The sequence below is a fragment of the Micromonospora sp. NPDC049102 genome, from assembly GCF_043197485.1.
Taxonomy (GTDB): Bacteria; Actinomycetota; Actinomycetes; order Mycobacteriales; family Micromonosporaceae; genus Micromonospora.
Genome location: NZ_JBICTE010000002.1, coordinates 1 through 57,351, shown reverse-complemented (window position 1 = coordinate 57,351; position 57,351 = coordinate 1). Strand labels below are relative to the sequence as shown.

The following is a 57,351-nucleotide window of genomic DNA, read 5'->3' as shown; positions in this document are numbered from 1 at the left end:
TGATTGGCGTCCTGCCGGAAGCGGACCGACCCCGATCCGACGCCCTCGGCCGGGCGTGGGTTCCCCGGCGTGACGCCTGGCACGTCCGGCTCGGCGCCGACCCCTCCGGGACCCGCCGACGCCGCCGGACGCAGATGCCCGAGCAGCACCGCCAGCCTGGCCCGGCCCCGGGCACACCGACTCTTCACGGTTCCTTCGGCGACACCGAGGATGCGGGCCACCTCGGCCACCGGATAGCCCTGCACGTCCACGAGTACCAGGGCGGCCCGCTGCTCGACCGGCAGCGCGGCGAGTGCCGCGCGGACGACGAGCGCCGTGTCGTGGTCCTGCGCGGGCGCGGCCGGCTCGACACCGCCGGTGCCCGACCCGTCGCCGGACCGGTTGCCGTCCGGCAGTGGCACGGTGGGGTGCGCCTGCCGCCGTCGGATGCGGTCCAGGCAGGCGTTCACCACGATGCGGTGCATCCACGTGGTGACGGCGGAGTCACCACGGAAGCGGGCCGCCGCCCGGTGTGCCGACAGCAGGGCGTCCTGGAGCGCGTCGGCGGCCTCCTCGCGGTCGCCGAGCGTCCGCAGGGCCACCGCCCAGAGTCGGTCGCGGTGCCGGTGGAACAGCGCGGCGAAGGCGTCCCGATCGCCGGCGACGTGGGCGCGCAGCAGCTCAAGGTCCGTTGCCGCGTCGCGCCCGTCCATCACCACGTCCGGCTGATGCGGTTTCCGGGGCGTGCTGCCCGACTCACGAACCCTGGACCGTGATCTCCTGCACTCCGAGCTTGAAGCCGTCGTCGTCGCCGTTGGGCGGCAACTCGGTGAACCAGAGCAGCAGGTACCGGTACTTCTGGTCGGCGTCGAACCCGTTGAAGGTCATCGTGGTGCCGTCGTGCTCCTTGAGGACACCGATCTCCGTCTTGTAGTTCGACACCATCGACTTGTCGCCGTTGGAGGTCGACGGGTAGGTGTTCGTGCCCGCGAGCAGCTTCGCCGTGGCGCCTCGACCGGAGAGCACAGCCTGCACCGACTTCACCGTGTGCGGGGCACCCAGGTCGAGCCAGACCCCCATGCCGGACTTGAGGTTCCCGTACGTGGCGTTCGGGTAGCGGTCGGTCTCCCAACCCTTGTCGTTGTCACCGTCGATCATCTTCTTGGCACCGTCGAGCTCGTCCCGCGGGACGCTGTCCGGGTCGACGACCTTGATGTCCTGAACCTTGAGATTGCGAACCGTGGCGGCGGCCGGAGTGGCCTCTCCGGCCGGAGCGCTGGCGCTGGGCGTGGCCCCGGCGGTGTCCTGCGGCTTCTTGTCGTCGTCGCCGAGGGCGCTGATCCCGATGAGCAGGCCGACCAGGGCCACCGCCAGCAGACCCGCGATGCCGATGGCGACCTTGCGACCGCCGGCTGCGGCCAGCGGCGACGGCTCTTCCTCGGTGTCGGCGGTGAACCGCAGCGGCCCACCGTTGTCGAGGTAGTGCTCCTCCTCGGCCGGCACGTCCAACCGGGCCAACTCGGCTGCCAGCACGTCGGACGACGGCGGCGCGATGTCGGCGTCGAGCAGGTCCATGGTCAGGTCGTCCAGGTACGCGGGCACACCGGCCCGGACCTGACGGGGTGCCGCGAGGACGCCGCTGGCGTCCCGGACCGCGTCCGGGATGGCGGCCCGCCCGTGGCCTGCGGTGGCGCCGCGGAGCGGTGCCTCGGTGTGCGGCCAGTGACCGGTCAGCGCGAAGTAGAGGACGCCGCCGACCGCCCGGATGTCGCTCTCCTGGCTGTCGTCGCCGTCGGTGCGGGCGTCGGCCAGGACCACGCGACCGTCATCGCTGATCATGACGGTGCCAGGGTGGACGTTGCCGTGCACCATGCCGGTGGCGTGCACCGCGGCCAGAGCGCTCGCGACGGCGTTGCCGATCGCGGTAGCCCGGGCCGGGTCCAGTGGACCCTCGGCGGCAAGGTCGCGCAGCGACTGCCCGTCCACCCACTCACGGACCACGTACGCCCGCTCGGCCTCGTCGATGGCGTCGTAGACGCCGACCAGGTTGGGGTGGATGACCCGGCTGGCCGCGACGGCTGCCTGAAGCATCTCGGTGGCGGAGTCGCCACCCGGATAGCGCAGCACCACCGCGACAGGACGGCGCAGGATGACGTCGACCCCGCGCCACACCAGCCGACCCGCGCTGTCGTTGTTGATGTGCTCGACCAGCTCGTAACGCTCGGCGAGGATTTCACCGGCCGTGGGAGCACCGAAGGTCATGACCGGCGGAGCGCTCTCGTCCGCCTCCTGACCCTCGCCGACCTGGGTCACCCGTCCTCCCTCGGTGATCGTGTCGATCGATGGACCCGAACTGCTGGGCATGTGGCTTCCCGCTCTGCCGTCGAAGGAACCGGCCAACCGGTGTCGACGCCCAGCGCCGGCGCCTGCCGTACCCGTCGAGAGCGACCTTACCCGGGTTGCCCGTCTCCCCGACATGTCATCTTCTGGCCGTACCCGGCGGGGTGCCGGGGATCGGAGAAGTCGTCCGGTTACGACCGTTGTCACACACGTTGCTGGCACATGTACTAGCTAATCTACGGCTTCACCGCAAGTGACCGACGTCGGGGCCGGGTCGGGCGTGGCACCCTCGCTCCACAGCCAGTTCCCGCCGATCGGGCGGCCACGCTCAGCCGTACGGTTGGTTATCCACAGGCTGATCCGGTGGCTGACCGGTGAATCGCGGAGTTATCCACAGGTGCATCCCCAGCCTGGTGATCCATGGTCACGTTCTGTGTGGTGATCACGGAAGGTCCTCGGAGTCTCGCCGTCAGCGACCGAGGCGACGGCGAACCATGCCGACGACCTCGGTGATTTCGCCGATCCGCAGCACCATGGCCAGCCCGAGATACGTCCCACCGATCACCGCGCCGCCGATCACGAGCTGAAGGACGGCCTGCATCCAGCTCGGCGTGTCGCCCCCCGGAAGCACGCTCACCACGAGCAGGCCGACCAGGGCCGAGCCCAGCGCGGCGACCGCGACCCGACCCAGGGTGCGCAGGATGGCCCCCATCCCGATCCGGCCGACCCGGGGCCGCAGCAGCCAGGCGGAGGCGAACGCCGCTGCCAGGTAGGAGACGGCGTTACCGATCATCATCCCGGCCGCCGCGAAGTGCGCGGCGAAGGCGACGTACAGCACCACCTGCACACCGATCCGCAGTGCCACCACCGGAATGTTGATCAGCGCCGGGGTGCGGGTGTCCGGCAGGGCGTAGAAGGCGAAGGTGAAGAGCTGGCTGATCGCGAACGGCACCAGTGCCAGCGCCGCGAGCAGGAGCACCAGTGAGGTGTCGGCGGCGTTCTCGTCGGTGAACGCGCCGTAGCGGAACAGCGTCACGGCCAGTGGGGTGGCCAGCACCGCGTAACAGACCGCGATCGGGGCGAGCACCGCCGAGACGGTGCGGGTGCCCCGGGACAGGTCGGCGGCGACGTCGGCGTACCGACCGTCGGCGGCCGCCGCGCTCATCCGGGGCATCAGCGCCGTGATGATCGAGACGGCGATGATGCCGTGCGCCATCATCAGCAGCAGGAACACGTTGTTGTAGATCAGCGGGCCGGCGGCGTTCTCCTTGCCGGCCCGGTTCAGCAGGTTGAACAGCACGATCAGGCCGACCTGGCTGACCGCGACGTAGCAGAACATCCAGCCGCCGAGGCGGCCCAGCTCCCGCAGCCCGAGGGTGCGGAAGTCGAATCGGAGCTTCCAGCGGAAACCGACCTTGCGCAGCGCCGGCAGCAACCCGGCGGCCTGGATGGCGACACCGAGCAGGGTGCCGCCGCCGATCAGCAGGATCCGGCCGGTGGTCATCTCGTCCGGCTTGACGATCCTCGCGCCGAAGATCGCGATGTACAGGCCCGCCGTGGCGATAACCACGATGTTGTTCAGGATCGGCGCCCACATCGGGGCCGCGAAGTGCCCCCGGGTGTTGAGCACCGCGCTGATCAGCGCGCTGAGGCCGGTGAAGAAGATCATCGGCAACATCAGGTAGGACAATGCCGTGACCAGGTCCCGGAAGTCAGCTCCGGTCTTCTTGCTGGCGTAGAGCGAGGTCAGTACGGAGGCGAAGGCCACCGCCACCAGCGCCGCCACGGCCAGGGCCAGCACCGCGAGGGTCAACAACCGCTGGGCGTACGCCTGACCGCCGTCGGTGTCGACCTTCCGGCGGCGGACCAGCACCGGGATCAGGACACTGGTCAGGATGCCGCCGAGGAGGAACTCGTACACCATTCCGGGCAGGATCTGCGCGGTCGTGTACGCGTCACCGACCAGTGCGCCACCGAGCGCGGCGGTCAACGCCAAGGTGCGCAGGAAGCCCGTACCCCGGCTGGCCAGGCTGCCGATCGCCATCACCGCGCTGTTGGCGGCGGCGCTGGTCTCGCCCACCTGCTCCTGGGGCGGAGCGGTGGACTCCATGGCCGGCTGGTTCAGCGGCTCGGCGGAGATGAAGGTGGCGCCGTCGGAGGGGCGGAGATTGGCTCCCGCACCGCCGTCCTGCGCGGCGTTCGCGCTGCGGTAGAGCCCGCCGCTCATCTCCAGCCTCCCAGGGGTACGTCGAGCCGGGCACCGACCCGCACGTCACAGACCATAGTCAACCCACACCCGTTACCCGCGCCCGGCGGATCGGATCGCACCCCGGCCCGATAGGCTGGCGATCCCATGTCCGAAGCCTCCGCTCCCCACGCCGCCGACCGCCGCGAACTCACCGCCGCGCAGCGCAACGCCGTCGCCGAACTGCTCCGGGTTTCCCCGGTCGCCGACGAGTTGGGCCGCCGTTTCGTCCGCGCCGGTCACGAGCTGCACCTGGTGGGTGGTTCGGTGCGGGACGCGTTGCTCGGCCGACTCGGCGACGACCTGGACTTCTGCACTGACGCCCACCCCGACGAGACGTTGCGGATCATCAAGGGCTGGGCCGAGTCGATCTGGGAGACCGGCCGTGAGTTCGGCACCATCGGCGCGCAGCGCGACGGGCTCCGGCTGGAGATCACCACCTTCCGGGCCGAGTCGTACGACCAGGTCAGCCGTAACCCGGTGGTGGTGTACGGCACCAGCCTCGACGAGGACCTGAAGCGGCGCGACTTCACCATCAACGCAATGGCCGTCAGCCTGCCGGACCACCGCTTCACCGATCCACACGGTGGGGTGGCCGACCTCTCCGCGCAGGTCATCCGTACGCCCAGCACCCCGCGCGAGTCCTTCGGTGACGACCCGCTGCGCATGCTCCGGGCCGCCCGGTTCGCCGCCCAACTACGCTTCGCCGTCCACCCGGACGTGCACCTCGCGATGACCGAGATGGCCGCCGACCTGGACCGGATCACCGCCGAACGGATCAGGGACGAGTTCACCAAGCTGCTCTGCGGCGCCGACCCGATCACCGGGCTGCGCCTGCTTGTCGACACCGGCCTGGCGGAGCGGTTCCTTCCCGAGCTGACCGGGCTGAAGCTGGAGATCGACGAGCACGCCCAGCACAAGGACGTCTACGAGCACACGCTGACGGTGGTCGAGAACGCGGTCTCGTACGAGGAGGAGGGCTGCGACTTCGTCCTACGGATGGCCGCTCTCATGCACGACGCGGGCAAGCCGGCGACGAAGGCCGTCGGGTCCGACGGCCGGGTCAGCTTCCACCACCACGAGGTGGTCGGCGCCCGGTTGACCAAGGCCCGGATGAAGGCGATGCGGTACCCGAAGGAGGTCACCGCGAAGGTGACCGCGCTGGTCGCGCTGCACCTGCGCTTCTACGGGTACGGCCGGGGCGAGTGGACCGACTCGGCGGTGCGTCGCTACGTCGCCGACGCTGGTGACCTGCTGCCCCGGCTGCACAAGCTGACCCGCTCGGACTGCACCACCCGCAACCGTCGCAAGGCGGCCCAGCTCGCCGCCGACTACGACGCGCTGGAGGGGCGGATCGCCCGGATAGCCGCCGAGGAGGACCTGGCCCGGGTACGCCCCGACCTGGACGGCAACGCGATCATGGAGTTGCTCGGCGTACCCCCCGGTCCGATCGTCGGACGGGCCTGGAAGCACCTCAAGGAACAGCGCCTGGAGCACGGACCCCTGGACCGCGACGCCGCCGAGGCCGAGCTGCTGCGCTGGGCCCGCACCGAAGGCCTGATCCCCTAACCCCACGCGCGTCCCCCACCCCCATACCCCGCCGATCTTGCACTTTGGGTTGTCGATGTGAGGGTTGTGCCCTCTTATGTCGCGACAGTAAGTGCAAGATCGGCGAGGGGGTTGACGGGGGCGGTGGGCGAGGGGGGTTAGCGCGTTTCGACGACCTTGCCGTCGACTGCTGCGTCGTTCGGGGTGGATGCTGAGCCGAGGCGGGCGAGCAGGCCGGCCAGGTCGATGCCGGTGAGGTCGCTGCCGAGCTGCAACCCCTGCGCCACGTTGCCGGCCACCGACTTCGTCAGCGACGACGCCCCGTCGGTGGAGATCACCGTCATCTTGTCGATCGCACCGATCGGAGCACTGGCCGCCTCGACGACCTGCGGCAGGACCTTGACCAGCAGGTCCAGTACCGCAGCTTCGCCGTACGCGGCGAACGACTCGGCCTTGCGTGCCATCGCGTCGGCCTCGGCCTGGCCCTTGGCCAGGATGGCTGCCGCCTCGGCCTGACCCTCGCGCTCGACCGCCTCGGCGATCGCGGAACGCCGCCGCTGCTCGGCCTCACCCTCCTTGGCGCCCTCGATCGCGTTGGCCTCGGCGAGGGCCGCACGCCGTGCGCGCTCGCCCTCACCGGTGAGTCGCGCCTGTTCGGCGGAGGCCTGCGCGGCGGCGATGACCGCCTGGCGCTGCGCGTCCGCACTGAGCACCGCCGCGTTGCGGGACGCCTCGGCCTCCTGCTCCACCTTGTACCGGGCGGCGTCGGCCGGCTTGCGCACCTCGGTGTCCAGTTGGCGCTGCTTCAGCTCGGCGTTGCGCTCGGCCACCTTCTGCTGCTCGGAGAGGATCGCCTGGTCCCGTTCCGCCTGGGCCAGCGGCCCGGCAGCGGCCGACCTGGCCTTCGCCGCGTCGATCTCCGCCTGGATGCCGGCCTGCTTGAGGGCCAGGTTGCGGTTCGCCTCGGCGATGGCCTCCTCGGCGAGCAGCCGCTCCTGCTCGGCCTGCTGCCGGGCCCGCGCCTCGGCGATGGCCGCGTCCTTGAGCACCCGGGCGGCCTCGGGCCGGCCCAGGTCCTGGAGGTAGGAGCCCTCGGCGAGGATGTCCTGGAGTTGGAACGTGTCGAGCACCAGCCCCTGGTTGGTCATCGAGTGCTCGGCCTCCTCGGCCACGGCGCTGGCGAACGCCGCCCGGTCCCGGATGACCTCCTCGACGGTGAGCCGGCCGACGATCGAGCGCAGCGCGCCAGCCAGCACCTCCCGGGTGAAGTTGTCGATCTCGTCCTGCTGGTGCAGGAACCGCTGCGCCGCCGCCCGGATCGCGTCCTCGGTGCCTCCGACCTTGACGATCGCCACACCGTGCAGGTCGGCACGGATGCCCTGCTTGCTGACCGCGCCCCGGATGCCGACGTCGATCCGCCGGCTGGACAGGTCGAGCGACTGGAGCTTCTGTACCACCGGGAGCACGAAGACCGAGGCCCCGAGCACCACCTTCTGCCCGGAGGTGTCGGTCGACCGGCCGCCGTCGGCGGTGTGCGTGGTGCGCCCCTTGCGGCCCGTGACGATGAACGCCTCGTTCGGGCCGGCGACCTTGATCCGGGAGAGCACGAACAACACCAGGACGAGCGCGAGGACGACCGCGCCGCCGACAGCTATCAACAGGGGCATGGAGGGGGGTCCTGTCTGCGAGGAGGAATCAGTAGGTTTCGACGTGCACGCTGGTCTCGCTGAGCGCCTGCACGACGAAGATCTGCGCGCCCATCGGGATTGGCTGGTCGGCGCGGGCGTTGAGCTTGACCGGGTGGCCGGCGACGCGTACCCGCACCTCGCCGTACCCGTCGACAGGCACCCGCGTGACGACCAGGCCGAGCGCACCGACCAGGTCGTCCCGGGTGGGGGTGGGGTCGGTGCGCATGTTGCGCGCCGCCCGGCTGAACCGCGACGCCAGCCACGCCGTGGGCACGGCTGCGAGCAGGCCGCCGGCCGCCGCGCCCGCGATCATTCCGGGGGTACGCGCACCGAGCAGTTCGTTGACGATCGCCCCGCCGAACCCGAATGCTCCGGCGAAACCCGCGATCGTCTCGGTGGAGATCGGCCCGTCCACGCCGGGATGCCCGAAGTGGAGCAACTCGCTGCCGAGCAGGGCCAGCGCCAGCACCGTGACACCGGCTCCGCCGATGATCAGAAAGATGAGCGTCCCCGTGGCCACGACCTGCACGGTATCGATCCCGCGCAACGCCGACGTCCTGTCGGCCAGTACGAAGTCACCCTTGTACGGCTGCCGATAGAGCAGTCAGTCGTCGCCGGCCCAGACGACGTCGGCGACCGGCAGCGGGTTGACGACCCGTCCGGTGGCGGCCTCCACCAGCAACGGCTCCTGCTGGCCCTGCACGACGACCAGGCGACCGTCCGGCGACCAGGCCCACGGACCGGCGGGATCGCCGAGTAGCGGCTCGAATCGGGTTGGTCGTCCGTCGTCGGCGGAGGACAGCTGCACGCCACTTCGCGGGTGCCGAATCGACTCGGACCGTGGCTTGCCCTGGGCGGTCTGTGGCAGTGCCACCTCCCGACCGTCGCGAGTCCAGACGAAGGAGCACTGGTCGGTGCAGAAGTAGCGCTGCCGGGACACCCGGTGCGTACGCCTCCTGCCGTCCCGCTCGACCACGACGAAGCCGAAGCGGTCCAGCTGATTGGTGGTGAACCCGTGGCCCACGGGCGTACGCCTTGGCCAGCGCGTTCTGGAGCAGGTTCTCGGCCGTGTGCTGGTTCCCCGCCAGCGCGTACGCGACGCGCAGCAGGGCGGCGCCCCGCTCCTGAACGAATGTGGTGAACCCCCCGTCGACATTCGCCACTGCCCACCTCCGTAGTTCAGACGCTGGGCGGCGGCGAAACTTTGCCTCGCCGCGCGGGACAATGGCGACATGCGCTGGACCGTGCTCGACTCGCCGATCGGGGAGTTCTCCGTGGCCACCGACGACACGAGTGTGTGCGGAGCCCACTTCGGTCGGATGGACGCGGCCGTCGACGAGCCGGGCGATCCGCTGTCCCGGCAGGTCGTGGCCGAGCTGCGGGCGTACTTCGCCGGCGAGCTGACGGCGTTCACGGTTCCCGTGTCGGCCCCGCGCGGCTCCGAGTTCGAGCGGGCGGTGTGGCGCGAGATGACCCGCATCCCGTACGGCGAGACGCTGACGTACGGCGAGGTGGCGCGGCTGGTCGGCGATCCGGGCGGGGCCCGGGCGGTGGGAGTGGCCTGCAACCGAAACCCGGTGCCGGTGATCGTGCCGTGTCACCGGATCGTCGGCGCGGGCGGCAAGCTGGTCGGCTTCGGTGGCGGCCTGCCGCGCAAGGTCACGCTGTTGGAGCTGGAGGCGGGCGTCGCGCTGCGACACGCCTGGTCCTGACCGGGGTGAGGTGCTGGTTACGGCGAGGGCCGGGTCCCGCAGGACCCGGCCCTCGCCGTAACTGGTGGTTCAGCGGGTCAGCGCTCGACCTCGCCGGCGATGAACTCCTCGACGGCCTGGTGGGCGTCGTGGTCGGCGTACTGCACCGGCGGGGACTTCATGAAGTACGACGAGGCCGACAGGATCGGGCCACCGATCTTGCGGTCCAGCGCGATCTTCGCGGCCCGGACGGCGTCGATGATGACACCGGCCGAGTTCGGCGAGTCCCACACCTCGAGCTTGAGCTCGGCGTTGAGCGGGGTGTCGCCGAACGAGCGGCCCTCCAGGCGGATGTACGCCCACTTGCGGTCGTCCAGCCACGGCACGTGGTCCGACGGGCCGATGTGCACGTCGCTCTTGCTCATCTCGTGCGGGATCTGCGAGGTCACCGACTGGGTCTTCGAGATCTTCTTCGAGACCAGTCGGGTGCGCTCCAGCATGTTCATGAAGTCCATGTTGCCGCCGAAGTTGAGCTGGTACGTGCGCAGCAGCTCGACACCGCGGTCCTCGAAGAGCTTCGCGAGCGCGCGGTGCACGATCGTCGCACCGACCTGGCTCTTGATGTCGTCACCGACGATCGGCAGACCCGCGTCGGTGAACTTCTGGGCCCACTCCGGGTCGGAGGCGATGAAGACCGGCAGGGCGTTGACGAACGCGCAGCCGGCGTCGATCGCGGCCTGGGCGTAGAACTTGGCCGCCTGCTCGGAGCCGACCGGCAGGTAGCAGACGACGACGTCGACCTGCGCGTCGCGCAGCGCCTGCGTCACGTCGACCGGGGTGGCGTCGGACTCCTCGATGATCTCGCGGTAGTACTGGCCGAGACCATCGAAGGTCGGGCCGCGCTGCACGGACACGCCGGTCGGCGGCACGTCGCAGAGCTTGATGGTGTTGTTCTCGCTGGCGACGATCGCCTCCGCGAGGTCCATGCCCACCTTCTTGGCGTCCACGTCGAACGCCGCGACAAACTCGACGGAGTTGACGTGGTAGTCGCCGAAGGCGACGTGCATGAGACCCGGGACGCGGTCGTTCGGGTCGGCATTCCGGTAGTACTCGACGCCCTGAACAAGGGACGAGGCGCAGTTACCCACACCGACGATGGCGACGCGGACGGAGCCCATAGCGTCTGCCTCCTTCTTTTCTGTCACGGCCGCTCATTCCTGGTCTCTCCAGGCGGAGGCGGGCTGTTGTCTTCTCGTCGGCCACCGGCCGTCCCGATGTTCGGGACCGTCGGGGCTCGGCCGGAGCGCTCGTTGGCGATGAGCTCCTCCAGCCAGCGGACCTCACGCTCACAGGCATCAAGACCGTGGCGCTGCAGTTCCAAGGTGTAAGCGTCGAGGCGCTCGGCCGCCCGGCCCAGCACGTCGCGAAGTCCTTCGCGACGTTCCTCGATCTTGCGGCGGCGACCCTCCAGAATGCGCAGGCGGGTCGCCTGGTCGGTCCGGGCGAAGAACGCGAAGTGCACACCGAAACCCGTGTCGTCGTAGGTCTCGGGCCCGGCCTGTGCGATCAGCTGGGCGAAGCGTTCCTTGCCGTCCGCGGTGATTTTGTAGACCACCCGACCTCGTCGGCTGGTCAGCGCGGGAACCTCCTCGGCGGTGGCGGGTGTCTCGGCGGCTTCGGTGATCCAACCCGCCGCCTGCAACCTGCGCAGGGTCGGGTAGAGCGAGCCGTAGCTGATCGCCGCCCGGATCGCGCCGAGTTTGGCGGTCAGCTCCTTGCGCAGCTCGTAGCCGTGCATCGGAGACTCCTGCAGGAGGCCGAGGATGGCGAATTCGAGCACGGGCCATCCTCCCTTTACCCTCCGGCGCGGAGCGGTAACCGCCGCGATGTATCGGACCGATACATCGCACGTTAGCGGGTCGCGTGGGCCAGGGCAAACCCCCGTTCCGGGGTGTCCTCGTGACGGATCGTCACCGTGGTCGCCTCGTTCGGCCGGACCGCGTACCCTTCTCCGCATGCGTACGCAGCGCCAGGTCGTCGACTACTCGCTTCAGAAGCGAGCAGTGCTGCGTGAGCTCCTGGCCGGCCGGGTCGGCACGTACGACGTGTGCGACGCGTCGCCGTACCTGAAGAACGCTGCCCGGTTCCACGGCGAATCGACCGACCGCCGCTGCCCCATCTGCCGCAGCGAGAATCTGACTCTCGTCCACTACATTTACGGGGACGAACTCAAGCAGTCCGCCGGACAGGCCCGGACACTGGCCGAACTGCCCGTGCTGGCGATGACGCTACGTGAGTTCCAGGTCTTCGTGGTGGAGGTGTGCCTCGGCTGTGACTGGAACCATCTCGTCGAGCAGTACCTGCTCGGCCGGGACGGTCTCACGGGCGACGGCGACGGTGCCGCCGGCAACGAGCAGGACGCGGCGGGCGCCGAGGGCGTGGGTCGGCGGAGGCGAGAGGCGCAACGGTGATCTCAGTTGGTTCGACCGGCTCCGGGGCCGTGGACATGACCCGGGACGGTCGACCACTCGTTGGTCCGATTGGCCCGATTGATACAGCAATGACCTTGGCGATCCGGCACCCTCGTGCCGGCGTCCCGGGTGAAGCAACTCACGGCAACCCGGTGGCGGCGCAGTCGCGCCCCACCGCGACCGGCAGGGTGTGAGGAATGAACTCGTACGGCGATCCCAGTTCTGCGCACGGGCGGGCCCAGTACCCGGGCCCGGACGGCGACCCCGGACCGGGTGCGGACGACGCGTACCGCCGACCAGGCGGTGACTCTCGTGCCGGCGGCTGGTCCGCCGGGGAGGAGCCCGCGGCGCCCCCCAGCCGGGCTTCGGTGACACCGCCGCCCGCCGGCGGTCGTGCGTCGGTGGGCGGTTCGGCGTCCGTGCCGCCTCGCGGCGGTGCCGCAGCCGGTTCCGCGTCGGTGGGTTCGGCCACCCCGGGCCGGAGCGGCCGGGCCTCGGTGCCCGTGTCGCCGGCGCCCGGTGCGGCCGCGGGACGTGCCGGTGCGGGCCGGGCATCCGTCCCGGTGTCGCCGGCGCCCGGCGCGCCCGCCGGCCGGGCACGTGTCGGCACCGCTGCCGTCGGCGCGGCCTCGGCCGGCCGGGCCAGCGTCGGCTCCGCGTCCGTGGGAGGTCGTGCCGCGGTCGCGCGGGCGAGCGTCTCCCCGGTCTCCGGCGGGCCGGGTGGCCCCGGAGGGCTGGCTGGGCCGAACGGGCCGGGTCGAGGTGGCCGCGGCGCGGGTGACCCGGCCGGGGCGGCCCGGGCCAAGAAGCGCAAACGGATGAACCTGGTGATCGCCGGGTTCGCCGTCTTCATCATGCTCGCCGGTCTTGGCGTGGTCGGGTTCACCTACTACTCGACGAACGTCGTCATGCCGGACGAGATCACCCCGCCGCAGGCGACCACCCTGTACGCGTTCGACAACAAGACGATCATCGCCAAGGTCGGCTCGCAGAACCGCACGCTTGTCGCCATCGAGCAGATTCCCGAGTACGTGCAGCACGCGGTGGCCGCCGCCGAGGACCGCAACTTCTACCGGCACTCCGGTGTGGACTACAAGGGCATCGTCCGGGCCGCGTGGAACAACGTCTCCGGCGGTGACAAACAGGGCGCCTCGACGATCACCCAGCAGTACGCCCGCAACGCCATCGAGAACCTCAAGGAAGACTCCTACGGGCGCAAGGTGAAGGAGGCGATCTTCGCCTCCAAGCTGAACGACGAGTACACCAAGCCGCAGATCATGCAGCACTACCTCAACGTCATCTACTTCGGGCGGGGCGCCTACGGCATCGAGGCGGCGGCGCAGACCTACTTCGGCAAGTCGGTGTCGAAGCTGACCCCGGCCGAGGGTGCTGTGCTCGCTGCCCTGATCAAGCAGCCCGAGCCCAGCGCGACCCACAAGGGGTTCGACCCGGCGGACAACCCGGCCGCCGCCCAGGACCGCTGGAACTACGTGATCGACGGCATGGTCAAGGAGGGCTGGCTGCCTGCGGCCGAGCGGCCCACCGAATACCCGTCGAAGACCCTCAAGAGCAAGACGAAGGGCGGCGTCGGGCTCGACTACGGCGTCAACACGCCGTACGGCAACGTCATCAACTACGTCCGCGACGAGATGCGGGACAAGGGCATCTGCGTCGACAAGGACGAGCAGGTGACGGACGCCAAGCCACTGTGTTCCCAGGCGTTGATGGCCGGCGGTTACCGGATCCGCACGACTATCGACACCAAGATGCAGGCGGCCGCCGTCGAGACGGCCCAGCGCAAGACCAAGGGCTCCGAGTTGGCCGACCAGCCGAAGAACATCATGGCCGCGGTGGTCTCGATCGACCCCATGAACGGCCGGGTGGTCGCCTACTACGGGGGCGACAACGGCACCGGCACCGACTACGCGGGCAAGAACACCGACTCCAGCGGCGCGATCAGCGGCGGCCACTCACCCGGCTCGAGCTTCAAGATCTACACCCTGGCCGCCGCGCTCAAGGCCCAGAAGGCCATCGAGTCTCGGTGGAAGGGCAAGGCCTTCACCCCGGAGGGCACCGGGTTCAAGGTCAGCAACGCCGGTACGGACGACCCGTCCTGCCACAACTCCTGCACGCTGCGGGTGTCCACGCTCAAGTCGCTGAACGTGCCGTTCTACTACGTCACCCAGGACATCGGCGCGGACAAGGTCATCGACATGGCCAAGCAGGCCGGTGTCACCACCATGTGGCGCACCGACACCAACCCGGCGAAGGCGTACGACCTGACCAAGGCGGCCCCGAAGGACATCACGCCGGAGCCGTTCTTCAACGTGGTCGGCTACGGCCAGTACCCGATCACGGTGCTGGACCACGCCAACGGTGTGGCCACCTTCGCCAACGGGGGCGTCTACAACAAGGCGCACTTCCTCTACTCGGTGGAGAAGCAGAACCTGAACACCGGCAAGTGGGACAAGGTCTCCAGCGAGAAGCTCGACTCGAAGCGACGGATCGACAAGAACGTGGTCGCCGACGTGACGTCGGTGCTGAAGGACTACCCGGTCGCGGCCCACCATACGCTCGACGACGGCCGCAAGGCGGCCTCCAAGACCGGCACCTGGGAGCTGAAAGAAGACAGCTCCGACAACGGTGACGCCTGGATGATCGGCTACACCCCGCAGTTGGCCACCGCGGTCTGGGTGGGCAACGTGAACGCCCGGAAGCCACTCATCCTGAAGGACGGCCAGACCAAGGTCAGTGGTGGCAACCTCCCCGGTGACATCTGGGAACGGTTCATGAACGAGGCGCTGAAGGGCAAGGAGAAGCTCGACTTCCCGCCCGCGGCGAACATGGGCGACCCGAAGGCTGGCAACGGTGAGGAGCCGACGCCGCCGCCGAATCAACCCGGCCAGCCGGGTCAGCCCGGTCAGCCGGGTGGCCCGGGCGGTCCGATCTGCGATCCGCTGACCAATCCCTTCTGCCCGCGAAACGGCGGTAACCCGGGAGGCAACAACCCCGGTGGTCCCGGCGGTCCGGGCAACGGAGGCGCCGGAGGTGGACTCCTGCCCGGCTTGACACCGAACACCCGGGACTAACCGCAGCAGGCATGATGCCGCCGCCGGCCGGACAACTCGTCCAGCCGGCGGCGGCGTCTTTTGTGCGAGCTTCACCTGAGACGACGCTGTGCGCCCGGTCCTCGCTGCTCCGGCACCCGATGGCTGGAGGCCAGCCTCGTTCGGACCTCACGGTTTGTCACCACTTGAACGGCGCTTGCAGCAACGGTGTTTCTAACGTGAAGGAGTGATGATGAGGGCCTCTACGGTGACTTTGAACCTCTCCTGATTGGACCGATGAGACATGCCTAGATCTACACTCTCCGAGCGGATTCTGACCCGGGTGGCCGCACGATCTCATCGAGGAAGTCATCAGTGCCGGTGGCATCGACGGGCACGAAAGGCGCGTGGCTGGCCCGGCGACGGTTGATGACGATCGACGGGACCAGCTTCGACGTGGCCGACACCCCGGCGAATGTAGAACGCTTCGGGCGGATGGGGTCGGGGGGGCGAATGCCTCGGCTTATCCGCAACTGCAGGTGACCGCGGTCGTCACTCTGCGAGCCGGGCGGCTGTGGGAGTGGTCCTGGGCCCCTGCAGCACGGGAGAACGCAACCAGGCCGCCGGCTTGACCGGCGTGGTGGAGCCCGGGATGGTGCTGCTGGCCGACAGTGACTTCTACTCCTTCGAGTTGTTCAACCGGTTCGCCGTTACCGGCGCGGACCTCATCTGGCACGTCGGCGCGCGTCGGTGCCAATGGGCTTGGTGCGGTGGCTGCCCGACGGGTCCTACCTGGCGTTGATTAACCGACCCGGCCTGTCCGTCGCTCTCAAGTGGCGGCAGAAACGATCCGGTTGAGGTGGCTCCTGGACGCCGACCTCGACCGGTCCTCGAAGTGTCCTCTCGCCAGCATTCGATGGCGCTGTAGTGGGGTCCATGCCGAAATGGTGTCCGTACGGCAGGATGCCTCTCTATGAGCACCCAGTCGACGCCCGGCATCGACGACGCCGGAACCACCGACCACCCGTCCCGCTCCGACGGGTTCGTCCGGGGCCTCTCCGGTGCCATCGGCGGGCCGCTCGGCGACCACGCGACGGCGCTGGACCGGCCGGCCGGGCCGGAACGCCGGTTCTGGACCGCTGTCCGGATCGTCCTGGCGCTGGCCTGCCTCACGCTGGCGCTGCACTGGGTGCAGAAATCGCCGTGCCAGGACGGTGCCTGGCAGAACAACGTGCAGTACAACCGGTTCTGCTACACCGACGTGCTCGCCCTCTACTACGCCGAGGGCCTCAACGAGGGCAAGGTGCCCTACCGGGACCACCCGGTGGAATATCCGGTGCTGACCGGCTACTTCATGGGTGCCCTCGGTCTGCCGGTGCACGCGATCGGCAAGGGTGACCCGAGCATCAACCAGGGCCAGTGGTTCTACAACCTCAACGCACTCGTACTGGGTGCACTCGCCGTGGCCACCGTCGCGGTGATCCTCGCGTTGCGCCGCCGACGACCCTGGGACGCCGCGTTGTTCGCGCTCGCCCCGGCGCTGGTGCTCACCGCCACCGTCAACTGGGATCTGCTCGCCATCGGGTTGGCGGCGTTCGGTCTGCTGGCCTGGGCCCGGCGACAACCGGTGGCGGCCGGCGTGCTGCTCGGGTTGGCCGGCGCGGCGAAACTCTGGCCACTGTTCCTGCTGGGACCGATCCTCGTCCTGGCCCTACGGGCCAACCGACTCCGCGCCGCGCTGACCGCCCTCGGCGCAGCGGTGGTGGCCGTGGTGCTGGTGAACCTGCCCGCGTACCGGGCCAACCCGGATAACTGGGGTCGGTTCTTCGAGCTGAACACCACGCGGCCCATCGACTGGGGCACGCTCTGGTACATCGGGCGCTACCTCGACGGCAAGGTCGGCAACGACCCCGGCCAGCAGGGCCCCTTCGAGTGGTTGAACACCAACACTCCGACCCTCAACACCATCTCGTACGCCCTGTTCGCGCTCGCCTGCCTCGGTGTGGCCGTGCTGGCGCTGCGCGCGCCGCGCCGGCCGCGGCTCGCCCAGCTCGCTTTCCTGGTGGTGGCCGCCTTCCTCATCTTCAGCAAGGTCTGGTCGCAGCAGTTCGTGCTCTGGATGCTGCCGCTGGTGGTGCTGGCCCGGCCGAAGTGGGGGGCCTTTCTGGCCTGGCAGCTCGCCGAGGTCTGCTACTTCGTGGCCTTCTACGGCGAACTGCTCGGCGCGGCGACCAGCCGTCCCGTCTTCCCGGAAGGCGTGTTCGTGCTGGCGTCGACGCTCCGTCTGGCGACCGTGGTGACCCTGTGCGTGCTGGTCGTCCGGGAGATCCTGCACCCCGAGCAGGACGCGGTACGCGCCAACTACCCCGACGACCCGGACGGGGGTGTCCTCGACGGCGCACCGGACGCACCCTGGCTGGACCGGTGGCGTCGCCAGCCGACGACCGACGAACCCGAACCCGCGAGCGTCCCCGCGTGAGGGGGCGTCAGAGCCGGTACACCACCGCGTCGCCGACCTCCTGACGCGTGATGCCGAGCGACTCGACAGGTGCGTCGATGGTGATCTCCCACGGTGTGCCGGGTATGTCGTCGCGCAGCAGCACCACCGTCCGCACACCGAGCGTCCGCAGGTAGTCGACGCTCGTCCGGTCCGGGAACGACTGGCTGACCCGGCGGACGTCGTCGAGCTGCCGGGGCGTGAAGCCACTGCCGCCGTTCGCCACGTCCGGGAATCCGCTCGTCGACCAGAGCATCACATGCTGGTCGATGCCCTGGTCGCTGGGCAGCACGAGCAGTGGACCCTGGGCCGAGCGCATCGCGGCGGGTTGCGTCGGCACCACCGGATGCGGGGTGGTGTTCAGTCCTTCGACGGTGACCAGCAGCAGCGGCAGCAGCGTGGCGATCCGCAGCCACGGACCAGGCCAGGACGGAATCCGCTGCGCGGCCAGCTCACGGACCCGGTCGGTGAGGGCGGTGACCGCGCCGGCCGCGAGCAGCGCGAGCAGCAACGTCGTCCAGAGCATCAAACGCCCGGGAGTACGCAACGCGTTCCAGCCCGGCGCGTGCTCGAACAGCGGCACGTAGGTGAAGGTGCCGTGGAAGAAGCGGGTGCCCATCGCGAACACCATCGTGACCAGCACACCGGCGAGCAGGAACAGCCGGTGCCGCAGCCGCCAGACCGAGAAGAACAACCCGCCGAACGCCAGCGCGTAGAGCACGAACCCTGGCAGCAGGGTCATCTCCGCGTGCCACGGCAGCGCCGCGCGGGCACCCTCGTGCAAACCGCCCCAGATCCGTGATTCGGCGGGCGCGGTCACGAAGCCGGACGCCGGCGGCGAGAAGACACTTATGTCGCGGACGGTCCGCTCGGCGTACGGGTGCAGCTCGGTCACCTGGAAGTACGGGAGAGCCATCAGCAGGCCCACCCCGGCGAAGAACACCCCGCCGACCAGGTCGGCCACGAGGAGCCGGCGACCGAACGGCACGGCCCGACCGGAGCGCAGCCGCTTCACGACGTACAACACGGCGGCGACCAGCACCGCGCAAGCCAGGAAGTACGCGAACGGCAGGCCGATGCCGAAGCCGAGGCTGATCTGCCAGGCCGCCACCAGCCATCCGGCGTACACCCAGCCGTCGTGTCGCAGCTCGGGCCGGTAGCCGCGCCGCAGCGACCAGCCGTGCCCTCGCGCGAGCATCGCGAGGGCCAGCGGAATGCCACCGTTGGAGAGCACGTGCAGGTGCCCGGCCTGGGCGAGCAGCCACGGCGCGTACGCGTAGCCGACCCCGGCGACGGCGGCGCCGATCCGACCGGCACCCAGCTGTCGGGCCAGGGCGTACGCCCCGAACGTGGCGAGCGCGTGCGCCAGCACGAACATGATGTTGTAGCGCAGCACCGCGTCCTCGGGGCCGCTGCCGAGCATCCCGGCCGGGGCGTAGCCGAGCAGCGTGTCGGAGAACGCGAAGCTCCACAGCTCCGGGAAGAACGTGTTCGACTGCCACAGACGCGCCGGATCGGCCAGGAGGATGTGCCCGGACCAGGCCATCTGCCATGCCTGGAGGCTCGGGTCCCAGGTGTCCTGCGGCAGGGTGTAACGCGGGTAGCGCAGCGTCGGCCAGGTCATCAGCACGGCCAGTGCCACCGAGGCGAGAGCCGCCAGGGTCCACTCGTGGACCAGGAACCGACCGACCGGCCGGGCGGCCCGGGTGAGCACGGTGGGCCGAGGTTCCGGGGCCGAGGCGAAGGCCTCCCAGCGGTCGGGCTCGACCGGTTCGGCCTTGCTGTCGGCGTCGTCACCGACCTTGCCGCCCTCGGGCTTCTCCCCGTCCTCCACCACCGCGCCCTTGGCGGCACCGGGCTTCGTGGCGTCGGCCTTCTCGTTGCCGGCGCTCGTCGTACCGTCGCCCTTGGCCGTGGCGGTCTCGTCGTCGCCGGCGCTCTTCGCGCCGCCGTTCTCGGCGGCGTCGCCCTTCGTGGTCGTCCTGGCGCTCTTCGGGCCGATGTCCGGCGCCGGGTCGTCCCGGAGCGTGTCACTCGTCGTGGTCCCGGCCGAGGCGATGGGGACGTCGCCGGTGGGCGGCGTGGCCGGTCGGATCGGGTCATTGCCGGTGGACGCGGACCGCGCCTTTTCCGGCTTGGACTTTCCGGTCTTCATGCTGCCGGGCACTCCGTCGGGAGCTGCTGACGCAGGAAGTCGATGTCGGCGCCCTGGCCCGCGACGCCGCCCGGGGTCTCGACGACCACCGGCGCTCCGGCGGCCCGGATCACGGCCACCACCAGCTCCGGATCGATCGTCCCGCCGTCGAGGTTGTCGTGCCGGTCCTGCCCGGAGTTGAACGCGCCCTTGGAGTTGTTGGCGTGCACCAGATCGATCCGCCCGGTGATCGCCTTCACCCGGTCGACGAGACCGAGCAGTTCCTCACCCCCGGCGTACGCGTGACACGTGTCCAGGCAGAAGCCGACCTCGTAATCGCCGATCGTGTCCCAGAGCCGGGCGAGCGCGTCCAGCCGGCGGGCGCACGCGTTGTCGCCGCCGGCCGTGTTCTCGATCAGGACCGGGACGCCGAATCCGCCCGAGTCGGCCGCGTACGCGAAGGTCTTGCGCCAGTTGTCGAAGCCGACGGCCAGGTCGTCACCGGCGTTGACGTGCCCACCGTGGACGATCAGGCCCTTCGCGCCGATCTCGGCCGCGGCGGTCGCGTGCCCGAGCAGCAGCTTCCGGCTGGGGATGCGGATGCGGTTGTTGAGGGTCGCCACGTTGATGACGTACGGGGCGTGCACGTAGAGGTCGACCTCGGCGGCGCGCAGCCGCTCGGCGTCCTCCCGCGGCCTGGGGGCCTTCCATCCCTGCGGGTCGGAGAGGAAGAACTGCACGGTGTCGGCGGACCGGGCGGCTGCCTCCGCCAGCGGGTCGGTCGAATCGACGTGGGCTCCGATACGCATGGCAGCGAGCCTACGTCGCGACCCTGACGGGTGCGGTGACGGCCGGCGCGATGTCGTCACCCCGGCTGACGGACGATCGTTGATGGAACGGAACCCGGCGAACGGGGCCCGGGGCTGATCGGCGGGTTCGCCGCGCGTGGTCACCGGTGTTCGTCAGCCCGAGCGCGAGGTCATCCCCGTGGCGCGGCCCGGCGCTGCGGGGACGATCCCTCAAAGCACCAGATCGGCACCTTTGCATAATCTCGGAAATTTCTGCCTTTTGCCCCGACAGGGGACGACAGCCGTTGTATCGTCAGATAACAACACGATAAAGCTCCGCGGGGCGTCTCCGGTCCAACCTCATCGGTGTGGTCGTTCCTCCCCAGGTCCCACCCAAGGAATGCGGACGGGACGCTCCGCGGCCTCGTTGACGGGGGCTCGGCACCGGCCAGTGACGGTCGGGCGGCGAGCCCCCGTCGGCATGCCCGCGATGTCGACCCGACCGCCCCGGGCATGATCGATCGGACCGGGTATCCTGGTCAGGTTGTCCGCGTCCGGCCGGGTTCCCCCGGCACGTGCGGGCAGCGACGCACGACCTCCTGCCACGGAAGGACCGTGGCCGCTTAGCCCACAGGAGGTGAGCACGTCTTGCGTCATTACGAGATCATGGTGATCCTCGACCCCAGCCTCGAGGAGCGCACCGTCGCCCCGTCGCTCGACACGTACCTGAACGTGATTCGGACCGCGGGTGGCTCGGTTGAGAAGACGGACGTGTGGGGCCGCAGGCGCCTCTCGTTCGAGATCAACAAAAAGGCCGAGGGCATCTACGCCGTCGTCGACCTGCAGGCCACGCCTGCTGCCGTGGCCGAGCTGGACCGTCAGCTCCGGCTGAACGAGTCCGTGCTGCGCACCAAGGTCATCCGGCCGGAGATGCGCTAAGCATTCAGTCCGGTCATTCAACCCGGTTCGCCCGGATCAGCCTCCGCGACTCTGTCGTACGGCTCTGAGAGCCTGTACGACGAGACGCTGAGTGCGCGAGGAGATGGTCATGGCAGGAGACACCACCATCACGGTCATCGGTAACTTGACCGATGACCCCGAGTTGCGGTTCACCCCGTCCGGTGCGGCGGTCGCCAAGTTCCGGGTCGCTTCGACGCCCCGTTTCATGGACAAGACCACCAATGAGTGGAAGGACGGCGAGCCGCTCTTCCTGGCTTGCACCGTGTGGCGTCAGGCGGCGGAGCACGTCGCCGAGTCGCTGCAGCGGGGCGCCCGCGTGATCGTCTCGGGCCGGCTGCGTCAGCGGTCCTACGAGACCCGCGAGGGCGAGAAGCGCACCGTCATCGAGCTCGAGGTCGACGAGATCGGCCCGTCGCTGCGCTACGCCACGGCGAAGGTGCAGAAGATGTCCCGCTCCGGTGGCGGTGGCGGCGGCTTCGGTGGTGGCGGCGGTGGTGGTGGCCAGGGTGGCGGCGGAGGCAACTTCGACGACCCCTGGGCTTCGGCCGCACCCTCTCCCGCGCGTGCTGGTTCGGGCGGCAACTTCGACGAGGAGCCTCCGTTCTAATGGCGCCGAGCGCCCGCGATCGCAAACCAGGAGCAAGGTCAATGGCCAAGGCTGCGGCACTTCGCAAGCCGAAGAAGAAGGTGAACCCGCTCGACAAGGACGGGATCACCTACATCGATTACAAGGACACGGCGCTGCTGCGCAAGTTCATCTCCGACCGCGGCAAGATCCGCGCTCGGCGGGTCACCGGCGTGACCTCGCAGCAGCAGCGGCAGATTGCCCGCGCGGTCAAGAACGCCCGCGAGATGGCGCTTCTGCCGTACACCGCAACGGCCCGCTGAGAGGAGGCACCGATATGAAGATCATCCTGACTCAGGAAGTGTCCGGCCTCGGTGCCCCGGGCGACATCGTCGAGGTCAAGGACGGCTTCGGCCGTAACTACCTGCTGCCGCAGGGCTTCGCGATCGCCTGGACCAAGGGCGCGGAAAAGCAGGTCACGGTCATCCAGCGGGCCCGCTCGGCCCGCGAGATCCGCGACCTCGACCACGCGAACGAGGTCAAGGGCCAGCTTGAGGGTCTCAAGGTCAACCTGAAGGCCCGCGCCGGCGACGGCGGTCGGCTCTTCGGCTCGGTCACCTCGGCCGAGATCGTCGACGCCGTCAAGGGCGCCGGCGGTCCGGTCCTCGACCGTCGCCGGCTGGAGGTGCCCGGTCACATCAAGTCGACCGGCACCTACCCGGTGAAGATCAAGCTGCACCCCGAGGTCACCGCATCGTTCAACCTGAACGTCGTTCAGGGCTGACGAAACGCCGGACCACGACGAGGGCCCGCACCGAGCGATCGGTGCGGGCCCTCGCGCATGCGCCATCAGGCTCCGCTCGCCAGCTCAGCCGATCGGTTGACCGGTCACCGCGCTGATCAGCACCGTGGAGAGACCACCGCCGACCACCGCCGCGGCGAGCGCGATCGTCGCCGACCGCCACGTCGTGCCGACCCGCCGCAGCAGCGCCGCCACCATCAGACTGCTCGCCAGCGCCAACCCGAACCGCGGCGAGCCGGCGAGCAACGACTCCACCGCACGGGACCGCGCGGAGTCGCAGCCGCCCCCACTGATGTCGGTGACACAACCGGCGGGCGCCTGCCCGTCCAGCGTCAGCAACCACAGGAAGATCAGCACCGCCGGCACCACGTAGCAGGCGGTGGTGTACAGCAGCGGCCGGACGGACCCACCGGGATCAGGGTCGAGGAGGTCGTCCTCCAGACGCCGCGCCCAGCCGCCCGTCGCCACCGACTCGACCCGCCGCCGCACCGACGCCGTACCGACCGGCGACCGGTCCGCCCTACGCACGGCACCGACAGGGGGTACGGGAACACTGCGCGGCCGCGGAGCGGTGTAACCCACCACCGGCGAACGAGGCGCGGACGTCGTCGAATCCATCCAGCGCGGATCGTCACCGGACAGCCGCGTACCGGACCAGAAGTTGCTGTCCCGGCTCGGCCATCCCTCCGTCAGACGATCCGAGCGGGGCGGCAGCGTCCGGTCCCACTGGTCGTCCTCGACCGAGGACCGCTCCCACTGGCCGGTGCGGTCCGATCGCTCCCAACCACCGACATTCTCCCCCTGGAACCACTGTCCGCTCAGGTCCGTGGCGTCCGGGCCGGGTGGCGGCCACGCGTGCACACCCGACGCGTCCCACGGGTCCACAGCGGGCGCGTACGACGGATCGGGCTCCGCCGGCCGCTCCGACCCACGTTCCCAGGGATCGACCGCCGGACGGGTCCACGACTCCTCTGCCGCGCGTCGGCTGCGCCGCGTCGGCCGGCTCACCTCCGGACGGGACGCCATCTCGGCCGAGCCTGCCTCCAGATCCCCACCGGACCAGATCACCTGGGGACGACCGGCCGGCGCACGACGGGGACGACGGTCGGAGACCGCGCCGGAAACCGGCTCCTCCGCTGAGCCGGCGCGCCGACGGCCCGCGTACCCCTGATCCTGGAGACGGTCGAGCGTCCACTCCCGGGTGTGGTCCGAATCGGGGCCCGCGCCGATCGCCCGCTGTTCACGCCGACCGCTCGCGTCGGCCCGTCGCCTGCCGGTCGCCTCGGCACCACGCCAGCCGGCACCGGAACTCGGGCGCTCAGGCTCGGCCTCGACATCGTCCTCATCGGGCGCTGCATGCCGGCCACCACCGTCAGCCCGTCGAACCCCCGACTCCAGCGCCCATCGCGGCAGGTAGGCGTCGACCGGTTCGTCCTGCCCACGATCCCGCGCACGCCGCCGGCTGGAGGTGCGGTAGCCCGCGTCCTCGTCATAGGGGTCGACCGGAGCGGGCAGCGCAGGCTGACCCCACGAGGTGGTTGGCGGACGCTCGCGCGGGCTGCCCTCCCCGCGTCCCCAGTCCCGGTAACTCACGGCCGGAGTGTGACCCTTCTGAACCCAAAGCGTAATCCGCTGTCCAGGTATAGCCGTTCGCTGGAGATAGTACGGGAAGATCGTGTCACAGAACCGACCGAAATATTCTCCTCCACAGGCTGGGGACCACGTTTTGCCAGTTCAGAGGCTTGCAGCCGAGAATTCCCCAACGGTTGTCCACAGCCTGTGCACACCCTGCGCACATGCTCGTCCACCGGTTTCCACAGGTTGTCCCGAGGCTCATCCACCGAGCCTGTTGAGTCGCTGACCTCGGGGTCCGTATGGTTGGCCCTCGACCGCCGGCGCGATGGCCCCCGATCGACCGGCTCGGTCGAGAGAGCTGTCGTACCTCGGCGGTAGAGCTGGGACCAGATCTGACGCAGTGGAGGGGGGACCGGTGTCGGTCACCGACGACATGCGGGCGGAGTCACGGTCCGGCAACGGTCAGCCACCCGTGCAGCGGGACGGCCAGTTCGACAAGACCCCACCCCAGGACGTCGCCGCCGAGCAGTGCGTCCTCGGCGGCATGTTGCTCTCCAAGGACGCCATCGCCGACGTCGTCGAGATCCTCAAGACCAACGACTTCTACCGGCCGGTGCACGCCACCATCTTCGACATCATCCTCGACATCTACGGTCGGGGTGAGCCGGCCGACTCGATCACCGTCGCGGCGGCGCTCGCCGACTCCGGGGATCTGGTACGCATCGGTGGCGCGCCGTACCTGCACACTCTCATCGCCAGCGTGCCCACCGCCGCGAACGCCGCCTACTACGCGCGGATCGTCAGCGAGCGCGCGGTGTTGCGCCGGCTCGTCGAGGCCGGCACCAAGATCGTGCAGCTGGGCTACGGCACCGCCAGCGGCGGCAGCCGCGACGTCGACGACGTCGTGGACCTTGCCCAGCAGGCCGTCTACGACGTCACCGAACGCCGGGTCAGCGAGGACTTCGCGATCCTGGCTGACATGCTCCAGCCGACGCTGGACGAGATCGAGGCGGTTGGCGCGCAGGGCGGCGTCATGACCGGTGTGCCAACCGGCTTCAGCGACCTGGACCGGCTGCTCAACGGCCTGCACGCCGGCCAGTTGATCATCGTGGCCGGCCGGCCCGGTCTTGGCAAGGCGCTCGCGCTCGACACCCCGTTGCCGACTCCCACTGGCTGGACCACGATGGGTGAGGTCGGCGTGGGTGATCAACTGTTGGCGGCGGACGGCCGCCCCACCACGGTGACGCACGCCTTCGACGTCATGCACGGGCGTCCCTGCTATGAGGTCGAGTTCTCGGACGGCACCGTGATCGTGGCGGACGCAGAGCATCTCTGGAAGACGACCAGCCGGGCCAGCCGACGGCAGAAGCCGAGCCAGCAGAGGCGGTACTGGCCGGAGGAGTCGCTGGTCAGGGTGCACGCTGCGTACGAGAGGTACAGCGGGGCCGGGAACCAGCCCATCACGTTGTTCGAAGCTGTGGAGCAGATCGGGCCGGAGTTCCGCCACGTCCTGCAGACTGTTGCTTCCGAAGTCGGTTCGACCGGTCGGCTAGCCCGTCCCACTGTTCGTCATGGGAAGCCGCGCAACTGGACCGCGCCCGGTTACCCGTCCGGGACGCTGCTGGATGCTTTCCTCCGCCGGGCTGACCGCACGGCGTCGGCTAGCACTCAAGTCGATCACGACGCCGTGGTCACCACTGCTGAAATCGTTGCCACGTTGCGTACCGACACTACCGAGCGACGGCTCAACCATGCGGTACGGAACACCGCCCCGCTCTGCCTCCCGGAGCGGCAGCTACCGATTCCGCCCTACACCCTCGGGGCCTGGCTCGGCGACGGCCACAGTCACGCCAGCCGGCTCACCACGGCTGACGCTGAGATGCTCCAGCACATCGAAGCGGACGGCTTCGTCGTTCGACCTAGCGGTCCATTGGTGTACACCATTCTGCTGCCGGCCCCCTGCGTTGTTCCGGCGAACGGTGTGTGCGTGGACTGCGGCGCGTCCACCCGGGCGCTGCGGGAAAATTCCGCCACTCGGCGATGCGCTGGTTGCCACAACCAGAACGGCTCTTTCCTCGGACTGCTGCGTCAGACCGGGGTAGCGCCGACCAAGCACATCCCGTCCGCTTACCTGCGCGCCTCCGAGGTCCAGCGCCGGGCGCTCCTCGCGGGCCTGATGGATACGGACGGCACCGTCGCCCCAGCCGGCAACTTGCAGTACACGTCTACCTCGAAGCGGCTGGCTGATGATGTTCGCGAGCTCATCGTCAGCCTCGGCTACCGCTGCACCGTCAACGCCGAGCCGGTACGCGGGCGCACCCCCGAGTCGTCGATCGCCTACACGTTGAACTTCTCCACGCCCGACGCGGTCTTCCGACTCAAGCGGAAGCGGGACGCGCACGCCGAACGCCGCCGTACCGCCTCGGACGTGCGCACGACATCCCGCTTCATCGTCGACGTCCGTCAGGTGCCCAGCGTTCCGGTCCGCTGCGTCACGGTGGACAACCCGGAACATCTCTACCTGGCCAGCCGGGCGATGATTCCCACCCACAACAGCACCGCCAGTATGGACTTTGCCCGAAATGCTGCTATTCGCGCCAACCAGGCGGCCGCGATCTTCTCGCTGGAAATGAGCAAGGTCGAGATCGTGATGCGACTGCTCTCGGCCGAGGCGCGGGTGCCGCTGCACGTGCTGCGTAGCGGCCAGCTCTCCGACGACGACTGGACCAAGCTGGCCCGGTGCATGGGCGAGATCAGCGAGGCGCCGCTGTTCGTCGACGACACCCCGAGCATGAACCTGATGGAGATCCGGGCCAAGGCGCGCCGGCTCAAGCAGCGACACGACCTCAAGATGATCGTGGTCGACTACCTCCAGCTGATGACCTCGCCCAAGCGCACCGAGAGCCGGCAGCAGGAGGTCGCCGACCTCTCCCGTGGCCTCAAGCTGCTGGCCAAGGAGGTCGAGTGCCCGGTCATCGCGGTGAGTCAGCTCAACCGTGGCCCCGAACAACGCACCGACAAGCGACCCCAGTTGTCCGATTTGCGCGAATCGGGATGTCTCACTGCGGATACCCGGGTCGTTCGTGCAGACAACAACGCGGAGATCACGCTCGGCGAACTGCTGTCGAACCGGACGAAAGACATTCCAGTCTGGGCCCTCGACGAGGGTCTTCGCTATACCCCCCGCACCATGACCCACGTCTTCCCGAGCGGCACCCGTGAGGTGTTCCGGCTGACGCTGGCCTCAGGCAAGCAGATCGACGCAACGGCGAACCACCCCTTCCTTGCCTTCACGGGATGGGTGCCGTTGGGTGAACTGGCACCGGGCGACCGCGTCGCCACGCCACGACACCTGCCTCCCCCGATGACGATTCGCCCGTGGGCTGAGGCAGAGGTCGTCATGCTGGCGCACCTGCTGGGCGACGGCTCCTTCGTGCGACGTCAGCCGATTCGCTATGCAAGCCGGGACGAGTTGAACCTGCACGCGGTGGCGGAGGCAGCGAAACATTTCGGCATCACCGCCCTGCGCGACGACTATGCGGCCGCGAGGGTGACCACCCTGCGGCTGCCTGCCCCCTTCCGGTTGGCTCGAGGCCGACGTAACCCGATAGCGGAGTGGCTGGACGGCTTGGGCCTCTTCGGTCTGCGCTCGCACGAAAAGTTCATCCCATCCTCGGTCTTCGGACTTCCCAAGGAGCAGGTGACCGTCTTCCTGCGGCATCTCTGGGCCACTGACGGCTCGGTCACCGTCAACAGTTCAGGCCGCGGCGGACGGGTCTACTTCTCGTCCCCGAGTCGGCGAATGTTGGAAGACATCTCCAGGCTGCTTCTGAGGTACGGCATCACTGCCCGTCTCCGGGCCGTGCCGGTGGTTGGCCACCGTCCCCAGTTCACGCTCGACATCTCCGGCCGGGACGACCAGTTGAGGTTCCTGCGTGAGATCGGAGTCCACGGCCAGCGGTCGGAGGGTTGTGCTGCTCTGCTTTCCGCCCTGGAGGCGACGGAGAGCAATACCAACGTCGACACGGTCCCTCGCGAGGTCTGGTCCAAGGTCAAGGAAATCCTGGTCGAGCAGGGGATGTCCCACCGTGAGTTCGCGAAGGCCATCGGCACCCAGTTCTGCGGCAGCACGCTCTGGAAGCACGCGCCCAGCCGCTCTCGGCTCGCGGCGGTTGCCGCGGTGCTCGACTCTGCCGACCTCGACCTGCACGCGACCAACGACATCTTCTGGGACTCGATCGTGTCTATCGAGCCAATCGGTGAGCAGGAGGTGTTCGACGCGACGGTTCTCGGTACACACAACTTCGTGGCGAACGGCATCGCCACCCACAACTCGATCGAACAGGATGCCGACGTTGTCATCCTGCTGCACCGCGACGACTACTACGACAAGGAGTCACCGCGGGCCGGGGAAGCGGACTTCATCGTGGCCAAGCACCGAAATGGGCCCACCGACACGGTGACGGTCGCGGCCCAGCTGCATCTGTCGCGATTCGTGGACATGGCCATCGGCTGATCGGCGCCCGAGAACACATTCGTCCGGGCCGACCGGCCGAGGCAGGCGTCACCCCAGGCTGAGGTCGTGCTCCTCGAGAGCGGCCTGGATGATGTCGAGCGCCTTGGGGCCCATGCCGTGTAGTGCGGCCAGTTTCTTACGGGGCACCCCGGCCAACCCACGCAGAGTCGTGTAGCCCGCATTGTGCAGAGCGCGCGTGGCCGGCGCACCGATCTTCGGCAGCGTGTCGGTTGAAGGTTTCACGTCTTCCTCGTTCATCAGTCACCCCAGCAGGGGGAACCAGCCTGCCGCCTCGCCCAACTCCAGCCGGTCCCGATCGGTGAGGGCGATGCGGCCGGTCGCCTTCAACAGAAACTCCCGATCATCCCACCCGGCGGGGCGGACCGCGTCGTCACTCAACAGACCGTCCATCGTGGACACCGCGACGCGCACCGCCAGTGGTCCGGGTGGTGGCGAGGTCGGCAGCTCCGGCATGAGGTCCAGGTGGTGCACCACGGCCTCGGTGGTGAGGGTGGCCAGGAAGTCGGGTACGCGTAGCACGTGCCCCTGCGTGGTCACGTACCCCTCGGGGTCTGCGCATGCGGCCGCGCGGACCGCCGCCGGTGCGGTCTCCTTCCAGAGGCGGACGATGCCGCTCGGCCGGTCGAAGGCGGACGCCGAGCGCCGGATCCACCAGGCGTGTCCGGTGGCCTGGTCGTCGCCGGCAGGGAAGTCGCGCCAGTAGGACACGTCGTCCACGTCGGCGGGACCGTCGACCGGGCTGGCCAGGGCCACCAGCGCCCGCTGGGCGTCGCCGAGCACGTGCAGGAGCAGATCGGCGACGAGCCAGCCTCGGCACCGGGTGGCTCGTTGCAGGTCAGCGTCGTCGCGGCCGTCGACCACCGCGCTGATGCCGTCGTACGCCTCGGCGAGGGCCTCGTCCGGCCGGGTGACGGTCATGCGATGCAGCCTCGCACGGACCGCCGCGTCAGCCAATCGCTCGGGGCCGGCGTTGCCCGGGTCGACCGCGTGTACCGACCCGGGCGGGAGCTTCGGCCGGACTCAGCCGAACATCTCGTCGAGGAAGCTCTTGCGCTTCTTGTGCCGGTAGTGGCCGTGGTAGCCGTGGTGCTGCTGCTGGTGGCCGTAGGCGGGCGCCGGCGGGTAGCCGTGCGCGGGCGGTGGGGGCGGGGGCGGCGGGACGGCGCCGTAACCGGGCTGGTGCTGGACGGGCGGGGGCGGAGGTGGCGGGTAACCACCCTGCTGCTGCGCCAGCGCGGTCGGCCCGGCCTGCTGGCGACTCCAGTTGGCCTCTGCCTCGAACAGCTTCTCGAGTTCGCCGCGGTCGAGGAAGATCCCCCGGCACTCGCCGCACTGGTCGATGACGACGCCGCTGCGCTCGTACTGACGCATCTCGCCGCGACACTTGGGACAGATGAGGTCACTCATCACCCGACGGTACCCGGTCGACCTAGGCGATTGCTGTGAGCGCCTCGATGACTTCGTCGTCGGAGACCTCGTGGAAATCGTCGTAGTAGACGCTGACCGAGCCGAAGTCAGGCGGGCGCTGGGCGCAGACGACCTGGTCGGCCTCGGCGGCCAGAAGTTCGTACGCCTCCTGGGCGCCGACCGGCACGGCCACCACGACCCGGCGGGCACCGAGCCGGCGGGCGACCTCGACGGCGGCTCGGGCGGTCGCGCCGGTGGCGAGACCGTCGTCGACGATCACGGCGACGCGTCCGGTGAGGTCCAGTGGCGGGCGACCGCCCCGGTAGAGCCGCTCGCGGCGCTCTAGTTCGGCCTGTTCGCGGTGGCTGACCTCGGCGATGTCGTCGCTGCTGAGGCGGCTGGCGATGGCGTCGTTGAGCACCTGCACCCCGCCGGGGCCGAGCGCGCCGAAGGCGACCTCCCGCGCCCAGGGCATGCCGAGCTTGCGGACGACAAGCACGTCGAGGGGGGCGCCGAGCCGTTCGGCGACGACCCGGGCCACCGGTACGCCGCCGCGGACCAGGCCGAGGACGACGGCGTCCGGCTCGCCGACCAGGGCGGTGAGTCGCTCGGCGAGCACCCGTCCCGCATCGGCGCGGTCTCGGTACGTGGTCATGTCTTCAGGTGTACGCCGTGCCGGGTGGTTGCGCCCGCCGGTTACGCCGATGTGGTCCGACCGGGCAGGTGCTCGGACGCCGGAGAGGTCGGTGCGGCCTCCGGGCGGTGCAGGGCGGGTGCCCACGCGAGCAGGGCCAGCGGGTACAGCAGGTAGCCGAACCGGGTGGAGGGCATGAGGGCGATGGCGGCGAGTAGCCCGTACCCGCAGATCAGTGCGCTGGTCGCGGCGGTGCCGGGCGGGCGGCGCGCGAGCCGGACGGCGATGGCCGCGCCGGCCGCGACCAGGAGGGCGGCGGCGATCAGCCGGCCTCCGGGCAGCGCGGTGGCGATCAGGTGACCGGGGAACGGGGATTGCGCCGGGCTGCTGACCAGGCCGTGGCCGAGCGGGAAGCGCAGCACGTTCTCGGTCAGCGCGTCGCGGTCGACAAGCAGTGCCGGAACGAGGGCGACCACGGGAAGTCCGATCGCACCGGCCGCGACCCGGATACCGGCTCGCCGGGTCAGACCCCAGACGATCAGGACCAGGGCGATCGGCCAGGCGAACAGCTTCAGCGCGCCGGCCAGCCCGACCGCGAGGCCGGCCCGGCCCGGCCGCCCGGCGGCGGCGAGCGCGAGGGCGAGCAGGCAGAGGGCGAGTACGGGTAGGTCGTCGCCGCCGGTCGCCAGGGTGAGCGCGCAGATGGGCAGGACGGTGGCGGCCTGCACTGCACGCAGCAGGGCGGCGTCACGCCGGCGATCCCCGCCGAGGGTGGCGGGCGCGGCGCGCAGGGTGGCCACCGCCAGGGCGAGCGCCACCGCGGTGCCCACCGCGAACCACACGCGGGCGTCGGTCCACCAGGTGTCGACGAGTGCCCTGGGCAGGCCGAACATGGCCATGCCCGGCTGGTAGGGCGTGTAGCCGAGCAGTTGTTCACCGGTTGGCAGGGCGGCGATCGCGTCCCGCCCGAGGTACGGCGTGCCGTGTTCCAGCAGGCGGATGCCCGCCTGCTCGACCACCAGCACCTCCTCCTGTGCCCGGTCGGTGCGTCCGTTGGCGCGTTCGACGCTCTGCCAGAGCACGGGTGACAGTGCGGTGGTCACCCAGGCGAAACCGGTCACCACCCAGCGGGAGGCGAGGCCGACCAGCCGGGGGCTGCGCTGGCGCACGACGAGTTGAACGACCACCGCGAGCGTCGCGACCAGGTAGCCGGCGGCGGCGACGGCACCCCACGCGCGGTGCGGCAGGAGTGTCGACGTGCTCGCGGTGATCGCCGCGAAGAGGGCCGAGACGGAGTAGAGGCCCAGGTCGAGGGCGAGTCCGCCGGCGGCGGTGTCGATCGTCCGCCAGCGCTGGCGGACGGCGGTCGGGGCGTCGGCGATCACGGGCGCCAGTCTGGCAGACCTCGTCGTTGACCTCGCTGTCCGCGTGGCCGGGCCTCGGGCTTGGGGGCGCTGGCGCGCGTGCTCGCTCAGGCCGGGAGGTGCCGGTCGGGGCGGGAGCGGCCGGTCTGGCGGCGGGTCTGGTTGAGCCGGATCACGGCGCCGGTGTCGTGCAGCGGCGGTGCCAGGAATCCGGGTTGACCCCCCGACCCGCGCTGCAAGGCGGCGAGCAGGGTGCCGGCGGGCATCGGCCGGGCGAACAGGTGGCCCTGACCGGCCGCGCAGCCCAACTCCCAGAGGGCGCGCCGCTGCGGTTCGCTCTCCACGCCCTCGGCCACCACCGCCAGGTTGAGGCTGCGGCCCAGGTCGAGGGTGGAACGGATGACGGCCGCCGCCTCGGCCGAACTCTCCATCGTCGTCACGAAGCTGCGGTCGATCTTCAGCTCGTGCACGGGTATCCGCGAGAGCAGCGAGAGTGAGGAGTAGCCGGTGCCGAAGTCGTCGAGCGCCAGCCGGACGCCCTCGTCGCGTAGCCGGCTGAGCACCCGGTCGACCACGTCGAGCTGGCTGAGCGTCAGCGTCTCGGTCAGCTCCAGCACCAGCCGCTCCGGCGGGAGGTCGTGGGCGCGCAGTCGGGCCAGGACCGACCCGGGGAAGCGCGCGTCGAGCAGGCTGCGCGGCGAGACGTTGACCGCGACCGGTACGTCGAAGCCGGCGTCGCGCCAGTCGGCCGCGGCGATCAGTGCCTGGTCGAGGATCGCCTCGGCGAAGGCCGGCAGCATTCCGGAGCGCTCCACCGCCTCCAGGAAACGCAGCGGATCGATCAGCCCGTGGGTGGGGTGGTGCCAGCGGGCCAACGCCTCGGCGCTGGTCACCTCGCCGGTGCCCAGGTCGACGATCGGTTGGAAGTTGACGATGAACTCGTGATCGGCGACCGCGCGGGGCAGATCACCGCCGAGGGTGAGACGGTTCAGGTCGGCGGTGTCCCGCGTCGGGGCGTACGTGGAGATCCGCTGGCCGGCTCGCTTCGCCTGGTACATCGCCACGTCCGCGCGGCGCAGCAGCTCGGCCATGCCGCCGCTGGCGGGGGCCACGGAGATCCCGCCGCTGGCCTCGACGCTGATCCGCATGCCGTCCAGCTCGAACGGCTCGTGCAGGGCGGCGAGCAGCGTCTCGGCCCGGTGCGCGGCCACCGCCGGGGCGGGCAGCCCGCGCAGGAGTACGGCGAACTCGTCGCCGCCGAGACGGGCCACCAGATCGCTCGACTGGGCGGCGTCACGTAGCCGGTCGGCGACCTGGACCAGCACCTGGTCGCCGGCAGCGTGGCCGAGGGTGTCGTTGACCTCCTTGAAGTGGTTGAGGTCGATCAGCACCAGGGCCGTCACCCCGTCGGCGTGCCGGGCGCTGAGCTGCTCGGTGCCCTGGTCGAGCAGGTGCCGGCGGTTCGCGAGGTCGGTGAGCGCGTCGTGCGCGGCGGCGTACGCGTGATCGTTGGCCACCCGGGCCAGCTCCGCGTACGCCTGTGCGTTGCGGACCGCCGTGCAGAGAGCCGAGGCGAAGGTACGCAGCGTGTACTGCTCCCGCTCGGACAGCTCGACCGGCCCACGGAAGCGCAGGCGCAGGACGCCGACGTCGACGGAGCGGTCGTGGCCCTCGAGCGGGGTGGGCACGACGGTGCCGTCCACCTCGGTGACCGTGTCGGTCGGCCCGTCGAAGGTGATGCCGCCGGTGGCGCCGCGGACGGTGCGCCGCCCGTCGCGCAGCTCGATCTCGACTTCGTCCGCGGAGAACAACTCGGCGGCCTGGGTGACGGCGGTGGTGAGCACGTTGTCCAGGTCCACGACGTTGAGCGCGTCGGTGGTGCGGGCGAGTCGCTGCCACGCCTGCTGCTCGGTGCGGCCACGGATGCGTGCGGAGTAGGCGAGGTGCAGGCTCAACATCAGTGGCGGGACGGCGAGCAGCAGTCGGGGATCTTCCCGGAGGATGAGAAGCGTGCAGAAGGCCACGATGAAGCGCACGCCGAAGCCGGCAAGCCGCAGGTCAAGGTTGTTCAGGAACTGACGGGCGACAGGTGTGCCGGTGGCCAGCGCGATCACCGGGATCGCCAGCAGATCGTCGAGCAGCGCCGCCACCAGGTAGATCACACCGAGGAGAGAGGCCAGTTCGACCACGCCGGCCGAGGGCCATTGCCAGTGGACGGCCAGCGAGGCGACGCCCGCCCCACCGGCTACCAGGATGTTCTTGCTGACTGCGAAGGCCGCCTTGATCATCGGCAGCTTCATGATGGCTGACCCCACACCGACGCCGACCCCCGTTGCCAGCACCACCCAGGAGGGTGGTGCGACGGCGAGTCCTATCACGATCGCCGTTTCGACCCAGGCGATGGCGTGTGTGGTGGAGCGGATGCGGATCGGGGCCATGACGATCGTGCCCAGCGCAGTCATGAAGATCAGCGCCACGAACGTCGCTCCGTCGCCCACGGAGACCGGCGGACGGGTCAACGCGTTCGCCCCGGCGACGACCGTGGGGACGATTGCCATTACGACGATGAGACCGACGAGCAGCAGGAGCTGTCGATCTGTCCTGGGATTCTGCGGTGACCCCTGGCTCATGAAGCTCCCGTCGTCGCCGACAGTTACCTGTTGACGACGGGAGCTTACCGCTCAGTGCCACCCGGATGTCAGTACCACTCGCTGCCGCGCATTGCATGCTCCCTCCACTCGTCCGGCCGTTTCCGTATTCCGGAACCGTTCTCGTGACGGGGAGCCTAAGCGCAGTTACACCGTTTTAGTAGCAATAAATGTCGGTATGCGCAACATTAGCCAAGCTGGCGGGCTTTGTGACGTTCTGTCCATGCCGCCTGCGCGGAGCGCGGTCGTACTGCACTGGCGATCCGCAGCTTGCGCGCTGCTGCGAGGCTATCGGCGATGCCGCATCCTCCCTAGTGTGGCGACGGTGTTCGGTCGGCCTCATCCGTCAGTTCGGGTCCGGGCTCAATCCGGTCGGGCAGAATCTGGTCTCCCTTGCCTGGTCGGTGTCGGTTCGGGTGGCCTGGTCGAGAGTTTGGTGTGAATTGCGGACACCGATAGCCTTTCCCACTGTGATCAGCTAAACACCGATGGATGTGAATTCGGGGGAACGGTGAAGATCAACCTGCTCGGTGACGTGGAGGTGCTGCTTGCCGAGCACAAGTTGCACCTGGGTACGCCGAAACAACGGGTAATCTTCGCAATGCTCGCGGTCCAGCCAGGCCGGTTGGTGACGTTGGTCGATCTCATAGACGAGTTGTGGGTCGATCACCCTCCGCGATCCGCCGTGGCGAATGTGCGGACCTATGCGGCCAATCTCCGTCGAGAGTTCGAGACGTCGGGGCTCGCCGAAGCGACTCTCGTGCGGCAGGGGAACGGCTATCGGCTCACCCTGCGGCCGGAGGTGGTCGATGTCTTCCGCTTCCAGGAGGAGCTGTACGCGGGCCGGGACGCGCTGGGTGCTGGCGACCTGGAGCGAGCGTCGGAACTGCTGGGCCGCGCCTTGGCGCGGTGGCAGGGTCCCATGCTCGCCGGCATTCCGCTCGGACCCGTCCTGACGGCTCGAACCGTCGCCGCTGAAGAGGAGCGCCTTCTGGCGGTGGAACTACTCGCCGAGGTGCACCTCCGCTCGGGACGGGACGACCTCGCGATTCCGTCACTGCGGGAGGTGGCCGCGCGCCATCCGCTCCGAGAGCCGACGTACCGCCTGCTCATGCGTTCCCTGCACGAGCGCGGTGACAGCGCGGAGGCGCTCCTCGCGTACGACGAGATTCGCAAGCACCTGATCAGCGAGTTGGGCGTGGGCCCAGGGGCCAATCTCGAGGAGTTGCGCCGCAGGATCGTCGCCGAGATGCCCAACCGGGTGCCTCTCGACGACAGCCGGCGCGAGACGAGGTCTGCGTCCGGTCCGTCGCCGACGGGAGACTCGACACCCAGGCCGACCCGCGCGGTCGCGCCTGTGGACCACCTGCCCCGTTCGGTCACCGACTTCGTCGGCCGACAAGGCATGGTGGCGCGGCTGTTGGCGGAGACACGACGTGTCGAGAGTCGGGTCCCGGCCGTGCACGTCATCGACGGCATGGCCGGCAGCGGCAAGACGACGCTCGCCGTTCACCTGGCCCGTCGACTCGGTGACCGGTATCCGGACGCCCGGTTGTACGTCGACCTGCGCGGGCACGGTGGGAAGGATGTGATGGCCCCGGCGTCGGCCCTGGTCGTCCTGCTTCGTCAGCTCGGGGTTCCGGCCGAGCAGATACCGATCGACGTGGACGCCAGGACGGAACGCTGGCGACGCGAGCTGGCCCACCGACGGTCGGTGATCATCCTGGACAACGCCGCCGGTAGCGACCAGATCCTTCCCCTCCTGCCGATCGAGCCGACCGCCGTCGTACTGGTGACATCGCGACGCCGACTCACCCACCCGGATCTCGGAGCGTCCCAGTCCCTGCCCGTCATGTCGTCCCGGGAGGGCGTCGACCTGCTGACCCTGAGCGTCGGGCGGGAGCGGGTGGACGCCGAGCCGGAGGCAGCTGTCGAGGTGGTCCGGCGGTGCGGCCACCTTCCGCTGGCGATTCGGCTCGCGGGCGCCCGGCTGGCACACCGGCGCGGGTGGCGGTTGGCGGATCTTGCGGCACAGATGGCCGGCGGTACGTCGGCTCTCCTGCAACTGGGTGGGGAGAACAGCACGATCACCGGCGCGTTCACCGCCTCCTACGAGCCGCTGTCCGAGTCGACGAAGCGGGCCTTCCGGTTCCTGGGCCTGTATCCCGGCAGTCGGTTCGGCCCCATCTCGGTCGCGGCACTGACCGGACTCACCGTCGCGGAAGCGCACGCGGCTCTTGACGACCTCACCGACCGGCACCTGGTGGAGAACCTGAACTCGCGGCAGTACGGCCTCCACGACCTCATGCGTCAGTACTCCGTCGAGCTGTGCACCCGCATCGATTCCCCGCAGGAACGCCGGTCGGCCCTGGCCCAACTGTTCGATCTCACGTTGGAAGCGGCACTGCGGATCGCGGAGACCATCGAGCCCCTCGGTATCCGAACTCAGGTGAGTCATCTTCCCTTCGACAGACCCGAGTTGCTCGACGCTCTCGGGGAGCCGAGCGCCGAGTGGTTGGAAGCCGAGCGGGCGGACCTGGTGACGATGGTGGCCTCAGCCCACGAGTCGGGCTTTCACCAACACACCTGGCGGTTGGCTCGCGCGCTGTGGCGATTCTGTTACATCCGGGGGTACTTCGAGGACATCGTCACGACCCACCGGCACGGGCTCGCCGCAGCCGAGGCGACGGGCGACATCGATCCGACCGCGCTGATGCACAACTACCTGGCTTCCGCATACGTCAAGACCGGTGACAACCGGAGGGCTCTCGACCACCTGACCCGCGCGGTCGAGCTCTCCAAGGAATCGCAGAACACCTTGAACACCGCGCGCTACCAGGCCAATCTCGCTCCCGTCTACTACTGGAGCGGCCACCTCGCCGAAGCGGTGGAACTCGGTATGGAACGTCTGCGCGACTACAAGGGCTACGGCAGTGTCGGAGTGCCGATGGCGCTACCGAACGTCGGTCTGGCCCTGACGTCACTGGGTCGTTACGACGAGGCGTTGTGGTTGCACCGGCGTCATCTGGCGTGGGCCCGGACGAATTCGAACGAGTTCCACGTGCTCAACGCCCTCAGCCACATCGGGGGCGTACGCGCGCGCAGGGGAGACCTCCCCCAGGCGATCAGGATCCTCAAGGCCTCGCTGGCGCTTCGCGATCGCACCGGTCACCGCTACGGGGAGGCGGAGGTACGCCTGGACCTCGGCATCGCCTATCGCGGTCTGGGTCGTCTGGCGCAGGCACAACAGGAGCACGAGATGGCCCGCAGCCTGGCGGTCGGTTCGAGTGAACGGCACGTCGAAGCCGCGGCGTTGAACGAACTGGGCCGCACCCTACGGGCACGCGGGCTGGACCAGGCGGCTGCCGAGATGCACGGAGCGGCCCTGCGACTGGCGACCCGGATCGCGCACCCGCACGAGCAGGGGCGGGCACTGGCCGGACTGGCCGAGCACTTCGCCAGCGTCGACCCGGCCGAGGCCCGGCGGCACTGGGAGCGGGCGCTGGCGATCTTCGTTCGGATGGGTGTGCCGGAACGCCACGACGTGCAGCGTCATCTCGCCGAGCTCGACCAGCAGACAGGCCGCTGACCTGCTCAGACGTGGCTTATCGATTTCTTATCGCCGGGCTCGGTAGCTTCTGTCGCGTATCGACGAACGGGGGAGGTTCTGCCCCTGGGCAGAACCGGGTCGTCGATACACGCCCGCCGCCAGGTCTCCCCCCAGAGACTTCGGTGGCGGGTCGTCCGGCCAGGAAGGGGTGATGGTCCGGTGGACTCGCCGTCGCACCCGGCGGGACGCGGTGCCGTCGCCCCTTCCGAGCGCCCGCACGTCGTACCGCACCGATAGGCTCACGGCCGTGACCGAACCCGCGCAGCTCAGCCACGTCGACCGCGCCGGCGCGGCCCGGATGGTCGATGTCTCCGCCAAGGCGGTGACCGGGCGGTTGGCGGTCGCGGCCGGCCGTCTGCGCACCACACCCGAGGTCATCGACCTGCTGCACCGGGACGGGCTGCCCAAGGGTGACGCGCTGGCGGTGGGTCGGCTCGCCGGCATCATGGGGGCCAAACGCACTCCGGAGCTGATCCCGCTCTGCCACCCGATCGCCCTGCACGGCGTCACTGTCGACCTGCGTCTGACGACCGACACCGTGGAGATCACCGCCACCGCCCGCACGGCAGACCGGACGGGGGTCGAGATGGAGGCGCTGACCGCCGTCGCGGTCGCCGGTCTCGCGCTCATCGACATGGTCAAGGCGGTCGACCCGGCAGCCTCGGTGGAGGCGGTCCGGGTGCTGCGCAAGGAGGGCGGCAAGACCGGCGAGTGGGTCCGGCCGGAGGATCGGCCGTGATCCGGGCCCGAGTGATCGTCGCGTCCAACCGGGCGGCGGCCGGCGTGTACGCCGACACCAGTGGGCCGCTGCTCGTCGCCGGCCTGCGTGAGCTTGGCTGTCAGGTCGACGAGCCGGTGGTGGTGCCCGACGGCGAGCCCGTCGGCGTCGCCCTGCGGGACGCTCTCACCGACGGGGTCGACGTGGTGCTGACCAGCGGTGGCACCGGGGTCACCCCGTCCGATCGGACGCCGGACGTGACCCGGGCTCTCCTCGACTACGAGATCCCGGGCATCGCCGAGGCGATCCGAGCACACAGTCGGGAACGGGTGCCCACCTCGGTGTTGTCCCGTGGGCTGGCCGGGGTGGTCGGCCGAATGCTGGTGGTCAACCTGCCGGGCTCGTCAGGCGGTGCCCGCGACGGACTGGCCGTGCTCGGGCCGATCCTCGGCCACACCATCGACCAACTCCGCGGCGGCGACCACTAACTCAGCGGTCCAGACCGCGCCGGCTGTCGGCCCGTCCCGATAGGCTCGGTCGGTGAGAACGGAAACCACGCCAACGGCGGACCGGGTCGCCGCGCCCCCGCCGGCAGGGTGGGAGGAGGCGCGGTCCAGGGTGTACGCGGTCGGCCTGGCCGCCGCCCTGCCCGCCGTCGCCCGTCCGCTCGTCGACACCGACGGTCTGACCCTGGCCGAGCCGTTGACCACCCGCACCGACCTGCCCGCGTTTCCCACCTCCAGCGTGGACGGCTGGGCCGTCCGAGGCGACGGGCCGTGGCGGATCGTCGGCCGGGTGCTGGCCGGCAACACTCCCGGGCCACTCACCGAGGACGGCACGACCGTCGAGATCGCGACCGGAGCCATGGTCCCGGAGGGCGCCAGCGCTGTGCTGCGCGTCGAGAAGTCCACCGTCACCGGCGGCCTGGTCAGCGGCACGCCCCGGCAGACGCCGGAGTGGCGGCAGCCGGGCGAGGAGGCGTACGCCGACGAGGAGCTGCTGCCCGTCGGTACGCCGGTCGACCCGGCGGTGATCGGCCTGGCCGCGTCCTGCGGGCACGACACGCTGCGGGTCCGGCGGGCGCCGCGCGCCGCGCTGCTGGTCTTCGGCGACGAGCTGCTGACGGCGGGTCCGCCCGCGGCGGGCCGCGTACGCGACGCGCTGGGCCCGGCGGTGCCGGCGTGGCTCCGGCGGTACGGCTGCCAGGTCCGCCCCTCGGACGTGGTCGGTCCGGTGGCCGACACGCTGCCCGCGCACGTGGCGGCGCTGCGCGCGGCGCTGGCCAACGCCGACCTGGTCTGCACCACCGGCGGCACGATGCACGGTCCGGTCGACCACCTGCACCCGACCCTGGAGGCGTTGGGCGCCGACTACGTGGTCAACACGGTGGCGGTCCGGCCGGGCTTCCCGATGTTGCTGGCCCGGCTGGCCGACCCAGACGGGCGGGTCCGCTTCGTCGCCGGCCTGCCCGGCAACCCGCAGTCCGCCATCGTCGCGCTGGTGTCACTTGTCGCGCCGCTGCTCGCCGGGCTACAGGGACGCTCGATGCCGGTGTTGCCGCAGGCCACGTTGGCCGAGGCGGTGCCCGGGCGCGGCGACCACACCCACCTGGCGCTGGTTCGTGTGGACCGGGCTGCCGGCACGGCGCATCCGGTGCGGCACGTCGGTTCGGCGATGCTGCGCGGCCTCGCGGGCGCCGACGGGTTCGCCGTGATCCGGCCGGGCACCAGCGGTGCGCAGGGCGACCGGGTGCCGATCGTGCCGTTGCCGTTGCTGTCCGGGGAGCGGGCGTCGTGACCGCGCCGCCGATCACCGTCGTCGAGGTCACCGACCGGCCCCTCGACCTCGCCGCGCACGAGGCGGCGGTCGCCGACCGCCGGGCTGGCGCAGTCGTCTCCTTCCAGGGCGTCGTGCGCGACCACGACCACGGGCGTGCGGTGGTGACCCTGGACTACGAGGGGCACCCGAGCGCCGCGCAGATTCTGCGTGAGGTCGCCGCCGAGGTCGCCGCCGACCCCGACGTGTACGCGGTGGCGGTCTCGCACCGGGTCGGATCGTTGGCCATCGGTGACGTGGCGCTGGTCGCCGCGGTGAGCACGGCACACCGCGCTGCGGCGTTCGCTGCGTGCGCCCGCCTCGTCGACGAGGCCAAGGCCCGGTTGCCGATCTGGAAGCGGCAGGTCTTCGCCGACGGCACCGAAGAGTGGGTCAACTGTCCCTGAGCGTTCAGCGGCGCCCGTTCACCGCCACTGCCCGGGCGAGTCGTTCGCCGTAGAAGGCCGGCTCGGCGCCGGGTCGCCAGGGCAGTGCCGCCACCAGCACGATCAGGGCGAGGGCCAGCGAGTTCTCCATCAGCGCCCCGAACAGGCCGTCCTGGTAGTGGGACACCTCCGGCAACTGGTGCTCGTACGGCCAGATGGGGGAGACCAGGAACAGCAGATAGAGCCCGACAGCGGCGACGCCGTGCCGGAACCCGGTCAGTGTGGGATACCAGATCGGCGGGCGCAGAGCGTTGAGGCCGCTCAGGCCGCCGAACGCCGGACCCTGGCCGGTGCGCTGCGTGAGGCCCCTGCTCGCCTCGCGTCGACGTACGGCTGCGTCGGCCAGCACGATGATCGCCGGGATCACCCAGACCAGATGGTGCGTCCAGGAGATCGGGCTGATCACGTTGGCGGTCAGACCGACAAGCGTGAACGCGGTCAGCTCGTCACCGTCGGCGCGTGAACTGGCCGCTCGGGACAGGCCCACCGCCAGGATCAGCACCGAGAAGGCGAGCCAGAGCAGGCCGGGAGTCTCGATCGAGTCGTACAGCCGGGCCAGCAGGCCGGCGAGCGACTGGTTGGGCGTCATGTCGGCCGCGCCGACCCGCTCGGTCTGCCAGAGCACGCTACCGAAGTACGTCCGTGACTCGTCGCCGACGACCGCGAAGGTCCCGATCGTGACGCCGATCGTGGTGCCGATCGCAGTGGCGGCCACCCGCCACTGACGGGTGATCAGCAGGTAGGCGATGAACAGCGCCGGGGTGAGCTTGACGGCGGTGGCCAGGCCGATGCCGGCGCCCGCCCAGGCGCCACCGTAGACGAAGCGCAGCAGCGGACCGTCGGTGGCGGCGTAGTGGGTGCCCCGGCGCGAGCGCCACCGCAGTCCGATGAGGTCCGCCATGATCAGGGCGAACAGCAGGAGGTTGACCTGGCCGTAGCCCAGGGTCTCGCGGCTGGGCTCGATGGCGACGGCGAGCGGGACCGCCAGAGCCACGGTGAACCACAGTGGCCAGCCCAACCGGTCCACGATGGGGCGCAGCAGTCCGGCCAGCACCAACGCCAGCGCGGCGATGCTGGCCAGGGCGTTGACCATCCCGGCCGCGCCGATCGGCAGCTGTGCCATGGGCAACATGACCAGCCCGGCGAACGGCGGATAGGTGAACCCGAGTGTGGTGCCGGGCGCGATGAACTCGTAGAGCTCGTGACCGCTCGCCCACCACACCACCGCGCCGTGGTAGATCTTCATGTCGAAGAAGTTGTACGGTCGCCCGAACTCGCCGATGGCGAGCCAGGCGGCGTAGGCGACGGCGGCCACGATGGCGACCCGTACGACGTTCCTGCGATCGATCCCGCGCGTCATGCGCTGAACTGGGGCGAGGAGGTCCGCCCGTCTACCGACAGCCGTCGGCATGGCGTGGCCACCCCCGTACCAAGGTCGTCCTACCCGTCCAGGTCCTGCACGGAGCCTAGAACGGCGCCTCACGTCAGTGCCTCCCGCGTTATGCGACCGTGTCCGATCCCACACATGTTTTTGACATTTCCACCGCGTTAACGCCTACCGGGTGGTTCAGGTAATTCGCGGCCTTAGCCGGGGGGTGGGGGTGACACTGAGAGGCATCGAGGCAGGTCAGCCTGGTAGTCGACGCGCGGTGGCCGCCGACCGGACAGCGATCCGCGCCTCGCGGCGGGCGGTGCGCACCGCCCGTTGCATGGAACGTCGAGAGTGGCCGATGCGGTGACCCGTACGCCAGCGGATGCCGGGCTTGCCACCGGTGTCGGCGGCGGCGAGCAGGAGACCGCCGAACAGCCCCAGGTTCTTCAGGGTGTGGATCTGGTTGTTGTTCTTGGCGATCGGGTCGTCGTTCTTCCAGAACGGATGCCCGGCGATGGTCACCGGCACGAGGGTGCCGGCGAGGACCAGTGCGGCGGGCCGGCTGAACCGACCGGTGGCCAGCATCAGCCCCGCCCCGACCTGCACCGCAGCGTTCAGCCGGATCAACGATTCCGTCTCGGTGGGGAGGCTCGGGTGCGCCTTCTGCAACAGCGGCGCGACCTTGTCGGTCACCGGCTTGGCGGCCTGCGCCAGTCGATGCGGGTCGCGCAGGTTGCGGTACCCCTGGACCACGAAGATGCCGCTCAGCATGGCGCGGGCGAGGGAGCGTACGGGCGTCATGGAACAGTCATACCCCGTCGCGGCGTTTGCTACCCGGGCAACCGCCGGATCGGCATCGGTCGGCATGCCCGTGCGCCACGCCGATTCGAGCGACCATCGCTGATGGACGGGGCGCGACGGGTATCGTCGCGCGGGTGACGACGCTGCGGCTCCGTCCCGAAGACCCGGCCGACACCGGCCCGGTGCGTCGGGTGCTGGCCTCGGCGTTCGCCCGCCCGGACGTGCAGACGCCGCCGGAGGTCGGGCTGGTCGAAGACCTCCGGAGCACCGACGCCTGGCTTCCCGAGCTGGCCATGGTCGCCGAGTACGGCGGCGAGGTCGTCGGGTACGCGCTGCTCACCCGGGTGGGGGTTCGGCCCGATCGGGGTGCCGTCGCACCGGGCCTCGCGCTCGGGCCGGTGGCGGTCGCGCCGCACCGCCAGCGGGTCGGGCACGGCAGCGCGGTGGTGCAGGCCGCCCTGGACGCCGCCACCGAGCTGGGCGAGCGGCTGGTCGTGGTGCTCGGCGCCCCGGCCTTCTACCGTCGCTTCGGCTTCGGGCCGGCCGCCGAGCTGGGTCTCAGCAGCCCGTGGGCCGGTCTCGGTGAGCCGTGGCAGGCGCTGGTGCTGCCGCCGTCCACCAGCGAGGAGGGCGCTCCGCCGCGCGGCGAGGTCGTCTTCCCCGCGCCCTGGTCAAGAGTCTGACCGCGCCGGCCTGACCGCGCCGGTCAGGCGGGCTGGGTGCGCAGGTAGCGGCCGAAGTGCGGGACGGTGAAGGCCACCGTGCCACGTTCGCCCGAGTAGATGAGCCCCTTCTTGATCAGCGCGTCGCGGGCCGGGGAGAGGCTGGCCGGCTTGCGGCTGAGGGCGCGGGCGATCTCGGCGGTGGGTACGGCGGCGTCCATGTCGTCGCGGACCACGCCGCCGGCTTCGCCCTCCACCAGGGACAGCGTGGCCATCGCCCGCATGTACTCGCGTTCGGCCGGGGTGGCCCGCTCGAACCGGGAGCCGAAGAAACCGACCGCGAGTTCGGCCTCGGCCTCGGGCGCGGCGACCCGGACGTCCGCCGCGGTGATCGGCGACCGCGGCGCGTGATCCCAGGTCGCCTTGCCGTACGCCTGGACGAAGTACGGATAGCCGCCCGACTTCTCGTAGAGCAGGTCGAGCGCCTTCTGCTCGTACTCCACCTCCTCGCGCTCGGCCGGCGCGCAGAGCGCCTGGTCGGCGGCGATCCGGTCGAGCCGGTCGATGCGCTGGTAGCGGAAGAGCCGTTCCGAGTACGACTTGGCGGCGCTGAGCACGGCGGGCAGGTGCGGCAGCCCCGCGCCGACGACGATCAGTGGGGCACCGATCTGGGACAGTTCGTGGCAGGCGGCGCAGAGCGCTGAGACGTCCTCCGGCCCGAGGTCCTGCATCTCGTCGATGAAGACGGCGATGCCGGTGCCCACGTCACTGGCCACGGCGGCGGCGTCGCTGAACAGCTCGACCAGGTCGATCTCGATGTCCCCGGAGTCGGCGCGACCGCTCGCGGCGGGAACGTCGATGCCGGGTTGCCACCGGTCGCGCAGCTTGGGCGCGGACCCGGCGCGAACGGTCGGCACGGACCGCTGGGCGAACGCCTTGAGTACCCCGAGGAAGGCGTCGATCCGGTCGGGGGCGCGGTGGCGTGGAGCGAGTTCGCGGACCGCCATGTGCAGGGCGGCGGCGACCGGGCGGCGCAGTGACTGGTCCGGACGGGCCTCGATCTTGCCGCTGCCCCAGAGGCGGTTGATCGCCTGTGACCGCAGCGTGTTGAGCAGGACGGTCTTGCCGACGCCGCGCAGCCCGGTGAGCATCAGGCTGCGCTCTGGCCGCCCACGGGCGATGCGTTCCAGCACGATGTCGAAGACGTCCAGCTCGCGCCCTCGCCCGGCGAGTTCGGGAGGGCGCTGGCCGGCGCCCGGGGCGTACGGGTTGCGGACCGGATCCACGCATCGCAGAATATCGGGCCCTCTAGCTGCGAAGCTAGATATGGATAGATGAGGCTACCGGCGTGTTGAAGCCGTCGACACAAAACTAGGGCTGTCTAGCGTCCATGCTAGACAGCCCTAGTTTTGGGAATCGTCTACCGCTTCTTCAGGCAGAGCACGTAGTCGAACAGGTCGATCGAGTTGTCGTGCACGTAGTTCGCGGTCGCCTGCGGCGCGAGCGTCTGGCACCGGTCCCCGTCGGTGGTCGCCGGAATCCGCAGGAGCACCTGGTAGGTGTTCGGGCCGCAGGGCACCTTGCGCAACTCCGCGTCGTCCTCGCTGCCGTCGTTGACCACGCAGTCGCCCTTGGCGAACTCCTCCTCCTCGTCCGGCGACGGCACGACCGGGCTCGGGGCATCACTGGGCAGACCGGGAGGGGCGACCGGCGCGCTCGCCGACGGCAGGGGCGTGACATCGCTGTCGGAGTCGGCGATCCGCCAGGCCGCCCAGCCGGCAAGGCCGAGACAGGGGCAGAGCAGGAGCAGCACGACCAGCCCGACGATCAGGGCGACCTTCCGGCCGTTCCGGTTGGCGGGGGCGGGGGGTGGCATCGGGTATCCACCGGGTGCCGGCGGACCCCACGGTGCCGCCGGCAGGCCCGGGGCGGGCGGGAACGGCCCCGGCGGGGCATCCCACTGCGGCGGTTGCTCCGGTGGCGGCCCCCACTGCGGCGGTTGCTCCGGTGGCGGCCCCCACTGCGGCGGTTGCTCTGGAGGCGGCCCCCACTGCGCGGGCTGTGGCGGCGGCCCCCACTGCGGAAGCGTCGGATCGACCGGTGGCGGGCCGCCGGGACCGGTCGGCGGACGCTGGTACGGGTCGTCCGGCTGCCCGGAACCCGCTGGTCCGTAGGTCGTCATGTCATCCCCAGGGTGGGTGGTCAGCGCTGCTTCAGGCAGAGGACGAAGTCGAGGGTGTCCAGCTCGCTGTCGAAGAAGTACCAGTTCGTGTAACCCTCGACCTTGGCGCACTTGGCCTCGGCGTCGCGTTCACCGCTTGTCGCGCCGTCGACCCGGCGCAGCACCTCGTACGACTTCGGGGCGCAGCCGCTGATCAGCAGCTTGGGCTTGCCGCCCGACACCCCGTCGTTGCGCACACACTGCCCGACCTTCACGAACCGCGGGTCGGCCGACGACTCAGGTGCCGCGACGCTGGGCACCGGCTCGGCCGGATCGGTCACACCGCCGGTGGGCTGGGCCGCAGCGGCCGAGCCGGTCGGCGCGGCCGTCGTCGGCCCCGGGTCGTCCGAACCCCGAAGGAACCAGTACGCACCGCCGCCGGCCAGCACCAGCAGCACGACAGCCAGCACCGCGATCATCGGCCCCCGCCCACGCCTCGGTGGCGGTGTGGGCGAAGGGTCGTCGCCGTACGAGTTACCGTCGGGCCGGTAGGTCCCCACGCCGTAGTCCGGCTCCCTGTCGGCTGGGGGGTACCCGCCACCGTAGGGCCCGGAGGGCTCCGCGCCATACGGCGTGCCCGTCCCGCCCCCGTACTGGCCACCCCCGGACTGCCCGCCGCCGTACTGGCCACCCCCGTACTGGCCGCCGCCGTACTGTCCACCCCCGTACTGCCCGCCGCCGTAGGGCGTCGCCGGTGCGCCGCCGTACTGGCTGTCGCCGTGAGGGCCCGGCCTCTGCGACGCGGCCGGGTAGGGCTGAACCGTCGGCGGATAGGGCTGTGCGGCCGGCGGGTAGGGCTGCTGAGGCGGCCGGTTGGGCGTCTCGTCGGGCCGCTGCCCACGCCACGGGCCTGCGTAGCCCTCACCCGGTGGTCCGTAATTCGTCATGCCGCCCTCCTGCACAAGTGGTGAGAGGCCGGCCAACAAAGCGCGACGCCGACTCCGAGGTCACCGTAGCGTGGTCCACCGATGAGCTCATCTCCACCGAGCGCCGCCGCCGCATCCGGCCGCCGCGCCGTCACCGCGCCAACCCTGGTGTGGACCGCGCTGATCGTGGTCTACGTGCTGTGGGGCTCCACCTATCTGGCCATCCGGATCACGGTGGAGACGCTGCCGTCGCTGCTGTCCGCCGCCCTGCGCTTCGCCGTGGCGGGCCTGGTGCTGGCGGTGGTGCTGCGCCTGCGCCGCGGGCCGGGTGCCCTTCGGGTGCGGCGTCGGCAGCTCGGCTCCGCCGCCCTGGTGGGTGTGCTCCTGCTCGCCGGTGGCAACGGCCTGGTGGTGCTCGCCGAGTCCGGGCCGCCCGGGGAGGCGCTGCCGTCCGGCGTCGCCGCCCTGCTGGTGGCGACCGTGCCGCTGCTCGTGGTGCTGCTGCGGTCGGCCACCGGCGACCGGCCCCCGCTCTGGACGTTCGCCGGGGTCACCGTGGGCTTCGTCGGACTCGTGTTGCTGGTGCTGCCCGCCGGTACGGCGGACGCGGTGCCGCTGGTCGGAGCGTTGACAGTGGTGGTGGGAGCCGCCGCCTGGTCGGTGGGGTCGTTCCTGTCGGGACGGATCGAGATGCCCGCCGACCCGTTCGTCGCGACCGTGTACGAGATGGTGGCCGGCGCGCTGGCGCTGGCCGTGGTCGCCGCCGCCCGGGGTGAACTGAGTGACTTCCACCCGACCGCGGTGAGCACCCGATCCTGGTTGGCGTTGGGATACCTCATGGTGGCCGGATCGCTGGTTGCCTTCACCGCGTACGTCTGGCTGTTGCAGAACGCGCGGATCTCGCTGGTGTCGACGTACGCGTACGTGAACCCGGCGGTCGCGGTGGCGCTCGGCGCGCTGCTCGTGGCCGAGCCGATCACGCCGCAGGTGCTGCTCGGCGGGGCGGTCATCGTCGCCGGCGTCGCGCTGGTGGTGACCACCGAACGCCCGCGCCGCAAGGCAGCGGGGCCACGATCGGGGGCGGCGCGGACGTAAGCCCGGCGGTAACGTCCGGCCCATGTCGGCTGCCGCGCTGCTCGGGGTGGCGTTGCTCGGCGGGTTGGTCGGTCTCGTCGTACCCCCGCTGGCTCGGCATTTCGTCACCCCGCCGGTGCGGCGGGGTGGGCCGGTCTGGCTCTGTCCGCCGCTGGCGGCCGTGGTGTTCGTGGGGCTCGCTGTCGTGCTGCGTGATGACCCGGCGCTGCCGGTCCTCCTCGCGGTGGCGGTGGTGGGTCTGGTGCTGGCCGTCGTCGACCTGGCCTGCCTGCGGCTGCCCGACCCGCTGGTCGCCGCCGCCGGCACGCTGGCCCTCGGCGGGCTGACCGGGGCGGCGCTGCTGGCCGGCACTCCCGCGCGTCTGGTCGGCGCGCTGGTCGGCGGGGTGCTCGCCGGAGCGGCGCACGTGCTGCTCGCCCTGTTGCCGAGGTCCCGACTGGGTTTCGGGGACGTCAAGCTTGCCGCCGTCCTCGGGCTTCCGCTCGGCTGGCTGGGCCGCGACGCCCTGCTCACCGGGCTTCTCCTGGCACACCTGCTGCACGGGGTCCTGGTCCTCGGCCTGCTCGCCACGCGACGGGTCCGCCCCAACACCCTGCTCCCGCTAGGCCCGGCCCTCTTGGCAGGCACCTGGCTGGCTGCCCTCCTGACGTGACCCCCTCCCCCTGGGTGCCCGGGGCGCGTCGATCATGAAGTTGTTGCCAGCCATATCGGCGTGTCGAGGCAACAACTTCATGATCGACGGAAGGTCCACCGCAGAGGGGGTCAGATCAGGCGGAGCTGGCGGTCCCTGGGGCGGCGGGGTTCGGTCTCACCGAACCGCTCGAACAGGCCCGGGTCGACAGCGGTGAGAAACGGCGAGGGTGTGCAGTCGCGCTCCTTGCCGTGGCGGGTCCGGCGGGCGGCGTGACTGACGTACAGGCGGTCCTGGGCCCGGGTCAGGCCGACGAAGAAGAGTCGACGCTCCTCGGCGACGGCGTCCTCGTCGGGCGTCGAACCGGGCCAGCGCAGCGGCAGCAGCCCGTCCTCGACGCCGACCAGGAACACCACCGGGAATTCGAGGCCCTTCGCGGCGTGCAGCGTCAGCAGGGTGACCGCCTCCGCACGCGGGTCGAGCGCGTCCACCTCGGCACCGGTGCCCAACTGCGACAGGAACGACTCCACGTCGTCGCCGCAGCGCTGCGCCAGCGGGGTCAGCAGGTCCACCGCGGAGCGGACGTCCTCGGGGCGGACGGCGCCACCCGTGCCGTCCAGGGTGGGCACCGCGAACCGCTCGGCGACCACCTGGCCGACCAGCCGTACGCGGGCCGCCAGCGACCCGGCCAACCCGTCGGCGTGCCGCAGCTCGCGAGCGATCGCCGCCACCCCCGGCCGGTCCCGCAGCCGGTCGTGCGAGCGTTTCTGCACGGGAATGTTGGCCCGTGTCAGGGCGTCCACGATCGGGGCGGCCTGCGCGTCGGTGCGGTACAGCACGGCGATGTCGGAGAACGACAGCGTCGTGGACCGGCCGTCGATCCGACCCGAGTCGAGGGATCGGTGGGACAGTCCGCCGACCAGTTCGTCGACCGTCCGGACCACGAAGTCGGCTTCGTCGGTCACGGACGACGCCGGGTACCGGCCGACCAGCGGTGCCTCCGGGTCGAGCCGTGCCGGATCCAGTCGCCGACCCTGGACCAGCGACGACGGCGCGATGGCCTGCACGGCGGCCGCCAGGATCGGCGCCGACGAGCGGTAGTTGCGGTTGAGTCGGACGAGCCGGGCGTCCGTGAAGTCCTGTGAGAAGCGCAGGAAGTAGCCGACGTCGGCACCCCGGAAGGAGTAGATCGCCTGGTCCGGGTCACCGATGGCGCAGAGGTTGCCGTCGGCGGGGCTGAGCAGCCGCAGCAGCTCGTACTGCACCGCGTCGACGTCCTGGTACTCGTCGACGAAGATCCACCGCCAGCGGTCCCGGTACCGCTCGACCAGCTTCCGGTCGGTTCGCAACAGCTCCACCGGGACGCTCACCAGCTCGTCCAGGTCGACCAGGTCCTGCTTGCGCAGCAGCGCCGTGTAGCCGGCTACATCGTCGCCGGCCTCCGACCTCGCCGCCGCCCGCTCGGCGTCGTCGGCGATCCGGAAGCCGGCCGGAAGGCCCGCCGCGTCGGCGTTCTCCCGCAGGATGGTCAGCCCCAACGCGTGGAACGTGCCCACGGTGACGTCCTCGGCGACCGGGCCGAGCAACCCGTCGAGGCGATGTCGCAGTTCCTCGGCCGCGCGGCGGGTGAACGTGATCGCGAGGCAGTGCTCGGGAAAGACGTTCAGCTCCGCGCAGAGGTACGCGATCCGGTGGGTCAACGTCCGGGTCTTGCCGGTGCCCGGGCCGGCCACGATGAGCAGCGGTCCGCCGGGAGCGGACGCCGCCACCCGCTGCATGGCGTCCAGCCGGTCCAGCAGGCCGGTGCCGACCTCCTCCATGCCGGAGAGCATCGGCTCGAACGGTTCGTGCGGTGACGGCGGCGGCGCGATCGGTGGCGCGGGAGGCGGGGCCGGCTTGCGCTTCGGTTCCGCCTTGGCCGCCGCCGGGCGCTTGGCCGTCGCTCGGGCCGCCGGCTCCGTCGGCCGTCGCTGCGCCGGCACGGGTACGTCGAACAGCGTCTCCTGTGCCGTGTCCGCACCCAACTCCGCAGGATCGAACAGCGTGATCACCCCGTATTCGCCGTCGTACCCCGGAACCCGGCGTACGTCGCCCTGCCGGAGCCGCCCGATGCCCTCGGCGAGCAGTTCACCGCCGGTCTGCGCGATGTCGGACAACGGCGTCGTCGTCAGGATCTCCAACTCGGGGCCGAGCGCGGCGAGCAGCTCGTTGAGTCGCCCCTCGACCTTCTTCGACCGGGCGCCCACCTTGTTGATCTCGCCAAGGATCTCGGCGAGCGGCACCAGGTGGGTGACGTCCCGGGCGTGTGCCGGCCGGTGCCCCTCCGGGCGGTCGGCCAGCTCCTCGATCCGGCTGAGGACGCCCACGGTGAGGGGTTTGCCGCACTCCGGGCAGAGCCCTCCCGCGGCCATGGTCTGTTCCGGCGACCAGTTGACGCCGCACAGCCGGTGCCCGTCCGCGTGGTACTTGCCCTCCTCCGGGAAGAATTCGATGGTGCCGGCCAGGCCGTCACCGGTCCGCAGCGCATCCCGGACGGCGAAGTAGTTGCGTTCGGCGGTCAGCACGGTCGCTTCCCGGCCGAGGGCCGGCGGCGAGTGCGCGTCCGAGTTGGACACCAACTGGTAGCCGTCCAGACTGCCGACCCGCCAGTTCATCGCCGGGTCGGACGAGAGGCCGGTCTCCACGGCGAAGATGTGGTCGGCCAGGTCGGCGTAGCAGTCGGCGATCGCGTCGAAGCCGGACTTCGAGCCCAGTGCGGAGAACCACGGTGTCCAGATGTGCGCCGGCACGAGGTACCCGTCCGGACTGGCCTCCAGGGTGATCTCCAACAGGTCCCGCGAGTCCAGACCGAGGATCGGCCGGCCGTCGGAGCCCAGGTTGCCGATCCGGCCGAGAGCGGTGTTGAAACGGGCCACCGCCTCCAGGTCGGGCAGGTAGATCAGGTGGTGCACCTTGCGGGTGCGGTCGTCCCGTTTGTAGATCGTGGAGATCTCCACGCTCAGCATGAACCGGATCGCGTCCGCGTCGGTCGTGCCGGCGAGTCGTGGCGGCAGCCGGCGGGCGATGTCGCGCTCCGCCTCCGGGTCGAGCCGGTAGAGCCCCGGCTCGGCCGGCCGCAGGGTTTCCCGCAGATGGTCGTACCAGGCGGGGTGGGTGAAGTCGCCGGTGCCGAGCAGCGCGATGCCCTTGCGCCGCGCCCACCAACCCAGGGTCGGCAGGGTCAGGTCGCGGCTGCACGCGCGCGAGTACTTCGAGTGGATGTGCAGGTCCGCGACGAAGGGAGGGAGGCCACCGGGAGGTACGGCGCTGAACGGAGGCACGCCGCATCCTGTCACGCCCGCCACGCGGCCCGCCTTCCGCCACGCGCGGACGTGACGTCCGCTATGCCGAGCGCAACTCCACGAGGCTGATCTGCGGCTCGGCCCCCACCCGCACGGGCGGACCCCAGAAACCGGCGCCGTTGGTCACGTAGACCTTGGTGCCGTCGACCTCACCGAGGCCGCTGACCACCGGCTGCTCAAGCTTGACGACCAGGTTGAACGGCACCACCTGGCCGCCGTGCGTGTGCCCGGAGAGTTGCAGGTCGACGCCGTAGCGGGCCGCCTGCTTCGCGGCGAGGGGTTGGTGCGCGAGCAGGACGACGGGACGGTTCGGGTCGCGGTCACCGAGGGCCGCCTCGAAGTCCGGTCCGGCGGCCAGTCCGGTGCCCTTGGGGTCCGCGTTCAGGTCGTTCACGCCGGCCAGGTCGAGCACGCCGCCCCGGGCCTGGATCTCCTGCCGGCGGTTCTGTAGCACCCGCAGGCCCAGCCGGTCCACCTCCTGGACCCACTCCTCGACCCCGGAGTAGTACTCGTGGTTACCGGTGACGAAGAAGCTGCCGTACCGGGAGCGCAGGTTCCGCAGCGGGGCGGCGGCCGGGCCCAACTCGGCGACCGAGCCGTCGACCAGGTCGCCGACGACCGCGACCAGGTCCGCGTCGAGGCGGTTGATCGCGGCGACGATCCGTTCGGTGTGCGCCCGGCCCCGCAGGGGGCCCAGGTGGATGTCGGAGACGGTGGCGATGCGCAGGCCGTCCATGTTGCGGGGAAGCTTCGCCAGGGGGATCTGCACCCGGTCGAGGTGGGGCGGACCGAGCGCCGTGCGGACGCCGTACCCCGTGATGCCGGTGGCGGTGAGACCGGCGAAGATGGCCGCCCCGCGGGCCAGCAGCAGGCGGCGGCCCGGGTCGTGGTCCGGCGCCGCTACCGCGCCGCTGGCCGGCGGATCGGCGGGCCCGGCGGCTCCGACCAGCACCGGCTCGGGCGCGGCGGCGGTCGGCTCGGCGGCGGTCACCCGGCGGCGCAGCACCAGCCGCGCGACGAGCATCGGCGCTTCCAGCACGACCAGCATTACCAGCAGGTAGAACATGACGGCGAGCCACAGGTAGCCCGGCCAGGCGAGCCAGTAGAAGCCGGCCTGCGTCCCGACGAGGGTGGCCGGTACGAGAACCGCCAGCACGAGGGCGGCGATCCCGCCGACCCGCCGCCAGCGACCCGGCGTGGTGGTGTCCCGGATCAGACGCTTCCACAGGTAGAGGTGGATCAGGCCGGTGACCAGCGCCAGGACGCCCATGAACCCCAGAACCGCCAACATGTGCGCCCCCCTCAGCCGCCCGCGAACGGCGGCAGGACATCGATCGTGGCCCCGCTCGGCAGGGGTGCCCGACGATCATGGCAGGTGACGCCGTTCACGAGGAAACTGGCCACGCGCAGTACGGCGGCGAGACGGTCGCCGTGCCGCTGGGCCAGCTCGGCGGTCAGGTCGTCGAGTGACCGGCCGGCGGGGGTGACCTCCTCGGACCGGCCGGCGGCGGCGCGCGCCCCCGCGAAGTAGCGGACGGTCAACGGCCTTGGCTCCACGGATCAGCCCCCGATCGCGGACATCGGCCGGGTCGGCTGGAGGAAGGTGGGATCGTCGATGCCGTGGCCGGCGCGTTTGCCCCACATCGCGGTGCGCCACCGCCGCGCCAACTCGTCGTCGGTGGTGCCGTTGCGCAGCGCCGCCCGCAGGTCGGACTCCTCGATGGCGAACAGGCAGGCGCGGACCTGACCGTCGGCGGTCAGCCGGGTCCGGTCGCAGTCGCCGCAGAAGGGCCTGGTGACGCTGGCGATCACGCCGACCCGGGCCGGGCCGCCGTCGACCAACCAGGTCTCGGCCGGCGCCGCGCCGCGCGCGGCCGGGTCGGGGCTGAGATCGAACTCGGTACGGAGACTCGCCAGGATCTCCTCGGCGGTGACCATCGTGCTCCGGTCCCAGCCGTGCTGCGCGTCCAGCGGCATCTGCTCGATGATCCGCAGGTGGTAACCGTGCTCGAGTGCGAAGCGGAGCAGAGCCGGCGCCTCGTCCTCGTTGACCCCGCGCATCAACACCGAGTTGATCTTCACGGGCTCAAGGCCTGCGGCCGCCGCCCCGGCGAGCCCGGCCAGCACCGCGTCGAGGCGGGGGCGGCGGGTGAGCTGGGTGAAGCGGGCCGCGTCCAGTGTGTCCAGCGAGACGTTCACCCGGTCCAGGCCGGCCGTCCGCAGCGCGGGCGCCAGCCGGTCCAGGCCGATGCCGTTCGTGGTCAGCGAGATCCGGGGACGGGGGTCGAGGGCGGCCACCGCGGCCACGATGCCGAGCAGGCCGGGCCGGATCAACGGCTCCCCGCCGGTGAAGCGCACCTCGGTCACGCCGAGCTGCTCGACGGCCACCCGGACCAGCCGGACGATCTCCTCGTCGGTGAGCAGGTCGGGGCCGGCCAACCAGGGCAGCCCCTCGGCCGGCATGCAGTACGTGCACCGCAGGTTGCACTTGTCGGTGAGCGACACGCGCAGGTCCCGCGCGACGCGGCCGTACCGGTCGACGAGGACGCCGTCGGCGCCTGGGGCGACACTCACCGGTCGACCGTAGCGCGCTCGACGCCGCTGAGGGCGGCTCGGGCGACCTGGACAACCGCATCGCGGTAGCCGGAACCGAACAGTGCGGTGTGCACGAGCAGCAGATGCAGCTGATGAAGAGGCACCCGATCGCGCCAGCCATCGGTCAACGGCCAGTCCTCCCGGTACGCGGCCAGCACCCGGTCAAGGTGCGCGACACCGCCGAAGAGCGCGAGTTGGGCGAGGTCGGTCTCGCGGTGCCCGCCGTGCGCCGCCGGGTCGATGAGCCAGGCCCGATCGTCGAGGCCCCACAGCACGTTGCCCGGCCACAGGTCGCCGTGGATGCGAGCCGCCGGCTCGTTCCCGCCGAACTCACCGATCCGCCCGATCACCCGCTCGACCAGCGCGGCATCGCCGCCGCTCAACGCGCCGCCGTCAAGCGACAGGCGCAGATAGGGGTTGAGTCGGCGCAGCGCGAACCACGTCGACCAGGGACCGTCGTCGGGGGTGTTGTCCTGCCCGAGGCCGCCGATGAAGCCGGCCCACGGCGCCCCGAAGGTCGGCGCGCCCGCCCGGTGCAGGGCGGCCAGCTCCCGACCGAAGCGTTCGGCGGCCTCCGGCGTCGGCTCGCCGGGCTCCACCCAGTCGAGGGCCAACAGGTCGGGCAACGCCACGATCACCTCGGGTACGCCGATCGCCTCGGCCTCCCGCAGCCACCGCAGCCCGGCGGCCTCGGCGGCGAAGAAGCCCTCGGGCGCCGGCCGGTCGGCCCTCTCCGGCCAGGACTTGGCGAAGACGGAGTGGCCATCGTCCAGAGTGAGCCGGGCGGCGGCGCAGATGTTGCCACCGGCGACCGGCGTCTCCCGGAGCCGCTGATGGGTCCGGAACGTCGGCAGGTGTGCCGGGTGCGCGCGCAGGTACGCCAGGTCCATCAGCGCACGGTAGCCGCTGTCCATGACACTGCGGTGTCTTGTCGGCACACCGAATCACGCCCACCTGCATGAATACGTTCCGTAGCTGTGGACAGACCGCGTGTCATCCACAGGGTCTGGAAGGCTTCGCGGCTCGGACGCAGCCTTCCTGCATGACCTCGACCGACCGTGCGAAGCTCTCCGTCCGCTCGCCCGCCGACCTGATCGCCGCCGTGCCGTACCTGCTCGGCTTCCACCCCGCCGACAGCGTGGTCGCGGTGGCGCTGCGCGGCCGGCAGATCATCTTCGCCGCCCGCGCCGACCTGCCCGACCCCTCGACGGATCTGGTCGACCGCGCCCGACACCTGGCCGGGGTCATCCACCGGCAGGGAGCGGAGGCCGCCACCGTGGTCGGCTACGGGCCACCCGAGAAGGTGACCCCGAGCGTGGACGCGGTGCGCGCCGCCCTGACGGCGGCCGGCCTGGAGGTGCTCGACGCGCTGCGGGTGACCGACGGCCGGTGGTGGTCCTACCTGTGTACCGAGGCGGACTGCTGCCCGCCCGAGGGTCGGCGCTACGACCCGCAGGCCAATCCGGTGACCGCGTCGGCCGTGTTCGCCGGCCAGGTCGCGCTCCCCGACCGGGCGGCCCTCGTGGCGCAGGTGTCGCCGGTCGACGGCCCGGCCCGCGAGGCCCTGCACGCGGCCACCGTCCGGGCCGAACGACGACTGGTCGAGCTGATCGGGCAGGCCCCCACCAGCGACCTCCTCGGCGGGCGGGCACTGCGTTCCGCCGGGGTGGCGGCCGTCCGCGAGGCGCAACGTCGACAGCGGCGTGGCGAACGGCTCGACGACGACGAACTCGCCTGGCTCAGCCTGCTGCTCGGTCACCTGCCGGTCCGGGACCACGCCTGGGAACGCACCGACGGCCGCGACCGGGACATCGACCTCTGGACCGACGTGCTGCGCCGGGCCGAGCCGGAGTTGACCGCCGCACCGGGCGCGCTGCTGGCGTTCGCGGCGTGGCGGGCGGGGCAGGGGGCGTTGGCGGCGGTCGCGCTGGAACGGACGTTGAGCCTGCACCCCGACTACTCGCTGGCCCTGCTCCTGGACGACCTGCTCCGGCGCGGGGTGCCACCCTCCGAGCTGGACGGCTGGCCCGCGGTCGGGATGCCGGGCGTGGTCCGCCCTCGCAAGCGGAGGCGACGTGGTCACCGCTGACCGTTCCCTTAGAGCGCGTTTGTTTTGTGGGTGGGTCGGGCGTGTCGCACAGTGGGTCCGATCGATGAGCCTGGCTCATTCGATGGACAGGCATGGATCGAGTGCGGCGGTACCCGTCTGACCTGACCAACGCCGAGTGGGAGATCATCGAGCCGATGCTGCCGTCTCC

47 protein-coding genes and 1 pseudogene (1 of these 48 only partly in view) are annotated in these 57,351 nt (G+C 70.6%); 20 read left to right on the top strand and 28 right to left on the bottom strand.

Going from position 1 to position 57,351, the window contains the following annotated elements; translation table 11 throughout:
* The 3 genes from sigM to murJ form a co-directional block, all read right to left on the bottom strand.
* Positions 1–692: the 5' portion of an RNA polymerase sigma factor SigM gene (sigM, locus tag ACGFH9_RS02860; protein ID WP_393214361.1), read on the bottom strand. The gene continues 13 nt to the left of window position 1, outside the view; the window shows 692 of its 705 coding nt (coding positions 1–692); it begins with the start codon at positions 690–692; its stop codon lies beyond the left edge, outside the window.
* A gap of 43 nt (positions 693–735) precedes the next feature.
* Complete coding sequence (locus tag ACGFH9_RS02855; protein WP_393214358.1) at positions 736–2,343, bottom strand: protein kinase family protein; 1,608 nt, start codon at positions 2,341–2,343, stop codon at positions 736–738.
* A gap of 445 nt (positions 2,344–2,788) precedes the next feature.
* On the bottom strand, positions 2,789–4,546 hold the full coding sequence (murJ, locus tag ACGFH9_RS02850; RefSeq protein WP_393214355.1) for a murein biosynthesis integral membrane protein MurJ: 1,758 nt from the start codon (positions 4,544–4,546) through the stop codon (positions 2,789–2,791).
* Between the two features lie 126 nt (positions 4,547–4,672).
* Here murJ and ACGFH9_RS02845 point away from each other — a divergent pair, with 126 nt between their 5' ends.
* Positions 4,673–6,133: a CCA tRNA nucleotidyltransferase gene (locus tag ACGFH9_RS02845; protein WP_393214352.1), complete on the top strand. Its 1,461-nt coding sequence runs from the start codon at positions 4,673–4,675 to the stop codon at positions 6,131–6,133.
* A gap of 137 nt (positions 6,134–6,270) precedes the next feature.
* Here the strand turns inward: ACGFH9_RS02845 and ACGFH9_RS02840 are convergent, their stop codons facing one another.
* The 4 genes and pseudogenes from ACGFH9_RS02840 to ACGFH9_RS02825 all read right to left on the bottom strand — a co-directional run.
* Positions 6,271–7,779, bottom strand: a complete 1,509-nt coding sequence (locus ACGFH9_RS02840) for a flotillin family protein (protein ID WP_393214349.1) — start codon at positions 7,777–7,779, stop codon at positions 6,271–6,273.
* 28 nt (positions 7,780–7,807) lie between these two features.
* Entirely contained in the window at positions 7,808–8,329 is a 522-nt protein-coding gene (locus tag ACGFH9_RS02835) for a hypothetical protein (RefSeq protein ID WP_393215232.1), read from the bottom strand.
* A 75-nt stretch (positions 8,330–8,404) separates the two neighbouring features.
* The gene (locus ACGFH9_RS02830; protein WP_393215290.1) at positions 8,405–8,824 is read right to left on the bottom strand and encodes a hypothetical protein; all 420 of its coding nucleotides are present in this window, start codon (positions 8,822–8,824) and stop codon (positions 8,405–8,407) included.
* Positions 8,811–8,963, bottom strand: a pseudogene (locus ACGFH9_RS02825) (SigE family RNA polymerase sigma factor); the annotation flags it as partial. The gene ACGFH9_RS02830 and the pseudogene ACGFH9_RS02825, both read right to left, overlap by 14 nt.
* A 69-nt stretch (positions 8,964–9,032) precedes the next feature.
* On the opposite strand from ACGFH9_RS02825, the gene ACGFH9_RS02820 reads away from it, so the two are divergent.
* Complete coding sequence (locus tag ACGFH9_RS02820; protein ID WP_393214346.1) at positions 9,033–9,512, top strand: methylated-DNA--[protein]-cysteine S-methyltransferase; 480 nt, start codon at positions 9,033–9,035, stop codon at positions 9,510–9,512.
* Positions 9,513–9,589: 77 nt separating this feature from the next.
* On the opposite strand, the gene ACGFH9_RS02815 is transcribed toward ACGFH9_RS02820, so the two are convergent.
* Positions 9,590–10,669: an inositol-3-phosphate synthase gene (locus ACGFH9_RS02815; protein WP_393214343.1), complete on the bottom strand. Its 1,080-nt coding sequence runs from the start codon at positions 10,667–10,669 to the stop codon at positions 9,590–9,592.
* Positions 10,670–10,692: 23 nt separating this feature from the next.
* Entirely contained in the window at positions 10,693–11,331 is a 639-nt protein-coding gene (locus tag ACGFH9_RS02810; protein WP_357066080.1) for a PadR family transcriptional regulator, read from the bottom strand.
* Positions 11,332–11,506: 175 nt separating this feature from the next.
* On the opposite strand from ACGFH9_RS02810, the gene ACGFH9_RS02805 reads away from it, so the two are divergent.
* The 4 genes from ACGFH9_RS02805 to ACGFH9_RS02790 all read left to right on the top strand — a co-directional run bounded on the left by ACGFH9_RS02805 (position 11,507) and on the right by ACGFH9_RS02790 (position 17,488).
* On the top strand, positions 11,507–11,962 hold the full coding sequence (locus tag ACGFH9_RS02805; RefSeq protein WP_393214339.1) for a DUF5318 domain-containing protein: 456 nt from the start codon (positions 11,507–11,509) through the stop codon (positions 11,960–11,962).
* Positions 11,963–12,159: 197 nt separating this feature from the next.
* Positions 12,160–15,051, top strand: coding sequence for a transglycosylase domain-containing protein (locus ACGFH9_RS02800; RefSeq protein WP_393214336.1), 2,892 nt, complete (start codon positions 12,160–12,162; stop codon positions 15,049–15,051).
* Positions 15,052–15,637: 586 nt separating this feature from the next.
* Positions 15,638–15,811, top strand: a complete 174-nt coding sequence (locus ACGFH9_RS02795; protein ID WP_393214333.1) for a hypothetical protein — start codon at positions 15,638–15,640, stop codon at positions 15,809–15,811.
* Positions 15,812–15,982: 171 nt separating this feature from the next.
* Positions 15,983–17,488: a glycosyltransferase 87 family protein gene (locus ACGFH9_RS02790; RefSeq protein WP_355248052.1), complete on the top strand. Its 1,506-nt coding sequence runs from the start codon at positions 15,983–15,985 to the stop codon at positions 17,486–17,488.
* A 7-nt stretch (positions 17,489–17,495) separates the two neighbouring features.
* Here the strand turns inward: ACGFH9_RS02790 and ACGFH9_RS02785 are convergent, their stop codons facing one another.
* Positions 17,496–19,661: a hypothetical protein gene (locus ACGFH9_RS02785; protein ID WP_393214329.1), complete on the bottom strand. Its 2,166-nt coding sequence runs from the start codon at positions 19,659–19,661 to the stop codon at positions 17,496–17,498.
* A complete protein-coding gene (locus ACGFH9_RS02780; RefSeq protein WP_393214326.1) occupies positions 19,658–20,449 on the bottom strand; it encodes a deoxyribonuclease IV in 792 nt (263 codons plus the stop codon). The genes ACGFH9_RS02785 and ACGFH9_RS02780 overlap by 4 nt, the downstream gene beginning before the upstream one ends.
* 627 nt (positions 20,450–21,076) lie before the next feature.
* Between ACGFH9_RS02780 and rpsF the strand changes: the two genes are divergently transcribed.
* The 4 genes from rpsF (at position 21,077) to rplI (ending at position 22,737) form a co-directional block, all read left to right on the top strand.
* Positions 21,077–21,367, top strand: coding sequence for a 30S ribosomal protein S6 (gene rpsF, locus ACGFH9_RS02775; protein ID WP_355248044.1), 291 nt, complete (start codon positions 21,077–21,079; stop codon positions 21,365–21,367).
* A 91-nt stretch (positions 21,368–21,458) separates the two neighbouring features.
* Positions 21,459–21,995, top strand: a complete 537-nt coding sequence (locus ACGFH9_RS02770) for a single-stranded DNA-binding protein (protein ID WP_266247452.1) — start codon at positions 21,459–21,461, stop codon at positions 21,993–21,995.
* 41 nt (positions 21,996–22,036) lie between these two features.
* The gene (gene rpsR / locus ACGFH9_RS02765) at positions 22,037–22,276 is read left to right on the top strand and encodes a 30S ribosomal protein S18 (RefSeq protein WP_007073789.1); all 240 of its coding nucleotides are present in this window, start codon (positions 22,037–22,039) and stop codon (positions 22,274–22,276) included.
* A gap of 14 nt (positions 22,277–22,290) precedes the next feature.
* Complete coding sequence (gene rplI / locus ACGFH9_RS02760) at positions 22,291–22,737, top strand: 50S ribosomal protein L9 (protein ID WP_355248035.1); 447 nt, start codon at positions 22,291–22,293, stop codon at positions 22,735–22,737.
* Positions 22,738–22,821: 84 nt separating this feature from the next.
* Here the strand turns inward: rplI and ACGFH9_RS02755 are convergent, their stop codons facing one another.
* A complete protein-coding gene (locus ACGFH9_RS02755) occupies positions 22,822–24,348 on the bottom strand; it encodes a hypothetical protein (RefSeq protein ID WP_393214319.1) in 1,527 nt (508 codons plus the stop codon).
* A 307-nt stretch (positions 24,349–24,655) separates the two neighbouring features.
* On the opposite strand from ACGFH9_RS02755, the gene ACGFH9_RS02750 reads away from it, so the two are divergent.
* Positions 24,656–28,846 (top strand): replicative DNA helicase, encoded by a 4,191-nt coding sequence (locus ACGFH9_RS02750; RefSeq protein ID WP_393214316.1) that lies wholly within the window; start codon positions 24,656–24,658, stop codon positions 28,844–28,846.
* Positions 28,847–28,894: 48 nt separating this feature from the next.
* Here the strand turns inward: ACGFH9_RS02750 and ACGFH9_RS02745 are convergent, their stop codons facing one another.
* The 6 genes from ACGFH9_RS02745 to ACGFH9_RS02720 all read right to left on the bottom strand — a co-directional run bounded on the left by ACGFH9_RS02745 (position 28,895) and on the right by ACGFH9_RS02720 (position 34,902).
* The gene (locus tag ACGFH9_RS02745) at positions 28,895–29,104 is read right to left on the bottom strand and encodes a DNA-binding protein (RefSeq protein ID WP_393214313.1); all 210 of its coding nucleotides are present in this window, start codon (positions 29,102–29,104) and stop codon (positions 28,895–28,897) included.
* 3 nt (positions 29,105–29,107) lie between these two features.
* The gene (locus ACGFH9_RS02740) at positions 29,108–29,785 is read right to left on the bottom strand and encodes a maleylpyruvate isomerase N-terminal domain-containing protein (protein ID WP_393214310.1); all 678 of its coding nucleotides are present in this window, start codon (positions 29,783–29,785) and stop codon (positions 29,108–29,110) included.
* Positions 29,786–29,887: 102 nt separating this feature from the next.
* A complete protein-coding gene (locus ACGFH9_RS02735; RefSeq protein ID WP_393214307.1) occupies positions 29,888–30,274 on the bottom strand; it encodes a zf-TFIIB domain-containing protein in 387 nt (128 codons plus the stop codon).
* A 22-nt stretch (positions 30,275–30,296) separates the two neighbouring features.
* Positions 30,297–30,929 (bottom strand): phosphoribosyltransferase, encoded by a 633-nt coding sequence (locus ACGFH9_RS02730; protein ID WP_393214304.1) that lies wholly within the window; start codon positions 30,927–30,929, stop codon positions 30,297–30,299.
* Between the two features lie 41 nt (positions 30,930–30,970).
* Positions 30,971–32,293, bottom strand: coding sequence for a glycosyltransferase family 87 protein (locus tag ACGFH9_RS02725; RefSeq protein ID WP_393214301.1), 1,323 nt, complete (start codon positions 32,291–32,293; stop codon positions 30,971–30,973).
* Positions 32,294–32,379: 86 nt separating this feature from the next.
* Positions 32,380–34,902, bottom strand: coding sequence for a putative bifunctional diguanylate cyclase/phosphodiesterase (locus ACGFH9_RS02720; RefSeq protein WP_393214298.1), 2,523 nt, complete (start codon positions 34,900–34,902; stop codon positions 32,380–32,382).
* Positions 34,903–35,431: 529 nt separating this feature from the next.
* Here ACGFH9_RS02720 and ACGFH9_RS02715 point away from each other — a divergent pair.
* From ACGFH9_RS02715 to ACGFH9_RS02695, 5 genes are all read left to right on the top strand, one after another.
* Entirely contained in the window at positions 35,432–38,509 is a 3,078-nt protein-coding gene (locus ACGFH9_RS02715; RefSeq protein WP_393214295.1) for a BTAD domain-containing putative transcriptional regulator, read from the top strand.
* A gap of 268 nt (positions 38,510–38,777) precedes the next feature.
* A complete protein-coding gene (gene moaC, locus ACGFH9_RS02710; protein ID WP_393214292.1) occupies positions 38,778–39,269 on the top strand; it encodes a cyclic pyranopterin monophosphate synthase MoaC in 492 nt (163 codons plus the stop codon).
* Entirely contained in the window at positions 39,266–39,736 is a 471-nt protein-coding gene (locus ACGFH9_RS02705) for a molybdenum cofactor biosynthesis protein B (RefSeq protein WP_393214289.1), read from the top strand. The genes moaC and ACGFH9_RS02705 overlap by 4 nt, the downstream gene beginning before the upstream one ends.
* A gap of 52 nt (positions 39,737–39,788) precedes the next feature.
* Entirely contained in the window at positions 39,789–41,045 is a 1,257-nt protein-coding gene (locus tag ACGFH9_RS02700; protein ID WP_393214286.1) for a molybdopterin molybdotransferase MoeA, read from the top strand.
* The gene (locus ACGFH9_RS02695) at positions 41,042–41,470 is read left to right on the top strand and encodes a molybdenum cofactor biosynthesis protein MoaE (protein WP_393214283.1); all 429 of its coding nucleotides are present in this window, start codon (positions 41,042–41,044) and stop codon (positions 41,468–41,470) included. The genes ACGFH9_RS02700 and ACGFH9_RS02695 overlap by 4 nt, the downstream gene beginning before the upstream one ends.
* A 4-nt stretch (positions 41,471–41,474) precedes the next feature.
* Here the strand turns inward: ACGFH9_RS02695 and ACGFH9_RS02690 are convergent, their stop codons facing one another.
* Both ACGFH9_RS02690 and ACGFH9_RS02685 read right to left on the bottom strand, forming a co-directional pair.
* A complete protein-coding gene (locus ACGFH9_RS02690) occupies positions 41,475–42,920 on the bottom strand; it encodes a glycosyltransferase 87 family protein (protein WP_393214280.1) in 1,446 nt (481 codons plus the stop codon).
* Positions 42,921–43,136: 216 nt separating this feature from the next.
* Positions 43,137–43,682, bottom strand: a complete 546-nt coding sequence (locus ACGFH9_RS02685) for a DoxX family protein (protein WP_393214278.1) — start codon at positions 43,680–43,682, stop codon at positions 43,137–43,139.
* A gap of 134 nt (positions 43,683–43,816) precedes the next feature.
* Between ACGFH9_RS02685 and ACGFH9_RS02680 the strand changes: the two genes are divergently transcribed.
* Positions 43,817–44,365, top strand: a complete 549-nt coding sequence (locus ACGFH9_RS02680) for an N-acetyltransferase (protein WP_355248081.1) — start codon at positions 43,817–43,819, stop codon at positions 44,363–44,365.
* 23 nt (positions 44,366–44,388) lie between these two features.
* Here ACGFH9_RS02680 and ACGFH9_RS02675 read toward each other — a convergent pair whose 3' ends face one another.
* The 3 genes from ACGFH9_RS02675 to ACGFH9_RS02665 form a co-directional block, all read right to left on the bottom strand.
* Positions 44,389–45,630 carry an AAA family ATPase gene (locus ACGFH9_RS02675; RefSeq protein WP_393214275.1) on the bottom strand — a complete coding sequence of 414 codons (1,242 nt, stop codon included), beginning with the start codon at positions 45,628–45,630 and terminating at the stop codon, positions 44,389–44,391.
* Between the two features lie 134 nt (positions 45,631–45,764).
* Positions 45,765–46,175: a hypothetical protein gene (locus ACGFH9_RS02670; RefSeq protein ID WP_393215229.1), complete on the bottom strand. Its 411-nt coding sequence runs from the start codon at positions 46,173–46,175 to the stop codon at positions 45,765–45,767.
* A gap of 371 nt (positions 46,176–46,546) precedes the next feature.
* Positions 46,547–47,065: a hypothetical protein gene (locus tag ACGFH9_RS02665; protein WP_393215226.1), complete on the bottom strand. Its 519-nt coding sequence runs from the start codon at positions 47,063–47,065 to the stop codon at positions 46,547–46,549.
* Positions 47,066–47,533: 468 nt separating this feature from the next.
* Between ACGFH9_RS02665 and ACGFH9_RS02660 the strand changes: the two genes are divergently transcribed.
* Both ACGFH9_RS02660 and ACGFH9_RS02655 read left to right on the top strand, forming a co-directional pair.
* Positions 47,534–48,526: an EamA family transporter gene (locus ACGFH9_RS02660; RefSeq protein ID WP_393214272.1), complete on the top strand. Its 993-nt coding sequence runs from the start codon at positions 47,534–47,536 to the stop codon at positions 48,524–48,526.
* A 22-nt stretch (positions 48,527–48,548) separates the two neighbouring features.
* Positions 48,549–49,178 (top strand): prepilin peptidase, encoded by a 630-nt coding sequence (locus ACGFH9_RS02655; RefSeq protein ID WP_393214269.1) that lies wholly within the window; start codon positions 48,549–48,551, stop codon positions 49,176–49,178.
* 110 nt (positions 49,179–49,288) lie between these two features.
* On the opposite strand, the gene ACGFH9_RS02650 is transcribed toward ACGFH9_RS02655, so the two are convergent.
* The 5 genes from ACGFH9_RS02650 to ACGFH9_RS02630 all read right to left on the bottom strand — a co-directional run bounded on the left by ACGFH9_RS02650 (position 49,289) and on the right by ACGFH9_RS02630 (position 55,983).
* A complete protein-coding gene (locus ACGFH9_RS02650) occupies positions 49,289–52,477 on the bottom strand; it encodes a UvrD-helicase domain-containing protein (protein ID WP_393214266.1) in 3,189 nt (1,062 codons plus the stop codon).
* A 61-nt stretch (positions 52,478–52,538) separates the two neighbouring features.
* Positions 52,539–53,789, bottom strand: a complete 1,251-nt coding sequence (locus tag ACGFH9_RS02645) for a metallophosphoesterase (protein ID WP_393214264.1) — start codon at positions 53,787–53,789, stop codon at positions 52,539–52,541.
* Between the two features lie 11 nt (positions 53,790–53,800).
* Positions 53,801–54,055, bottom strand: coding sequence for a MoaD/ThiS family protein (locus ACGFH9_RS02640; RefSeq protein WP_393214261.1), 255 nt, complete (start codon positions 54,053–54,055; stop codon positions 53,801–53,803).
* A 3-nt stretch (positions 54,056–54,058) separates the two neighbouring features.
* A complete protein-coding gene (gene moaA / locus ACGFH9_RS02635) occupies positions 54,059–55,072 on the bottom strand; it encodes a GTP 3',8-cyclase MoaA (protein WP_393214258.1) in 1,014 nt (337 codons plus the stop codon).
* The gene (locus tag ACGFH9_RS02630; protein WP_393215223.1) at positions 55,069–55,983 is read right to left on the bottom strand and encodes a fructosamine kinase family protein; all 915 of its coding nucleotides are present in this window, start codon (positions 55,981–55,983) and stop codon (positions 55,069–55,071) included. The genes moaA and ACGFH9_RS02630 overlap by 4 nt, the downstream gene beginning before the upstream one ends.
* A 152-nt stretch (positions 55,984–56,135) precedes the next feature.
* Here ACGFH9_RS02630 and ACGFH9_RS02625 point away from each other — a divergent pair, with 152 nt between their 5' ends.
* A complete protein-coding gene (locus tag ACGFH9_RS02625) occupies positions 56,136–57,182 on the top strand; it encodes a DUF4192 domain-containing protein (RefSeq protein WP_393214255.1) in 1,047 nt (348 codons plus the stop codon).
* Positions 57,183–57,351 lie beyond the last annotated feature (169 nt).

Bases quoted from the DNA above. Each gene is read 5' to 3' on its own strand.
- ACGFH9_RS02855 (WP_393214358.1), bottom strand. From the start codon at position 2,343: ATGCCCAGCAGTTCGGGTCCATCGATCGACACGATCACCGAGGGAGGA.
- murJ (WP_393214355.1), bottom strand. From the start codon at position 4,546: ATGAGCGGCGGGCTCTACCGCAGCGCGAACGCCGCGCAGGACGGCGGT.
- ACGFH9_RS02845 (WP_393214352.1), top strand. From the start codon at position 4,673: ATGTCCGAAGCCTCCGCTCCCCACGCCGCCGACCGCCGCGAACTCACC.
- ACGFH9_RS02840 (WP_393214349.1), bottom strand. From the start codon at position 7,779: ATGCCCCTGTTGATAGCTGTCGGCGGCGCGGTCGTCCTCGCGCTCGTC.
- ACGFH9_RS02820 (WP_393214346.1), top strand. From the start codon at position 9,033: ATGCGCTGGACCGTGCTCGACTCGCCGATCGGGGAGTTCTCCGTGGCC.
- ACGFH9_RS02815 (WP_393214343.1), bottom strand. From the start codon at position 10,669: ATGGGCTCCGTCCGCGTCGCCATCGTCGGTGTGGGTAACTGCGCCTCG.
- ACGFH9_RS02805 (WP_393214339.1), top strand. From the start codon at position 11,507: ATGCGTACGCAGCGCCAGGTCGTCGACTACTCGCTTCAGAAGCGAGCA.
- ACGFH9_RS02800 (WP_393214336.1), top strand. From the start codon at position 12,160: ATGAACTCGTACGGCGATCCCAGTTCTGCGCACGGGCGGGCCCAGTAC.
- ACGFH9_RS02790 (WP_355248052.1), top strand. From the start codon at position 15,983: ATGAGCACCCAGTCGACGCCCGGCATCGACGACGCCGGAACCACCGAC.
- ACGFH9_RS02785 (WP_393214329.1), bottom strand. From the start codon at position 19,661: ATGAAGACCGGAAAGTCCAAGCCGGAAAAGGCGCGGTCCGCGTCCACC.
- ACGFH9_RS02780 (WP_393214326.1), bottom strand. From the start codon at position 20,449: ATGCGTATCGGAGCCCACGTCGATTCGACCGACCCGCTGGCGGAGGCA.
- rpsR (WP_007073789.1), top strand. From the start codon at position 22,037: ATGGCCAAGGCTGCGGCACTTCGCAAGCCGAAGAAGAAGGTGAACCCG.
- rplI (WP_355248035.1), top strand. From the start codon at position 22,291: ATGAAGATCATCCTGACTCAGGAAGTGTCCGGCCTCGGTGCCCCGGGC.
- ACGFH9_RS02750 (WP_393214316.1), top strand. From the start codon at position 24,656: ATGGCCCCCGATCGACCGGCTCGGTCGAGAGAGCTGTCGTACCTCGGC.
- ACGFH9_RS02745 (WP_393214313.1), bottom strand. From the start codon at position 29,104: ATGAACGAGGAAGACGTGAAACCTTCAACCGACACGCTGCCGAAGATC.
- ACGFH9_RS02740 (WP_393214310.1), bottom strand. From the start codon at position 29,785: ATGACCGTCACCCGGCCGGACGAGGCCCTCGCCGAGGCGTACGACGGC.
- ACGFH9_RS02735 (WP_393214307.1), bottom strand. From the start codon at position 30,274: ATGAGTGACCTCATCTGTCCCAAGTGTCGCGGCGAGATGCGTCAGTAC.
- ACGFH9_RS02730 (WP_393214304.1), bottom strand. From the start codon at position 30,929: ATGACCACGTACCGAGACCGCGCCGATGCGGGACGGGTGCTCGCCGAG.
- ACGFH9_RS02720 (WP_393214298.1), bottom strand. From the start codon at position 34,902: ATGAGCCAGGGGTCACCGCAGAATCCCAGGACAGATCGACAGCTCCTG.
- ACGFH9_RS02690 (WP_393214280.1), bottom strand. From the start codon at position 42,920: ATGCCGACGGCTGTCGGTAGACGGGCGGACCTCCTCGCCCCAGTTCAG.
- ACGFH9_RS02685 (WP_393214278.1), bottom strand. From the start codon at position 43,682: ATGACGCCCGTACGCTCCCTCGCCCGCGCCATGCTGAGCGGCATCTTC.
- ACGFH9_RS02660 (WP_393214272.1), top strand. From the start codon at position 47,534: ATGAGCTCATCTCCACCGAGCGCCGCCGCCGCATCCGGCCGCCGCGCC.
- ACGFH9_RS02655 (WP_393214269.1), top strand. From the start codon at position 48,549: ATGTCGGCTGCCGCGCTGCTCGGGGTGGCGTTGCTCGGCGGGTTGGTC.
- ACGFH9_RS02645 (WP_393214264.1), bottom strand. From the start codon at position 53,789: ATGTTGGCGGTTCTGGGGTTCATGGGCGTCCTGGCGCTGGTCACCGGC.
- ACGFH9_RS02630 (WP_393215223.1), bottom strand. From the start codon at position 55,983: ATGGACCTGGCGTACCTGCGCGCGCACCCGGCACACCTGCCGACGTTC.
- ACGFH9_RS02625 (WP_393214255.1), top strand. From the start codon at position 56,136: ATGACCTCGACCGACCGTGCGAAGCTCTCCGTCCGCTCGCCCGCCGAC.